Origin of the sequence: Angelakisella massiliensis (assembly GCF_900104675.1) — a bacterium.
Classification (GTDB): domain Bacteria; phylum Bacillota; class Clostridia; order Oscillospirales; family Ruminococcaceae; genus Angelakisella; species Angelakisella massiliensis.
In genome coordinates, this window is record NZ_LT629944.1 from 170500 (window position 1) to 222818 (window position 52319).

General features: G+C 52.1%; 71 protein-coding genes, 1 pseudogene and 2 riboswitches (1 of these 74 running past the window's edge). Of the genes and pseudogenes, 29 read left to right on the forward strand and 43 right to left on the reverse strand.

Annotated features, from left to right (window positions below):
- Window positions 1-93: 93 nt before the first annotated feature.
- The 16 genes from BQ5383_RS01170 to BQ5383_RS01235 form a co-directional block, all read right to left on the reverse strand.
- Window positions 94-327, reverse strand: a complete 234-nt coding sequence (locus tag BQ5383_RS01170; protein WP_071428987.1) for a hypothetical protein — start codon at window positions 325-327, stop codon at window positions 94-96.
- A gap of 51 nt (window positions 328-378) precedes the next feature.
- On the reverse strand, window positions 379-579 hold the full coding sequence (locus BQ5383_RS20520; protein WP_139193311.1) for a hypothetical protein: 201 nt from the start codon (window positions 577-579) through the stop codon (window positions 379-381).
- Window positions 580-638: 59 nt separating this feature from the next.
- Window positions 639-1292, reverse strand: a complete 654-nt coding sequence (locus BQ5383_RS01175; RefSeq protein ID WP_071428988.1) for an N-acetylmuramoyl-L-alanine amidase family protein — start codon at window positions 1290-1292, stop codon at window positions 639-641.
- A gap of 3 nt (window positions 1293-1295) precedes the next feature.
- Entirely contained in the window at window positions 1296-1568 is a 273-nt protein-coding gene (locus BQ5383_RS01180; RefSeq protein WP_071428989.1) for a phage holin family protein, read from the reverse strand.
- A gap of 59 nt (window positions 1569-1627) precedes the next feature.
- Window positions 1628-1978, reverse strand: coding sequence for a hypothetical protein (locus BQ5383_RS01185; protein WP_071428990.1), 351 nt, complete (start codon window positions 1976-1978; stop codon window positions 1628-1630).
- A complete protein-coding gene (locus BQ5383_RS19780) occupies window positions 1978-2103 on the reverse strand; it encodes an XkdX family protein (protein ID WP_076944419.1) in 126 nt (41 codons plus the stop codon). The genes BQ5383_RS01185 and BQ5383_RS19780 overlap by 1 nt, the downstream gene beginning before the upstream one ends.
- Window positions 2096-2491 carry a hypothetical protein gene (locus BQ5383_RS01190; RefSeq protein WP_071428991.1) on the reverse strand — a complete coding sequence of 132 codons (396 nt, stop codon included), beginning with the start codon at window positions 2489-2491 and terminating at the stop codon, window positions 2096-2098. Before BQ5383_RS01190 ends, BQ5383_RS19780 begins: the two co-directional genes overlap by 8 nt.
- Before the next feature lie 17 nt (window positions 2492-2508).
- The gene (locus BQ5383_RS01195) at window positions 2509-3342 is read right to left on the reverse strand and encodes a hypothetical protein (protein ID WP_071428992.1); all 834 of its coding nucleotides are present in this window, start codon (window positions 3340-3342) and stop codon (window positions 2509-2511) included.
- A 4-nt stretch (window positions 3343-3346) separates the two neighbouring features.
- Entirely contained in the window at window positions 3347-4000 is a 654-nt protein-coding gene (locus BQ5383_RS01200) for a phage upper tail fiber protein (protein WP_071428993.1), read from the reverse strand.
- Between the two features lie 18 nt (window positions 4001-4018).
- Window positions 4019-4609 (reverse strand): putative phage tail protein, encoded by a 591-nt coding sequence (locus tag BQ5383_RS01205; protein ID WP_172724569.1) that lies wholly within the window; start codon window positions 4607-4609, stop codon window positions 4019-4021.
- A gap of 13 nt (window positions 4610-4622) precedes the next feature.
- Window positions 4623-5696 (reverse strand): baseplate J/gp47 family protein, encoded by a 1074-nt coding sequence (locus tag BQ5383_RS01210; RefSeq protein WP_235821912.1) that lies wholly within the window; start codon window positions 5694-5696, stop codon window positions 4623-4625.
- 4 nt (window positions 5697-5700) lie between these two features.
- Window positions 5701-6090 carry a DUF2634 domain-containing protein gene (locus tag BQ5383_RS01215; protein WP_071428994.1) on the reverse strand — a complete coding sequence of 130 codons (390 nt, stop codon included), beginning with the start codon at window positions 6088-6090 and terminating at the stop codon, window positions 5701-5703.
- Window positions 6091-6156: 66 nt separating this feature from the next.
- On the reverse strand, window positions 6157-6528 hold the full coding sequence (locus tag BQ5383_RS01220) for a hypothetical protein (protein ID WP_071428995.1): 372 nt from the start codon (window positions 6526-6528) through the stop codon (window positions 6157-6159).
- A complete protein-coding gene (locus tag BQ5383_RS01225) occupies window positions 6525-7466 on the reverse strand; it encodes an XkdQ/YqbQ family protein (protein WP_071428996.1) in 942 nt (313 codons plus the stop codon). Before BQ5383_RS01225 ends, BQ5383_RS01220 begins: the two co-directional genes overlap by 4 nt.
- A gap of 16 nt (window positions 7467-7482) precedes the next feature.
- Complete coding sequence (locus BQ5383_RS01230; protein WP_071428997.1) at window positions 7483-8229, reverse strand: hypothetical protein; 747 nt, start codon at window positions 8227-8229, stop codon at window positions 7483-7485.
- A 292-nt stretch (window positions 8230-8521) separates the two neighbouring features.
- Complete coding sequence (locus BQ5383_RS01235) at window positions 8522-8917, reverse strand: phage tail assembly chaperone (RefSeq protein ID WP_071428998.1); 396 nt, start codon at window positions 8915-8917, stop codon at window positions 8522-8524.
- 92 nt (window positions 8918-9009) lie between these two features.
- Here BQ5383_RS01235 and BQ5383_RS01240 point away from each other — a divergent pair, with 92 nt between their 5' ends.
- The 7 genes from BQ5383_RS01240 (at window position 9010) to BQ5383_RS19790 (ending at window position 11793) form a co-directional block, all read left to right on the forward strand.
- A complete protein-coding gene (locus BQ5383_RS01240; protein ID WP_071428999.1) occupies window positions 9010-9357 on the forward strand; it encodes a zinc ribbon domain-containing protein in 348 nt (115 codons plus the stop codon).
- Between the two features lie 24 nt (window positions 9358-9381).
- Window positions 9382-9729: a zinc ribbon domain-containing protein gene (locus BQ5383_RS01245; RefSeq protein WP_071429000.1), complete on the forward strand. Its 348-nt coding sequence runs from the start codon at window positions 9382-9384 to the stop codon at window positions 9727-9729.
- 38 nt (window positions 9730-9767) lie between these two features.
- Window positions 9768-10106, forward strand: coding sequence for a zinc ribbon domain-containing protein (locus BQ5383_RS19785; RefSeq protein ID WP_076944420.1), 339 nt, complete (start codon window positions 9768-9770; stop codon window positions 10104-10106).
- A 38-nt stretch (window positions 10107-10144) separates the two neighbouring features.
- Window positions 10145-10498, forward strand: a complete 354-nt coding sequence (locus BQ5383_RS01250; RefSeq protein WP_071429001.1) for a zinc ribbon domain-containing protein — start codon at window positions 10145-10147, stop codon at window positions 10496-10498.
- A 187-nt stretch (window positions 10499-10685) separates the two neighbouring features.
- Window positions 10686-11030, forward strand: a complete 345-nt coding sequence (locus BQ5383_RS01255) for a zinc ribbon domain-containing protein (RefSeq protein ID WP_071429002.1) — start codon at window positions 10686-10688, stop codon at window positions 11028-11030.
- Between the two features lie 38 nt (window positions 11031-11068).
- Complete coding sequence (locus BQ5383_RS01260; RefSeq protein ID WP_071429003.1) at window positions 11069-11404, forward strand: zinc ribbon domain-containing protein; 336 nt, start codon at window positions 11069-11071, stop codon at window positions 11402-11404.
- A 23-nt stretch (window positions 11405-11427) separates the two neighbouring features.
- Window positions 11428-11793, forward strand: coding sequence for a double zinc ribbon domain-containing protein (locus tag BQ5383_RS19790; protein WP_076944421.1), 366 nt, complete (start codon window positions 11428-11430; stop codon window positions 11791-11793).
- Here BQ5383_RS19790 and BQ5383_RS21735 read toward each other — a convergent pair.
- Window positions 11790-11918 (reverse strand): hypothetical protein, encoded by a 129-nt coding sequence (locus BQ5383_RS21735; protein WP_268874615.1) that lies wholly within the window; start codon window positions 11916-11918, stop codon window positions 11790-11792. The two genes, BQ5383_RS19790 and BQ5383_RS21735, sit on opposite strands and share 4 nt — an antisense overlap.
- A 255-nt stretch (window positions 11919-12173) precedes the next feature.
- Between BQ5383_RS21735 and BQ5383_RS01270 the strand changes: the two genes are divergently transcribed.
- From BQ5383_RS01270 to BQ5383_RS19805, 5 genes are all read left to right on the forward strand, one after another.
- Window positions 12174-12443, forward strand: coding sequence for a zinc ribbon domain-containing protein (locus BQ5383_RS01270; protein ID WP_172724570.1), 270 nt, complete (start codon window positions 12174-12176; stop codon window positions 12441-12443).
- Between the two features lie 66 nt (window positions 12444-12509).
- Window positions 12510-12836 (forward strand): zinc ribbon domain-containing protein, encoded by a 327-nt coding sequence (locus tag BQ5383_RS19795; RefSeq protein WP_076944422.1) that lies wholly within the window; start codon window positions 12510-12512, stop codon window positions 12834-12836.
- A 38-nt stretch (window positions 12837-12874) separates the two neighbouring features.
- Window positions 12875-13228, forward strand: a complete 354-nt coding sequence (locus tag BQ5383_RS01275; RefSeq protein WP_071429006.1) for a zinc ribbon domain-containing protein — start codon at window positions 12875-12877, stop codon at window positions 13226-13228.
- Window positions 13180-13419 carry a zinc ribbon domain-containing protein gene (locus BQ5383_RS19800; RefSeq protein ID WP_076944423.1) on the forward strand — a complete coding sequence of 80 codons (240 nt, stop codon included), beginning with the start codon at window positions 13180-13182 and terminating at the stop codon, window positions 13417-13419. The genes BQ5383_RS01275 and BQ5383_RS19800 overlap by 49 nt, the downstream gene beginning before the upstream one ends.
- 38 nt (window positions 13420-13457) lie before the next feature.
- The gene (locus tag BQ5383_RS19805; RefSeq protein ID WP_076944424.1) at window positions 13458-13811 is read left to right on the forward strand and encodes a double zinc ribbon domain-containing protein; all 354 of its coding nucleotides are present in this window, start codon (window positions 13458-13460) and stop codon (window positions 13809-13811) included.
- On the opposite strand, the gene BQ5383_RS20955 is transcribed toward BQ5383_RS19805, so the two are convergent.
- Window positions 13808-13972, reverse strand: coding sequence for a hypothetical protein (locus tag BQ5383_RS20955; protein WP_172724571.1), 165 nt, complete (start codon window positions 13970-13972; stop codon window positions 13808-13810). The two genes, BQ5383_RS19805 and BQ5383_RS20955, sit on opposite strands and share 4 nt — an antisense overlap.
- Window positions 13973-14122: 150 nt before the next feature.
- Between BQ5383_RS20955 and BQ5383_RS01280 the strand changes: the two genes are divergently transcribed.
- Both BQ5383_RS01280 and BQ5383_RS01285 read left to right on the forward strand, forming a co-directional pair.
- Window positions 14123-14470, forward strand: a complete 348-nt coding sequence (locus BQ5383_RS01280; protein WP_071429007.1) for a zinc ribbon domain-containing protein — start codon at window positions 14123-14125, stop codon at window positions 14468-14470.
- Window positions 14471-14508: 38 nt separating this feature from the next.
- Window positions 14509-14898: a zinc ribbon domain-containing protein gene (locus tag BQ5383_RS01285; protein WP_071429008.1), complete on the forward strand. Its 390-nt coding sequence runs from the start codon at window positions 14509-14511 to the stop codon at window positions 14896-14898.
- Here BQ5383_RS01285 and BQ5383_RS01290 read toward each other — a convergent pair.
- From BQ5383_RS01290 to BQ5383_RS01330, 8 genes are all read right to left on the reverse strand, one after another.
- Window positions 14869-15927: a hypothetical protein gene (locus BQ5383_RS01290; protein WP_071429009.1), complete on the reverse strand. Its 1059-nt coding sequence runs from the start codon at window positions 15925-15927 to the stop codon at window positions 14869-14871. The two genes, BQ5383_RS01285 and BQ5383_RS01290, sit on opposite strands and share 30 nt — an antisense overlap.
- A 32-nt stretch (window positions 15928-15959) precedes the next feature.
- Window positions 15960-16409, reverse strand: coding sequence for a phage tail tube protein (locus BQ5383_RS01295; RefSeq protein ID WP_071429010.1), 450 nt, complete (start codon window positions 16407-16409; stop codon window positions 15960-15962).
- 361 nt (window positions 16410-16770) lie between these two features.
- Complete coding sequence (locus tag BQ5383_RS01305; RefSeq protein WP_071429012.1) at window positions 16771-18042, reverse strand: phage tail sheath subtilisin-like domain-containing protein; 1272 nt, start codon at window positions 18040-18042, stop codon at window positions 16771-16773.
- A 712-nt stretch (window positions 18043-18754) separates the two neighbouring features.
- The gene (locus tag BQ5383_RS01310) at window positions 18755-19267 is read right to left on the reverse strand and encodes a hypothetical protein (protein WP_139193313.1); all 513 of its coding nucleotides are present in this window, start codon (window positions 19265-19267) and stop codon (window positions 18755-18757) included.
- Between the two features lie 522 nt (window positions 19268-19789).
- Window positions 19790-20179, reverse strand: a complete 390-nt coding sequence (locus tag BQ5383_RS01315) for a hypothetical protein (RefSeq protein ID WP_071429014.1) — start codon at window positions 20177-20179, stop codon at window positions 19790-19792.
- A complete protein-coding gene (locus BQ5383_RS01320; protein WP_071429015.1) occupies window positions 20176-20547 on the reverse strand; it encodes a hypothetical protein in 372 nt (123 codons plus the stop codon). The genes BQ5383_RS01315 and BQ5383_RS01320 overlap by 4 nt, the downstream gene beginning before the upstream one ends.
- A 16-nt stretch (window positions 20548-20563) precedes the next feature.
- Complete coding sequence (locus BQ5383_RS01325; protein ID WP_071429016.1) at window positions 20564-21511, reverse strand: hypothetical protein; 948 nt, start codon at window positions 21509-21511, stop codon at window positions 20564-20566.
- Window positions 21512-21763: 252 nt separating this feature from the next.
- Window positions 21764-21985: a helix-turn-helix domain-containing protein gene (locus tag BQ5383_RS01330; protein WP_071429017.1), complete on the reverse strand. Its 222-nt coding sequence runs from the start codon at window positions 21983-21985 to the stop codon at window positions 21764-21766.
- A 91-nt stretch (window positions 21986-22076) separates the two neighbouring features.
- On the opposite strand from BQ5383_RS01330, the gene BQ5383_RS01335 reads away from it, so the two are divergent.
- Window positions 22077-22256 (forward strand): hypothetical protein, encoded by a 180-nt coding sequence (locus tag BQ5383_RS01335; protein WP_071429018.1) that lies wholly within the window; start codon window positions 22077-22079, stop codon window positions 22254-22256.
- A gap of 16 nt (window positions 22257-22272) precedes the next feature.
- Here the strand turns inward: BQ5383_RS01335 and BQ5383_RS01340 are convergent, their stop codons facing one another.
- The 7 genes from BQ5383_RS01340 to BQ5383_RS20960 all read right to left on the reverse strand — a co-directional run bounded on the left by BQ5383_RS01340 (window position 22273) and on the right by BQ5383_RS20960 (window position 28882).
- Window positions 22273-22731, reverse strand: a complete 459-nt coding sequence (locus BQ5383_RS01340) for a phage scaffolding protein (protein ID WP_139193314.1) — start codon at window positions 22729-22731, stop codon at window positions 22273-22275.
- A 241-nt stretch (window positions 22732-22972) separates the two neighbouring features.
- The gene (locus BQ5383_RS01345) at window positions 22973-24334 is read right to left on the reverse strand and encodes a phage portal protein (RefSeq protein WP_071429020.1); all 1362 of its coding nucleotides are present in this window, start codon (window positions 24332-24334) and stop codon (window positions 22973-22975) included.
- An 18-nt stretch (window positions 24335-24352) separates the two neighbouring features.
- Complete coding sequence (locus tag BQ5383_RS01350; protein WP_071429021.1) at window positions 24353-25588, reverse strand: PBSX family phage terminase large subunit; 1236 nt, start codon at window positions 25586-25588, stop codon at window positions 24353-24355.
- On the reverse strand, window positions 25572-25949 hold the full coding sequence (locus tag BQ5383_RS01355; RefSeq protein WP_071429022.1) for a phBC6A51 family helix-turn-helix protein: 378 nt from the start codon (window positions 25947-25949) through the stop codon (window positions 25572-25574). The genes BQ5383_RS01350 and BQ5383_RS01355 overlap by 17 nt, the downstream gene beginning before the upstream one ends.
- Before the next feature lie 976 nt (window positions 25950-26925).
- Window positions 26926-27561, reverse strand: a complete 636-nt coding sequence (locus BQ5383_RS01360) for a DNA-3-methyladenine glycosylase (protein WP_071429871.1) — start codon at window positions 27559-27561, stop codon at window positions 26926-26928.
- 5 nt (window positions 27562-27566) lie between these two features.
- Window positions 27567-28667: an endolytic transglycosylase MltG gene (gene mltG / locus BQ5383_RS01365; RefSeq protein ID WP_071429023.1), complete on the reverse strand. Its 1101-nt coding sequence runs from the start codon at window positions 28665-28667 to the stop codon at window positions 27567-27569.
- A complete protein-coding gene (locus BQ5383_RS20960; RefSeq protein WP_172724572.1) occupies window positions 28616-28882 on the reverse strand; it encodes a hypothetical protein in 267 nt (88 codons plus the stop codon). Before BQ5383_RS20960 ends, mltG begins: the two co-directional genes overlap by 52 nt.
- Window positions 28883-29084: 202 nt before the next feature.
- Between BQ5383_RS20960 and BQ5383_RS01370 the strand changes: the two genes are divergently transcribed.
- The 5 genes from BQ5383_RS01370 (at window position 29085) to metK (ending at window position 33596) form a co-directional block, all read left to right on the forward strand.
- The gene (locus BQ5383_RS01370) at window positions 29085-29462 is read left to right on the forward strand and encodes a GntR family transcriptional regulator (protein WP_071429873.1); all 378 of its coding nucleotides are present in this window, start codon (window positions 29085-29087) and stop codon (window positions 29460-29462) included.
- 24 nt (window positions 29463-29486) lie between these two features.
- Entirely contained in the window at window positions 29487-30350 is an 864-nt protein-coding gene (locus BQ5383_RS01375) for an ABC transporter ATP-binding protein (RefSeq protein WP_235821913.1), read from the forward strand.
- Window positions 30347-30994, forward strand: a complete 648-nt coding sequence (locus BQ5383_RS01380) for an ABC-2 transporter permease (protein WP_071429024.1) — start codon at window positions 30347-30349, stop codon at window positions 30992-30994. Before BQ5383_RS01375 ends, BQ5383_RS01380 begins: the two co-directional genes overlap by 4 nt.
- A gap of 79 nt (window positions 30995-31073) precedes the next feature.
- Window positions 31074-31242, forward strand: a riboswitch (FMN riboswitch).
- Window positions 31243-31527: 285 nt separating this feature from the next.
- Window positions 31528-32157 carry an ECF transporter S component gene (locus BQ5383_RS01385; protein WP_071429025.1) on the forward strand — a complete coding sequence of 210 codons (630 nt, stop codon included), beginning with the start codon at window positions 31528-31530 and terminating at the stop codon, window positions 32155-32157.
- Window positions 32158-32220: 63 nt separating this feature from the next.
- Window positions 32221-32320: riboswitch (SAM riboswitch) on the forward strand.
- Window positions 32321-32417: 97 nt separating this feature from the next.
- Window positions 32418-33596 carry a methionine adenosyltransferase gene (gene metK, locus BQ5383_RS01390; RefSeq protein WP_071429026.1) on the forward strand — a complete coding sequence of 393 codons (1179 nt, stop codon included), beginning with the start codon at window positions 32418-32420 and terminating at the stop codon, window positions 33594-33596.
- Between the two features lie 55 nt (window positions 33597-33651).
- Here the strand turns inward: metK and BQ5383_RS20525 are convergent, their stop codons facing one another.
- The 3 genes from BQ5383_RS20525 to BQ5383_RS01400 all read right to left on the reverse strand — a co-directional run bounded on the left by BQ5383_RS20525 (window position 33652) and on the right by BQ5383_RS01400 (window position 35883).
- Window positions 33652-33831 carry a hypothetical protein gene (locus BQ5383_RS20525; protein ID WP_139193316.1) on the reverse strand — a complete coding sequence of 60 codons (180 nt, stop codon included), beginning with the start codon at window positions 33829-33831 and terminating at the stop codon, window positions 33652-33654.
- Between the two features lie 79 nt (window positions 33832-33910).
- Window positions 33911-35212: a sensor histidine kinase gene (locus BQ5383_RS01395; protein ID WP_071429027.1), complete on the reverse strand. Its 1302-nt coding sequence runs from the start codon at window positions 35210-35212 to the stop codon at window positions 33911-33913.
- Window positions 35209-35883: a response regulator transcription factor gene (locus BQ5383_RS01400; protein WP_071429877.1), complete on the reverse strand. Its 675-nt coding sequence runs from the start codon at window positions 35881-35883 to the stop codon at window positions 35209-35211. Before BQ5383_RS01400 ends, BQ5383_RS01395 begins: the two co-directional genes overlap by 4 nt.
- 325 nt (window positions 35884-36208) lie before the next feature.
- On the opposite strand from BQ5383_RS01400, the gene BQ5383_RS01405 reads away from it, so the two are divergent.
- From BQ5383_RS01405 to BQ5383_RS01415, 3 genes are read left to right on the forward strand one after another with little or no spacing between them, the layout of a single operon-like run.
- Window positions 36209-36925: a polyphosphate polymerase domain-containing protein gene (locus BQ5383_RS01405; protein WP_071429028.1), complete on the forward strand. Its 717-nt coding sequence runs from the start codon at window positions 36209-36211 to the stop codon at window positions 36923-36925.
- Window positions 36918-37613, forward strand: a complete 696-nt coding sequence (locus tag BQ5383_RS01410; RefSeq protein WP_071429029.1) for a DUF4956 domain-containing protein — start codon at window positions 36918-36920, stop codon at window positions 37611-37613. The genes BQ5383_RS01405 and BQ5383_RS01410 overlap by 8 nt, the downstream gene beginning before the upstream one ends.
- Before the next feature lie 16 nt (window positions 37614-37629).
- Window positions 37630-39324, forward strand: coding sequence for a carbohydrate-binding domain-containing protein (locus BQ5383_RS01415; protein ID WP_071429030.1), 1695 nt, complete (start codon window positions 37630-37632; stop codon window positions 39322-39324).
- 277 nt (window positions 39325-39601) lie between these two features.
- Here the strand turns inward: BQ5383_RS01415 and BQ5383_RS01420 are convergent, their stop codons facing one another.
- Together BQ5383_RS01420 and BQ5383_RS01430 are read right to left on the reverse strand one after the other, a co-directional pair.
- On the reverse strand, window positions 39602-41593 hold the full coding sequence (locus tag BQ5383_RS01420; protein ID WP_076944443.1) for a ribonuclease J: 1992 nt from the start codon (window positions 41591-41593) through the stop codon (window positions 39602-39604).
- 640 nt (window positions 41594-42233) lie between these two features.
- On the reverse strand, window positions 42234-43160 hold the full coding sequence (locus BQ5383_RS01430) for a hypothetical protein (RefSeq protein WP_071429032.1): 927 nt from the start codon (window positions 43158-43160) through the stop codon (window positions 42234-42236).
- Window positions 43161-43369: 209 nt separating this feature from the next.
- Here BQ5383_RS01430 and rnhA point away from each other — a divergent pair, with 209 nt between their 5' ends.
- From rnhA to nifU, 3 genes are all read left to right on the forward strand, one after another.
- The gene (rnhA, locus tag BQ5383_RS01440) at window positions 43370-43813 is read left to right on the forward strand and encodes a ribonuclease HI (RefSeq protein WP_071429034.1); all 444 of its coding nucleotides are present in this window, start codon (window positions 43370-43372) and stop codon (window positions 43811-43813) included.
- A 106-nt stretch (window positions 43814-43919) separates the two neighbouring features.
- Entirely contained in the window at window positions 43920-45095 is a 1176-nt protein-coding gene (nifS, locus tag BQ5383_RS01445; protein ID WP_071429035.1) for a cysteine desulfurase NifS, read from the forward strand.
- A gap of 46 nt (window positions 45096-45141) precedes the next feature.
- Window positions 45142-45579, forward strand: a complete 438-nt coding sequence (gene nifU, locus BQ5383_RS01450; protein WP_071429036.1) for a Fe-S cluster assembly scaffold protein NifU — start codon at window positions 45142-45144, stop codon at window positions 45577-45579.
- 161 nt (window positions 45580-45740) lie between these two features.
- On the opposite strand, the gene BQ5383_RS01455 is transcribed toward nifU, so the two are convergent.
- From BQ5383_RS01455 to BQ5383_RS01465, 3 genes are all read right to left on the reverse strand, one after another.
- On the reverse strand, window positions 45741-45941 hold the full coding sequence (locus tag BQ5383_RS01455) for a hypothetical protein (RefSeq protein ID WP_071429037.1): 201 nt from the start codon (window positions 45939-45941) through the stop codon (window positions 45741-45743).
- Between the two features lie 152 nt (window positions 45942-46093).
- Window positions 46094-47410 (reverse strand): IS1595 family transposase, encoded by a 1317-nt coding sequence (locus BQ5383_RS01460; protein WP_071429038.1) that lies wholly within the window; start codon window positions 47408-47410, stop codon window positions 46094-46096.
- Window positions 47411-47664: 254 nt separating this feature from the next.
- A complete protein-coding gene (locus tag BQ5383_RS01465) occupies window positions 47665-48048 on the reverse strand; it encodes a helix-turn-helix domain-containing protein (protein ID WP_071429039.1) in 384 nt (127 codons plus the stop codon).
- A 91-nt stretch (window positions 48049-48139) separates the two neighbouring features.
- On the opposite strand from BQ5383_RS01465, the pseudogene BQ5383_RS21740 reads away from it, so the two are divergent.
- Window positions 48140-48205, forward strand: a pseudogene (locus BQ5383_RS21740) (zinc-ribbon domain-containing protein); the annotation flags it as partial.
- Between the two features lie 38 nt (window positions 48206-48243).
- Window positions 48244-48765, forward strand: a complete 522-nt coding sequence (locus BQ5383_RS01470; RefSeq protein ID WP_071429040.1) for a hypothetical protein — start codon at window positions 48244-48246, stop codon at window positions 48763-48765.
- A 242-nt stretch (window positions 48766-49007) separates the two neighbouring features.
- On the opposite strand, the gene groL is transcribed toward BQ5383_RS01470, so the two are convergent.
- Together groL and BQ5383_RS01480 are read right to left on the reverse strand one after the other, a co-directional pair.
- A complete protein-coding gene (gene groL, locus BQ5383_RS01475; protein ID WP_071429041.1) occupies window positions 49008-50639 on the reverse strand; it encodes a chaperonin GroEL in 1632 nt (543 codons plus the stop codon).
- Window positions 50640-50705: 66 nt separating this feature from the next.
- On the reverse strand, window positions 50706-50990 hold the full coding sequence (locus BQ5383_RS01480; RefSeq protein WP_071429042.1) for a co-chaperone GroES: 285 nt from the start codon (window positions 50988-50990) through the stop codon (window positions 50706-50708).
- A 569-nt stretch (window positions 50991-51559) separates the two neighbouring features.
- On the opposite strand from BQ5383_RS01480, the gene BQ5383_RS01490 reads away from it, so the two are divergent.
- Window positions 51560-52319 carry the 5' portion of an MFS transporter gene (locus BQ5383_RS01490; protein WP_071429044.1) on the forward strand. 410 nt of this gene lie beyond the right edge of the window, so only the first 760 of its 1170 coding nucleotides appear in the window; the start codon lies at window positions 51560-51562; its stop codon lies off the right edge, out of view.

Here is a 52319-nt window from a genome sequence, read left to right on the forward strand (position 1 = left end):
TTCTCCGTATGCAAAACAATAATGCAACAAAAAAAGCGGCGGCTCCCGAGGGTCAGACTGATCCAGGGAACCACCGCTTTCATTTATTTCTCATTACTGGTCAAAAGAAATTCCCTTGCCCAGTGCGGCAAAGAAGCGAATCATCAGCGGAACATAGGTCACAACAAAAATCAACCCTGCTCCTGCCTGAATGATCCGTTTCTTTCCGGCTGGCGCGAATGTACCGATGATCACTCCCATTGCGCACAAGCACAGTTTCAACAGTCCCACATCCCACAGCGTCATCTGTCTGAGGTATACTCGGGCAGCTTTCAGCAGTTGTTTCATGTCCATGCTCCTTTCTTTTTGCATCTTTATCAGCCGGAACCTTGGTCAATATCATGATACCATAAAAGCTGCCTTCAAAGCTATTTCTTTTCCAGAAAAAAACATTTTCGCATATTGAAAGAACTGCTGAAAAAAGCCCAAAGTCTTTGGCAGGTACAAAGAGCGCGCCACCGAAGTCAAGAGATGCGGCATCGGCAGGCCGTATCTTTTTCCATCACATGACTGTAAGCTCTCCCATCCAGTGCCTTTCACCCCTTTACTCCTCTATTTTCCCCAATTATTCAACTGTCTGCTGGAAAACAGTGATTATTTCAGTCTAAGATCTGCTGGATTCGTGCCAATTTTTCTTCTGCCAAAGCGCGCAGCGCCCGTTCTCTTTCCAGCTCCTGGAGAAGGTCCTGGGCAGGTTCATTCCCCTGCTGCACCCCATAATAGTTACACAGACCTTTGCAAAGCGCTTCTGCGATGGCCTGCCGATTCTGAGACAGCCATTTGGCATCCACACCATTGTCATGGAAAGCAATCTCAGGATAAACAGACAGCATGGGAGTACGAATGATCTCATAGAAGGTACTGTTGATCTGTACGCCCCGTCCCTTGCTTTTTTCAGGATAGATTTCCAGCAGCGCCTCGTAGACTGCTTTGCAGGCCGCCAGGCTGGTGGGATGGTTGTAGGCCAGTACCAGCGGTCCCCGGGCGGTTCCCTCTTTAGTACCGTTGGTGCTGGCATTGGTATGAATAGGCAGATAACAGTCCGCTCCCCACTTCACCGCTTCCGCTACCCGGGCCTCCATGGTTAATGCGGGATCATCCTGCACCTTCACCTGAAATCCAGCTTTGGTCAGCGCCGCGCCGGTTTTCTGGGCGATATCCCCACACAGATCATGCTCATAAAGCTCCATGCCCCAATATTTTCCATGAGGGGCAATCCGTCTTTCTGGGGAAAGATAAATTTTTTTACCCATGGGTCATTTCTCCTTTTTTTCCAACAGGTTGCGAAAAGCTTCATATAAACCTGTGGATGCCAAACCACTGAACATTCCTGTGAGGACCACCTCCGGCGTCACGGTCCAGCCTGCCATCCAGACAGAGACCAGCAGTCCCGTCAGCGCGTTGATGGTAGGGATATATTTGTTGTCCACATCCGACAGCCACTTTTTCACAACAGTTCCCACACACAGGCAGATCCCCGCGATCATGGGGGCCCAATATGCGCTCAAAGCGCCCACATCAAAATTCATACAGTTATGCTCCTTTCCGGGCCCGACGGCATTGTCGGGTCACGCTTCATTTTATGCTTTCAGGTTTGATCCTGATTTCCACCGCCTCGGCTGCCCACCGAAGCCGGAAGATCCTCCAAATCTTCCACCAGCTTGGTCACCGCACCATTTCCGCCCAAAATTTTGTACTGTGCGTACATTGCGTGTATGTTTTCCTGTCCGTATATAGGACAGCAGCCCTTTTCCATGTAATGATTGTACGCCCAGATGATCCTGTCCCGCAGCAGCGCCTGCATTCCCAGCTGTAGTGCTTCATGTTCCCGCATCCACTCTTCCAGCTTTCGGTTGATCCGACGCAGCAATATTCCCAGGCCGGTCAGTGCTCCTGCAAAAATGACTTCCAGCCAGTAACGTTCCATCCATTGGCTCATCAGGCAGTCTCCTTCCGGATCTCGTCTGCCTGCTCCCTGGTGATCTGTCCCGCCGCCACAAAGGTTTCCAGGTCCTTGTCAGTGTAAATGCCCATGCGGTAATACTTTTTGATCAGTTCAAACATTGTCTGTTCCTCCCTGTCCATTCATTTTGATCTCGGTGAGCAGCTTGAGGACGGAAGCCCGGTACAGGTCCTCATCGGTTGGGGTGAGTGCGGCGGCCTCCTCTCGGACCTGGCGCACCGCCAGAATGTCTGCTTTGACCGTCTCATATTCCTCATCGCCCACAATCCGGACAAACTCTGAGGATTCCAGCTGTACCCTGGCGATATGCTCCGCCAAAACCGCCTCATTTTCCACCGGCAGCAGACTGATAAAATTTCCGCTGCTGTCTTCGCCCTGAATCTGCCTGCTGCGGACGCTCTTGATGGAAAAACCCAGCTGTTCCCAGTGGATGATTCCGTTTACCTCCAGCAAGTCTCCCAATTGGATGTTTGTATATAGGTATTTCATAATTTATACTCCTTTCATTATTTCATTCCGGTTATTCCAGCCTTATTTAGTCTGCTGATATCTATTCCATTTGGAAATGTGCCCGTTTTGATAATCGTCATGGATTGCGGATCATGCTCTACATATGCATCATCTATTCCGCTGAATAATTTTTTGGATGTTCCGAACATTCCGCCTGTAGATGAACTTTGTCTCGCATCATCTACAGAAGCCAAAAAAGTTACGCCACTTGCAGATATTTCGTGCTTATATATACAATGATAACTAGCGCCGTCATTATCTTCCAGTTCGGCTATCGTATAACCATTATTTAAAAAACCATCCGGCTCACCTCTAAAATACCGAGTATTACTACTAGTCGATACGATATGTGAATATGTTTGGGAGTCGAATACATGCGCTACCTCATCTCTGGCGTTATCCGTTGCTATAAACCAAAAGTATTTTAACGTTCCGCCAAAGTTTCCCCTAGACGATCTCATGGAAGCTATGACGGAAGCTTCCATCTGGATGATGCCGCTTGATACGCTAAGTGTATCCGGATTAAGCTCATAGTTACCGTAACTGGATGTACCGTTCCACCTTCCTAGAATTAATTTTTTATAGCTGCCGGATATGTCATAGCATTTAACGCTGTACGGGGCTGGTGTCATAACATTATTTGTAACTTGTTTTATAATTGTCATGGTGTCTTGATCTAGAGATATGATCTTTGATTCGTCAGAATAAAACACCTGTGTTGCCCATTTGTTATTACTCCACACTTCCGTTGTTCCAAGCATGACTTTATCTACTTCCTGGTTTCCCAACATCAGGTTATCCAGCCCCGCCGTTCCGATATTCAGCCCCATCTCATCACCCCACAATGAAGTACAGCGTGGTGCTGCTCTTGCTGCTCAGGGCGTTGTACTGGGCCTGGGTGCCTTTCCAGATGCTGTAGCTGCCCCACTTGCTGGCGTTGCCCACAGTGATATTGCTCAGACTGGTGGCCCCGGTGCCGCCCCTGGCCACCGGCAAGGTACCGGTCACTCCCGGCCGGGGAGACGCCGAAAAGATACCGGCAGCGGTGGTGGATGCCAGATTCACCAGCAGAGAAGGGGCGGCGGTCAGGCCGCTTCCACCTCTTGCCACCGGCAAGGTACCGGCTGTGGCCTTGCTTATATCCAATCCCGTTACAGGAATGGAGATGTTAGCGCTGCCGTCAAAGCCAGTGGCGGTGCCGGTAGCGCCTCCGCTGAGGGCAATGGTTCGCTTGGTGGTCAGCTTGGCGGCGGTATCAGCGGCGGCGGCTTTAGCGGCCTTGATGGTTCCTCCGGTGACGCCGGATGAAACAGCGGCGGCGCTGCCTTTGGGGTCGCTGGCGGCAATGGCCGCAGCCTTGGCCGCATCGGCCTTTTCCTGAGCGCCGGCGGGGGTTTCAGCATTCTGGTTAATTTGTGTCAGACGGTTGTTCCAGTTTTCCCGGCTCACCGCCTCATTTCCTTCAAAGAGGGTTACGATTTCTGCCAAAATCCTCTCTCCTTTCTATTATGAAGTAGTTTTCTGCTCTGTCACCCATGTTCCCATTTCCAGCTCCTCCACCGAAAGGCCCTTGGCATCCAGCTGATCCCAAGTGAGATTCTGCTGATCCAGCTCATCCCAGATAAGATAGGCATAGGCAATCTGTACCAACAGGTTGGCAGGGATCAGACGGTACAGGGTTTCCATCAGCGGTGCCAGATCCTTCTGGCGGATCTCTCCGCGATAGGTAATGGACAAAAGGTAATTCTCCACCTCCATCTGTACCTGCACTCCCATGTACGCCTCAATGATCACCTCAAGAGCACGAAGATTGATGGGGGGCTTGCTCATCAGGCATGCTCGGATTTGATCTCTTCGGCCCTGCAGCGTTCCATCCCGTGGAGTCGTCAAACCCAACAGCTGCTCCCATCTGGCCGCGCCCTCTTCATTTACTGTGGAGGGGAACCGATTGTCGATGATCCGGCCTGCTCTTTCTAACCTCCGGTCCAGCTCCTGGCAGCAGGCCCCCGCAATAGCCTGAATCTGAGGCAGCCGCCGCCAAAATTCAGGCACACAGGAGAGGTAATCGGAGGACTGCTGATAAAATGTTTTGCTCACCCTTTTTCCTCCCTTAGTTCTGGGTAATGGTGACCGTACCGCATCGGGGCAGCTGCCAATGGTCAAAAGTCTTTTCCAGCAGCAGATTTCCTGCCTTTCCTCCGATGGTCACTTCTGTCACATCCGCCACAGCGCTGCTGCATCCCAGCAAAACCGAGGTCAGTCTGGCGGCAAAAATGGTATCCTCATTAAAGGAAATATTCTCCAGATACTGCTCAACCGCTGCTTCCGCCAGTGGCCGTACCACTTCGAAGCTTTCTCCGCTGCGCAGATGCAGTGCCGCGGAAACCGCCACCTCCAGTTCTTCACCCGTAGTCACTGTGACCGTGTGGCCTACGGGTGCGATACCATCCCCGTCCACCCCCATCAGGGTTTGTACCTGTTCCACCAGCTGAGAACTAGCGGCATGACCTTCCTCATCACCAATGACCAGCCCCACCTTTCCCGCTCCCATTACCTGGGCGCCGAATACTGCCACAGCACCTACGCCCTCAACAGCGAGTGTTTTCTGTTCATAGTCCGCAATATTGCCCCCATAAGGGGTTTGGCTCACCGCCTGGCGGAACCGCTGACGCAGCTGTTCATCCGTCTCCTGGTCCCGGGCTGCGATCACCGGCTCTGTTTCCATTCTGCCGCCGCCCAGTCCGGTAAAATAGTCCATGGGCAGGATGTCCGGGCCGCACCGGTTGCCCGCTGTTCCGGCGGTCTGACACCTGGCCAGATAGCTTCCTGCCTCTTCTTCCTCCTCCAACACAAAGGCAAGGCCATCAGCGGCCACCCGCAGTCCAATACAGCCGGAAAGCGGGCCGCCTTCCCTGGCTGTAAGGATCACCCGCCTTACTGCCTGCGTGGCCTCTTCTCTGACAAGCCCAAAGTCTGTCACTGTGCGGTCCAGCCATTCTCCTTCGGCCGTATCGGCGAACAGCAGCCTTTCCATCTGTTCCAGCATGGCATTCTGCTGGGCCAGCATTTGGGCCACAGGGGCCAGAGTGGTATAGATGACACTGCCTTCCCGTTTGTCCAGTTCATCCGGTACCTGGGCCAGCATCCGGGCCAGCAGCTGTTCCTGCTCTGTTTTGATTGTCACATGATCACGTCCTTTCTTCCTGATCCCAGGTCATAGACACGCTTCCAAGAGTGGTTTCCAGCGTAAAGGATGCCTCTGCCTTTTCCCCCCGGAATTGCTGTGAAAAGTCCCGGACCCCCAAAATCCTGTCATCCTCCAGCAGTGTTTCGGTAATCAGCTCCTCCAGCACACCTTCCGCGTATTTTCTCGGCTTTCCCACAAGCTCTTCCAATTGACTGCCGTAATCCTCAGAAAAAATCTGAAAATGATACCTGGGAGTTTGCAATGCCAGCCGTGCGGCCTGTACAACCGCCTCCAAGCCATCCACTGTCCCCTCTATACCGCTTTCAGTGACCCGGAAAGTATGGGATGGAACCAGCGGCGGCAGTTTGGTATAGGTTTTGAGCACACTCATGTTTTTCTCCTTCTTGCTTCCACCGCCTTTCGGCGGCCGTGATGTCCGCTGCTTTCACAACGTTTTCTACAACCGCTGGACGATTGCATAATGCCGTCCTCCATGGCTGCGGCAAACCGCCACCCGGTCTCCCGGCTGTAACCCATACTGAAGTACCACAGGGGCCTCCCGCAGCGTCAGACGTTCCAGCTCCGGCTGGGCATCCAGCACCGGTAATCCTTCTGCGGTGCGGTCCTCACGGCTCACAGACAAGGAAATCTTTCCTTCCACCTGCCGCAGCCCCGCGGGGATATCCACCATCTCCCAGGGAATGCAGGTCATCTGGTCGTCCAGCAGCAATCCGCCTTCCGTGCAGCTGCCATAGAGCAGGTCGCTAAGGGCCTCATTGGACAGATAATCCCGGATAATTTCCTTGATACATCGCAGCAGACTGCTCATGGTTCTTCCCTCCATTCCAGCTCCAGCGTCATCCGATGGCCCTGGGTGTTAAAGGTATGGGATGCAGACAACACCAGCGCCCAGGTATCCAGTTCCAGCTCTCCGATGACCACCCGGACGCTGTTGCCTGCCCGCACCCGTGTTTCCCCTATAGCCTCCAGGCGGAGGGTTCGCCGCAATCCCCGTCTTGCCTGCAGCAGCTGCATGGCCTGCTGCTGCATCTGAGGCAGCGTCATCCCCCGGTCCGCCTTTTCCACCAATGTCAAAGGGCCAAATCGGGCCACCGACGCTGTATCCTCCGCCCAGGCACTTTGGATGATACCGGCGGAAGCACTGCTTTGGAGCACCCGCACCTGGTTGGCGGTAGCGTCCAGGTCTCCGCTGTACCGGTATCCTGTCACCAGACTGCCATCTCCCAAGGTAAGGGGAAGCAGCAGGCTTCCCACCTCCCGCAGTTCCAGGCCTCCAAAAGAATCCCGAAGGATATAAACAAGACCAGTAGCTTGCCTGATTTCCCGAATGCTTTGATAGAGCATATCCAGCCTGGTGCGGTTATCAAACAGATAGGGGCTCAAAGGTGTTTGACACTGTTCCACCGTACCCAGGCGGATACGGTCTCCCGCTGCGGCGCATACCCGGTTGAGAAATCGGTCTAAGGTTTCCGCCGGACGGTAGATTGTATCGCTGTTTCTCAGATACCTCAGCTGATCGCAGCAAAGGACCTCTGCATTTTTCCTGTCCTGCTGGCTGCGAAATACCCATCCCCAGAAGATCCCCTCTCCGCCTCTGGAAAAGACCACCTGCTGTCCCGGCTGAGGAAGGGGGGCACTGCCGGCTGGAAAGGTGACTGTGAGTGTCCCCGCCCCGTCATTGCGGCTGGTGTTCCACTGCGCCTGGGTGATCACCGGCTCATAATCCCGGTCATCAAAAAGAATCATGGCTTCCCTCCTGTTCTCATTTTGCGACATATTCTTTCTTCCATTGGGAAAAGGTCTTGTCCTCATCGGGATGCCCCAGTTTCCAGTCCCAGTAGTCACTGTGGTACTGCTGCAATTCCATCATCCCAGTGGGATTCTTAGCGTTGCTCTGGTAGCTGTTATATTCCTCCCTGCTGCGGAAAACCGGCACTCCCAATGGAACCATCACCCGGTTATTGGTGCTCACCAGCCGCTCCTCATCCTCAGAATACCAATACCAGGTTTCTTCCTCCCCATCCGGCAGTACCGAAACCGCGTCCATGGGGGAGCTAAGGGTCCAGGGGCCCGGGTCCTCCGGCGGCATTCCCGGACGTGTGGAAGGGGGGATGTCGGTCTGCTGCACCTCCACCCGACGATGTTCTGTCAAACGCACCGTCACCTGATAGACCCCTTCATAGTTCTGCTGTACCTCCAGTTGTGTCAAGCAGGCCGAAGCTGATTCTCTCCTTCTGTCTCCGGATATCACCAGTCTCCGGGCCCGTTTATCATCCATCCACTCATGGAGCTGTTCCAGCAGTTGGGAACCTTTGGTCCAGTCTTCGGTACCCATATCGTCCTGATCGCTCCAGTGGCATTTCAAAGTCCATTGTCGGAGCTTTCTGGCTCCCGGAATCTGAAACTCTCCCTGTCCCAGCCCATCATAAGCGGAAACCGGCCGCGCCATGGTCAGGCTTACCGTTTCCACGCCATACAGTACACAGTCCCCGTAATACACTGTCACCATAAACATTCCCTCCTTTCTTTGACCGTCTCGCTTCCACACAGGTGACGCAGCGATTTGTCTATGTTAAAAGCGCCTTACGGTGTCTGCCGCAGGCGCTTATTTTTGTGATTCAACTTATTTTCAATGAAAGCAGCGGACAAGCCGCCTCATTTCTTCTCTGTAGCGATCAGATCGCTTGCCAATAAAAAAGCCCGGGCGGCAGGAGACATTTCCAGGTACCGCTGCGGGTCGATATGATGCCGCTGCAGGGCCAGATGAGCGCCCCTCCAAAGAGGATCATCCCCCTGCCGGATCAGTTTTTTATTTCGTTCACCTGGGTGGAGAAGCCCTTACCTCCCAGATATTGGCTGTAAGCCGCCGCCAATCGGGTAGCCTCCCCGTCGGTCAGCAGCACCCGCAGCCCGTCCAGGGGATTGAGGATCGCACGCCCCGCCTTTTGGGAAAGGGCATCCAGGCACTCTTTGGTATGCAGATCGGGACAAACCAGCGCCTCAGCGGCGCAGGCCAGCATCAGATCCCGAACATTTTCGGTGTGGGCTTTTTCCCGGGCGGCAGTACCCTCTCTGGGGTCCAGCTCCCGCAGCTCCCACACCAGAGGCTGTCCATCCTCATCTGAGAACCGGTCCGAAAGGGTAATCCGCAGGGGCTGCCGGGGTGCAGGGTTCATATACGCAAGAAATGATTTCATCCAAAACATCCTCCATTTTCTTTACATTTTTGTGAATATTATGCTATATTAGTCTTATCATTGTGTGTTTTTTGTGGAAAGGAGCTGCTTTTATGTTACGTTTTAAAGATCTCAACGCCAGTGACTTATTTTCTTCGCAAGTGGACATTTGCAACAATCAACTGATGAACCAGGCGATTGACGAAATAGGTGCGGAAAACATCATTCAATTCTTTAAATGCTCTAAAATTTCTTTTCCCAACTCTCACCTCCTGGTAGAGGACCCTTCGGGTCCCCGTTCCACCTGCCCCGGCTGCCACGGATTCATCCGCCCCGGGGACAAGTTCTGCGGCGATTGCGGCGCGCCGCTCCAGGAAACACTCTGCCCCCGATGTGGCACCACTGTCCGTCCCGGCAAGAAATTCTGTACTGATTGTGGTAAACGTCTGGTGGAAGAATAACCGCTTTTGAAAGGAGTTATTTTTATGCTGCGTTTTAAAGGCCTCTATCCTTCCGGCTTATTGAACTCGAACCTTGACGCTCGCAATGATGACCTGGCTAACCAGGCAATCGATCAGTTTGGCGCAGAAAATATCATTCAGATTTTCAAAAGCCATCACACTTCCTACCCCAACACCCACATTTTAGTGGAGGACCCTTCCGGCCCCCGCTCCACCTGCCCCGGCTGCCATGGTTTCATCCGTGCTGAGGACGATTTCTGCATTCACTGCGGCGCGCCTTTAAAAGAGACTCTGTGCCCCAAATGCGGCCATACCGAACGGCCCGGCGCCAAATTCTGTTCCAAATGCGGTAAACGTCTGGTGGAAGAATAACCGTTTTAAACACCCGATTTTGAAAGGAGCTGCTTTTTATGCTGCGTCTGGCGAATTATTACTCCAGTTCACTTTTTAGTGATGATGCTGAAATTAAAAATCTCCCATTTTTCGATGGAGCCGTCAGGGAAATCGGTGCCGAAAATATTCTCCAGGTCTTTTCTCCCCATAACTACGACCGAATTCTATATGAAGATCCTTCCGGTCCCCGTTCTACTTGTCCCAGTTGCCATGGATTTATCCGCCCTGAAGATGACTTTTGCGGCGATTGCGGCGCCCCTCTCCACGAAACTGTTTGCCCCTCCTGCGGCCATCATGTCCGCCCAGGCAAGAAATTCTGTACTAAATGCGGCAAGAATTTATTGGAGAAAAAATAACCGTTTTGAACACCCGATTCTGAAAGGAGTTGCCTTTTATGTTGCGTCTGGCAAACATCACGTCTACTAAACTGTTCAGTGAAGAAGTGGAAATCGAAAATCTACTTCATTTTAATGGAGCAATCCGGGCTGTTGGTGCTGAAAATTTTCTGGGGCTGGAAAATTCTATGGTAGACCGGATTCTGTATGAAGACGACACTCTTCCCCGCTCCACCTGTCCTGGCTGCCATGGCTTTATTCGTCCCACAGACGTCTTTTGCGGCCACTGCGGCGCTCCCTTGAATGAGACCCGCTGCTGTCATTGCGGCACAACTGTTCGCCCAGGTATGAAATTCTGCACTCAATGCGGTGCGCCTCTCCTGGTTTTGAAGGTAAAGTCCATAGAGCCTTAAGAATCTTCATTTTCCGCAGCCCCGCTACATCTTCCAAACATTCTGCCAGCTGTTCCGCCAGCTTTTTGATCTCCTCCCTGGTCATTTCCACACCGTCAAAATTACAATTGATTGCCACCTTCCTCTGCTTTGTTTCTTCCCGTCCCCTTTACATACCCTCTATCATAAACGAAAGAAGGTCTTTTTCATGCTTAAGCTGGGAACTTTACTTGAAAATATGTTTTCCCCCCAAAAAGCAAGATTATCTGATGAAGCCAGCTTTGATGAAATCGTAAAAAAAGTCGGCAGCGAAAATATCCGCAGTATCTACTCCTCTACTCGAATGGGGATGACAACGATCCTTTATGATGATCCTGATGGGCCCAAAGATTTTTGCCCTGGTTGTCGGGGATATGTCCACCTTGAAGATGACTTCTGCGGTCATTGCGGTGCACCCCTTCGGGAAACCGTTTGTCCTTCCTGCGGCCATCATGTCCGCCCAGGCATGAAATTCTGCACCAAATGTGGCAAGGATTTGGTGCAGAAAAAATAACCGTCTTGAACACTCGATTTTGAAAGGAGTTGCTTTTTATGCTGCGCCACGCTCGTCTTTGCATTAAAAGTCTTGTAAATTCCAATCTTCACCTTACAAATGACGATCTTTTTGATTCTGCGATTCAACTCATAGGGGCAGAAAATTTTTTAGGTATTGATACTTCGTTTGATGGAAGTCATATTTTGTATGAAGATCCCACCTTTCCCCGCTCCACCTGCCCCGGCTGCCATGGTTTCATCCGCCATGAAGACGATTTCTGTATTCACTGTGGCGCACCTTTAAAAGAAACCCTGTGCCCCAAGTGCGGCCATACCGAGCGGCCCGGCGCTAAATTCTGTTCCAAGTGCGGTAAACGCTTGGTGGAAGAATAACCGTTTTGAAAGGAGCTGTTTTTATGTTGCGTTTAGCAAACTATTACTTTAACAATCTTTTCGGTGATACCATCAAAATTGAAAATCTCTCCTCTTTCGATCGCGCCATAGAGGATGTTGGCCCCGAAAATGTCGTTCAAGTCTTTACACCTTCCGGCGGTGTAACATTCAACCGAATCTTGTATGAAGACGACACCCTTCCCCGCTCCACCTGCCCCGGCTGCCACGGTTTCATCCGTCCTGAGGATAAATTTTGCATCCATTGCGGTGCTTCTTTGCAGGAAATGGTTTGTCACCATTGTCGGCATACAGAACGTCCAGGGGCTAAGTTTTGTTCCCAATGCGGCGCTCCCTTAGTTGTTTTAAAGGTAAAATCTATAGAGCCTTAAGAATCTTCATTTCCCGCAGCCCCCGCTGCATCTTCCAAACATTCTGCCAGCTGCTCCGCCAGCTTTTTGATTTCTTCCCTGGTCATTTCCACACCATCAAAATTACAGTTGATCGTCACCTCCATCTGCCGTACTTCCACCGCAGCGTCGGTACTTCCTACAGCTCCACCTTTTGTTTTTCTCCCCGTAGATCACATATCATACTATTTCAGCTTTTTCCTTTTACATAAACTTTATTTTCACATTTTTCTTTGAATGAAATCGATCAAAATCGGTTTTATAAATAAAAAACCTTGAAAGGGGGATTTAAAATGCTAAAAATCACAAAAATCATGAAAGGTTTTAATTTCAAATCAAAAATGTGGAGATCTGAACCTTATGTGTCTGAGGCAATTGAGGAACTGGGCCCGGAAAATGTTGTACAGATTGACACAGCCAGCGGCATCACCACTTTGGTTTATGAAGACCCTTCCGGTCCTCGTACCACCTGTCCTGGATGTGGACGTTTCATCTGTCCGGAAGATGACTTCTGCGGTGATTGTGGTGTTCCCCTTAGAGAAACCGTTTGTCCCTCCTGCGGCTATCATGTCCGTCCAGGCAAAAAATTCTGCACCAAATGCGGCACCTCACTCATCACTTCTGCTCCTTGAAGTGTCTCATCTCCAGCCTATCTCTATCAAACAACGGCTCAAGCACGAAAAGAAAGGACAGTCACTATGTTAAAAACAAAAAGAATCCTTCACGGAACAAGTTTTAAATTAGTTCCGGAAAATGACGTTCTTCGTCAAACAATTGATGACGTAGGTGCAGAAAACATCGTACAAATTGCTTCGGATCACATTGGCACTAATATCTTCTATGAAGACTCTTTCGGTCCCCGCACCACCTGTCCCGGCTGTCATAACTTTATTTGTCCGGAAGACGATTTCTGCATGACCTGTGGCGCTCCTCTCCGAGAAACCACTTGCCCCTCCTGCGGCTACCATGTGCGTCCAGGGGCTAAATTCTGTTCCAAATGCGGGAAACGCTTGGTGGAAGAATAGCCGTTTTGAACACTCGATTTTGAAAGGAGTTGCTTTTTATGTTGCGTCTGGCGAATATTACACCTACAAAACTGTTCAGTGAAGAAGTAAAAATTGAAAACGTATATCATTTTAATGGAGCAATCCGGGCTATTGGTGCTGAAAATTTTCTGGGTCTGGAACGTTCTATGGTAGACCGGATTCTGTATGAAGACGACACTCTTCCTCGCTCCACCTGTTCTGGCTGCCATGGCTTTATTCGTCCCACAGATGCCTTTTGTGGTCACTGCGGCGCTCCCTTGAATGAGACCCACTGCTGTCATTGCGGCACAACTGTTCGCCCTGGTATGAAATTCTGCACTCAATGCGGTGCGCCTCTGCTGGTTTTGAAGGTAAAGTCCATAGAACCTTAAGATTCTTCATTTCCCGCAGCCCCCGCTCCACCTGCCCCGGCTGCCATGGCTCCATCCGTCCCGGGGACAAGTTTTGCGGCGATTGCGGTGCACCCCTTCGAGAAACCACTTGCCCCTCCTGCGGCTACCATGTCCGTCCAGGCAAAAAATTCTGCGCCAAATGCGGCAAAAATTTGTTGGAGAAAAAATAACCGTCTCGAACACTCGATTTTGAAAGGAGTTGCTTTTTATGCTACGTCTGGCTAATTTTTACTGCACTAAATTTTCCACCCAAAATGTTAACGTTGGCAATTTACCACAATTCGATGGTGCTATAAAAAAAATTGGAACAGAAAATTTTCTCGGTATAGACTGTTCCATTGCGGATCGGATTCTGTATGAAGACGACACATTTCCCCGCTCCACCTGCCCCGGCTGCCACGGTTTCATCCGCCCTGAGGATAAATTTTGCATCCATTGCGGTGCTTCTTTACAGGAAATGGTTTGTCACCATTGTCGGCATACAGAACGTCCAGGGGCTAAGTTTTGTTCCCAATGCGGTGCTCCCTTAGTTGTTTTAAAGGTAAAATCTATAGAGCCTTAAGATTCTTCATTCCCCGCATCCTCCGCTGCATCTTCAAAACATTCTGCCATCTGCTCCGCCAGCTTTTTGATCTCCTCCCTGATCATTTCCACACCGTCAAAATTACAGTTGATCATCACCTGCATCTGCTGTACTACCGCTATAGTGTTAGTGCTTTCCACTGTCTCACCGTTTGCGTTTTTCCCCGTAGATCACATATCATACTATTCCAGCCTTTCCCTTCTACATAAACTTTATTTTCACATTTTCTTTGAATGAAATCGATCAAAATCGGTTTTATAAATAAAAAAACCTTGAAAGGAGTTCTTTTTATGTTGCGTTTTAAAGGCCTTTATCCTTCCGGCTTATTGAATTCGAACCTTGACGCTCGCAATGATGAGCTGGCTAACCAGGCAATCGATCAGTTTGGCGCAGAAAATATCATTCAGATTTTCAAAAGCCATCATACTTCCTATCCCAATACCCACATTTTAGTGGAGGACCCTTCCGGTCCCCGTTCCACCTGTCCCGGTTGCCACGGTTTCATCCGTCCTGAGGATGATTTCTGTATTCACTGCGGCGCGCCTTTAAAAGAGACCTTGTGTCCCAAATGCGGCCATACCGAACGGCCCGGCGCTAAATTCTGTTCCAAATGCGGTAAACGCTTGGTGGAAGAATAGCCGTTTTGAACACTCGATTTTGAAAGGAGTTGCTTTTTATGTTGCGTTTAGCAAACTATTACTTTAACAATCTTTTCGGTGATAACATCAAAATTGAAAATCTCCCCTTTTTTGATCGTGCCATAGAGGAAGTTGGCCCTGAAAATATCGTTCAAGTCTTCGCACCTTCCGGCAGCATGACATTTAACCGGATTTTGTATGAAGACCCCACCTTTCCCCGCTCTACCTGCCCCGGCTGCCATGGTTTCATCCGACCCGAGGACAAGTTCTGCGGTGATTGCGGCGCTCCCCTTCTGGAAACCATTTGCCCCTCCTGCGGCCATCATGTACGCCCAGGCAAGAAATTCTGTACTGAATGTGGTACATCTCTGGTTCCTGAAAAAAACAGATTTAAAGGTTTAACAGCTTGCAATTTCCATTCCTGCTGAACTGATTTCTTCACTCAGGTCTGCCGCCAACTGTGCTGACAGTGCTTTAATGTCGTCCTTTGTAAACTTCCATTCGTCAAAATTGCATGTAATACTAATATTTGTTGTTCTTTCTGGTTGAACGGCAGAAAGTTGTTTGCTCTGTGTTTCCAATGGCACATCCAATTGTTCCGTCTGATATGGACCTATTTCCAACATTTTTTTAAACTCATATGTTGGGTCCTCGTCTTCCGGTCCCCATCTTCTCCATTCTGTGGCCTCTTTAATTCGGTCTGCAATATAAGCGTCAATTTCGCTTTTGGACATCTCCAATATTTCTTCTGCTTTTTGCTTTTGCTCCTCAGTCAAATCTTTTTTGGTAGTATAGTCGTAACCATATTTTTGATATTCCCAAGGCAGCATCTGCTGTGGCACAACACCCAACGTTTCTTTGAGCATTTTTTCTTCTAATGGACGTCCCATCTTCGCATGCCATTGCTCAGAAAAAGTTTCTCCAAAGGTTTCTCCCTTGGCTAATTCATAGAGTAACGTTTCCTGAAGATTTTCAAAGCCCTGGATACTCTCTTCGCCATTGCTTTTATCTTTTCCTTCTTTGCCATCACCGCTAAACAGACGATCCAAAAGTATCGTCCCCAAAAATGTCACTCCTGCGACTTGAGGAAGTGTGAGACTCCCTATTGTTTTTCCAAATAATGACAGCAGAGATACTATTGAGGAAGCATTGCTCAACCCATCAGTAATACTGCTTCCAAGATCTTTCTCTCCTCCTTCGCCACCTCCCCCACCTATTGAAAAGTGCGGAAGCTCCGCCACCAGCATCGCATTCATCCACGCCGTTTGCATCCTGTCCAAACTATACAGATGATTAGCGCAGGCTTGCAGCAGCAGTTCCATGGTACCCAAATGGGCCAGCTCGGGAAGCGCGATTTCATCAATGGAGATTTCCATACTCTCCGGCACTTCCAGTCCCAGCGCCCCGCCCGTTTCCGCCAGTTCCATAGCGGCCTGCTCCTGATTGTCTTTTTCCATCCCCCTGCCCTCCTTTCCCTTTTCTCCGGTCCTCAGCCGTTATAGGCCGAAAGAATATCAAAATCGTCAAAGGAAAAGGGGCTCTCGCACACCTGGCTTTCGTCGCTGCCGTCGTCCAGCGCGCCGAAGGAGACGTTTTCCAGGATTACTCCCCGGAGGATCACCTCCTGCCGTCCGGCGGAAGGGGTTTCCGCGTAATATTGCAGCGTCAGCTGGGGATATTCGCCCCCCGCCTTATACTCCGCCATCGCCTGTGCCAGGGCGGAGGTGCTGTTGTACCAGCTGAGGTTGCCGCTGCCGCTCATGCCCCGCACCGCGTTTCGGGTCATCCGCTCCCCCAAAAAACGCTTGCTTTCCTTGGTCATATCCACCCGGGCGTCCACCTTGCGGATTCGCAGGGCTTCCACCACCCGTCCGCCGATGGTGACGTACCCCTGTCCGTCGTGGCCGGAAGGGATGCTGCTCAAAGTTCTGTCGCTCATCTTGTTTCCTCCTTTTGTTCCCGGAGCGGTTGTCCGCCCCGGTCCTTCGCCCCGCCGGTTCTTCTTTGGGCCGGTTTTCCGGGGTAATTATTGTTTCTCCTGAGGGCGGGCCGGCTGTTCTTTCCACCGGTCCCGCCCTTTTTGCCTTGTCTTAAAGCTGTCCTTCCCGCCGGAGGGCTTCCGGTATTTCCCTTCCGCCCCTTCCGCTTTGAATGACCGTCTTCTTTTGTTTCTTTTCCTGACTTGGAGCCTTTCCCGCCCGAAAAATCCTGGTCGAAGCACTTCCCCTTCTCTCAGGTTAAAACCTGTCCGCCCCAAACAGGTCCCTCTCCCCGGGCGGGAATTTCTTCACTCCTGCCCCTTACTGGGAAACAATGGTCAGATACACCTTGTCCACCGTGTCAGCGGCCCGCACGCCCACTCTGGCCTGGATGCTGTCCCTGGCGGTCATGGGGGTGATGGTCACATCATCGGGAGAAAAGTCCTCGATATAGCCGGGGTCGCTGTAGTTCTGCCGCAGCAGCTCCACCACCATCCCCTTGATCTGGGCCCTGCCGGAAACGGTGTTGCGGATTCTCCCCACCGCCCTGGTATCCAGCAGATACCGCAGCTCGGTGGCGATGCGGTCCAGCGTCCGGGAAACCAGGCCCTTGCGGAAGTCCTCCGGGGCCTGTGCGGAAAAGGCGTGAAGGCTGTTCAGGTCATACAGCACCATTGCCTGACCATGGCTCCAAACAAAGAGAGTTTCTCCCGCCTTGGTCCGCTGCTCCTGCTCCTGGAGGGTCAGTCTGGGGTTGACGGCGGTCCAGCCGGTCACCGGGGTATGGGTGGCGCTGCCGGAAATGTCCAACCCCGCCAGAATGCCCGCCATAGTGGCGCAGGCTTCCGGGGCTGTCAGATCATATCCCGCCGTGGAGCCGCCCACGGTGGAGTTGATAATAGCCCGGCTGTTCCAGCTCCCGCCGGATACCACCGCCTGGATCATCACACCAGCCGCCCGCTGCTGCTCTACAAAGGCCGCCACAGCGGCCCGGGCGGTTTCATCGGTGCCGGTGTAAGCGATCACAGCATATTCCTTCTCCGGCAGCTCCGCCAGGAAAGCGGAGATGGCCTCGCTCTCGGTCATCTCCCCATCCAGCCCGCCGGTGAGGGTGGTAGATGCCGCCGCCAGGGTTCCTTCTCCCTCCAGGGTAATCAGACCGTTGGGCACAAAGTCGGTAATGGTGCTGATGCTCTGCCGGTCCTGTTCCACCCCATCCAGGCTGGTCACCAGGGTAAAGGGCGCCTCCTCTCCCGTCACCGTCACACCGATGCTGTTGCCCCGGACGCCGCCCCATACCGCCTTGGCCGTCACACCGGAAGCGATCTCCGCGGTCGCCTGCTCACCGGTGTTGAGCCGGTACAGCAGCAGGCGGCTGGCGTTTTTCACTACTTCCGCCGCCAGCTTCATTTCCAGGGCGGTCAGCGGCCACCCCAGGCTTTTGGTGGTGTCGCTCCCCGCCGTGATCTCATTCCATTTGTCACCCCAGCTGAGGGGTAGCGCCATCGCTACGATTCCCTCGCCTCCGGCGGAAGTCTGCCGTTCTCCGGCCTCCACTGCCACCTGTACGCCGGGCAAAATCATTTCGATCATTTTTTTCTCCTTTCTTTTCCCGCCGAAACTCCTTCGGTCCTTCTGTTTCTCCGCTTTTGAACTGATTTTCTATCTGAACATTTTGGCCAAACCTTTCCCGCTCCCAAAATGCAATAAAAGAATAAACTGCGCCCCTGCGGATCATCCCGTACACCAGCTGAACCGCCGAAATCCTTCCCACAAAGACAGCAAGTGGATTGTCCGCCTTTACCCGGACCTGTCCAGGTTATCTGGGCAACCGGCGAGCGGGCGATACTATCCCGCCGCCCCAGTCATAGAAACCTTCTCTCCACCCCGTTCCCCTTAACACTAAAAGGGACCAACCCAAACAACGGCACCCACTTTTCTGACTAGCCAGATCGCTCCAGCCACAACAACGGGTTTCCAAAGGGACGCGTCCCTTTGGCCGTAACTCCCGGTACAAACCTCCGCCCATCCTCCACTCAAAATAGCGGCACAAACGCCCCCCGCAGAAAGCAGCGAGCGGCTTTGTCCGGCTTTACCCGGGCAAATAGCGAGCGGACGATACTGCCCCCGTCAGACCAGGAGCAGAAACTATCCCTCCCGCCCGTTCCCCTTAAAACTGAAAGGTACCAGCCCAAACAACGGCAGGCATTTTCTCTGACTAACCAGATCGCTGCGTCCACAACAATGGGATTCCAAAGGGACGCGTCCCTTTGGCCGTACCCCCTCCGTATTCCCCTGCTATAGATTACTGTTCCAGCGCATCCACCTGCTGCTGCGCCTGGCGGATCACCGGTCCTTCTTCCTCCTCCGGCAGCTGTTCCGCCCAGAGGAGGACCTTTGCTGTCACCAGAGCCGCTCCATCCTGTTCCTCCCCGGTGATTTCGGATACCGCCATGGGAGGGGCATCTTTTCTCAGAGGCAGCCGTTTCAGGCCCTCCATCAGCTGCCGCCTTGCCTGATCCAGAAGGGCGGGAGCTCCCGGTCTTTTTCCCGGTTCCCACCGGACCGTTACCTGGGCGGCGTAGGCTGAGATGGTTTCCATACGCCGTGTTTCCGTCAGTTTTCCAACAGAAAGGTAACAGGCTGGCAGTGCCGGGGATTGAGCCTGGGGCTGAAGACAGACAGGAGTTTCCGGAAATCGTTCCGCCGCCTCCATGGCCACGGCCAGGCGAAGCCTGTCCCATAAGGGAAGGCTCTCTCCTGTCTCCAGCAGCCGGACCAATTCCGGCTCCAGAACTATATTTTTCGGTAACTCCATCTTCATTCCAGCTCCTTTTCTATTCACTCACCAGTACAGCTTCTCTTTTTCAGACCGTGGAGGAACACATTTTTCCTGGATGGATCTGATCCACCTCTATAAAAACCAACCTTTTGGGCCGCCGCTCCCGCCTTTTGCCTTCCTCACCCTGCCGGTTTCTTCTTTCTGCTGTCCTCTGTCTTCCCATGGGGTGATGTTTCTCCGCCTTTGTATAGAAAAACCGGCAGCGGAGCTTTTCTCCCCACCGCCGGTTTAGAACAGGTTCTTGTCCGGGACACTGCCGGGGCCTTTTTCTCCCTAAGCGGGCTGCCTTCCCCCGGTCCCGCGTAAAACCTTAATTCTCCTCAAGCAAAAGCATTTCTCTGACAAAAGAAGCTGCTCTTTCTACAAATTCTCATGCTCCACGGATAAAGGCTTCGCTTCTTCCCCATTTTTTGATTCTCCATACATTTCCAACGTCAGGGAATACCTTATCCACTAAACTCTGTTTCTCTTTTGTCTAACAGGATATTGGAAAACCTCTCAGCTGCCGCTCTCGCCTGGCTCCTCCGGGATGGGTATCACCTGGATTTCCTCCAGCGCCGCCTGAACGCAAAGATCATAATGGTGCACCTGTCCCACCATCCCTTCCACCCGCTGCCGCTGATGAACCACCTCCACCTTGTCTCCGGAGTGAATATCGCTTCCTGCTGACAGAAAGAGGGTATACCGTTTCTCCACCAGAGCGGGACCTGCGGTTTGCTGATGCCGCCCCATATTTTCTAGAGACAGATGGCAGGGCAACTCCTGGTAAAGCTGCTTCCACTGGCTCACCTGATTTTCAATTGCAGTCCGCCACAGGCTGCACCGGTCCCGGTACAGTAGCTCCAGACTTTTCTTCCCCTTTCCCAAAGGGGACACAGAGGCGCTCATGGCAGCCTCCGCCAGGGCCGCAGCCGTTCCAGCCCCCTGCTGACGGGATCGTCCTCACTGCTTTCCCGGAACCGGACAGCGGTGTCCCCCTGGGTGATAGAGACCGCATTCCCCACGGCGTCCCCGCCTTCCAGCAGCCATTGCCACTGGGCGTAGCTCAGCTCAGTCCAGATCCCTTTCATTCCCTGAGGCACCTGAGCGCCCAAAGGGATATTGCACCAGGCAAGCATCCGGTCCGCCGTCCAGGAAATAACCAGCAGCGCCGCCTGTTCCTCAGGGATTTGCTCCTCACCCCACCATCCCAGGGTCTTCCAGTTTTCCAGGATCTCCGCCACCTGTTCCCTCACATTTTCCCTATGTTCCGCCATGCTCATCTCCCTTTGGTCAGCCAGTATAGGCAGTGGACATGGTATGGACGTAAAGAGCAGCAGTGTCGTTGTCCCGGACAATGAGGTCGTGGTGGACCCGGTAGAAGATGTCGTAGGCGTCCGCACTCTGGTTCTGGTCGGGAGTGACGATCTTGGAGACATTGCGCTTGAGGACACCCTGCATGGCCGCCTTGTTTCCGTAGATAAAGTTGATGCCCTTGGATTCACTGGTAATGGGCTGATAGCCGCCGGCTGTCTCGCCGCCGGTGGAGCCATCCAGCAGTTTTACCTTAGACCAAAAACGTGCTCTGGGCACCCGGATCACAGGGGTCATACCATCCAGCAGCAGCACTCTGCGGTCAATGCCGCCGGTATTCTCCGCCACATCCAGGCGGCGGGCGATGGCGGTATCCCCTTTGAGGAGGGCATAAAAATCACCGGAGCAGAAAAGAACACGACCCTCCTCAGGTACCTCCTTCTCGTTGAGGATTTTTTCCGCCTCATCCAGCAGTGCCAGCGGTTTGTCGGAAGAGGAGAGGTCCTTTTCCACCACAGTACCCAGTGTTTCCTCCCGAGCGGCAGCAGCGCAGATCTCCATAAAGCGGATCGCATCCACCTCCGGAATTTCCCGTGTGCGGACATACTGGGCGGCCACCTGACGGAACAGGCTGAAAGCGGATTCGTCGTTGTCCACGAAGTCCACCCGGAATTTGCGGCCGCGGTCGTATTTAAGGGTATGTTCCTCATAGGTAACCGAGACACCCCCCTGGGCATAACCGGCATCACGGTCATAGGTACCGGCGCCGTCCACCGACACTTTGGGCAGCTTGATGCGGTTGGCCCCCACAAACTGGCGGGCCAGGGCCGGGCTGTCCAGCATAGCGGTAATCGCCTGCTTTCGGTACAGCTCATCCAGCACACCTGTGAACCGCACTGCCTTTTCTGCAAAATTGTTTGTTGCCATACTAGTTCCTCCTTGTTTTTTGATATTCCTTTCTTTTTGGAACGGTCTTTTTTGTGGATTCCGCCGCCCTCCGGCGGCCTGGGACGGGACGCTGCCGCGCCTGTTCCTTTTTACCTTTGGAGCAGCGCAAAAGGGAACCGGAAGCTTGGCGGATCCATCAGGTTTTCCCTGTACAGATCCGGCTTTTTCTTCCGGTCCCCTTTTCCACAATGTCAGTATAACTGTTTTTGTCTCTGCTTTCCTCTCTGTTTTTTATCCTTCAGGCCATTGTTTCCGATCCGTCCGTTCCAGGATATAGTCTACACTCACCTGATAAAAGTCCGCCAGCGCACACAGTACCCAGGGTGGGATCATACGCTGCCCGCTTTCATAATAAGCATAGGTACGCTGAGGCAATCCGATGGCCTTTCCCACCTTTTCCTGGGTCAAATCTGCGTCCTCCCGGAGCGCCCTGATCCGTCCATATCGTTTCATTCACATCACCAAACTTAGTATAGGTAAGAACAAATTGTTCTCTTGCATTTTAGATTATTTTGTTCTAGACTATACTAACGAGGTGATTTTCATGCCCGATTATCGGGAACTTTATGCCATCATGTTTCGTGCCACGGAACAAGCTGCACGAATTCTTCTTGCGGCTCAAAGAGAATGTGAGGAGCTGTACCTGGCCTCCGATCCTCCACCCCTGGAGCTTTTCCCGTCGGAAGAAGACCAGTCGGAAGAATCCTATCCTCCTACTCCATAAATATCGCTTTGCAGTTTTACTGCAATCCTGCCTCCTGCCTCCACTGTTCCAGATCCCCCGGCTCTGCTTTGGCAGGCTTTCCCGGCAGCGGAGGGGCCGGATTGCGTTCCTGCCGGAACAGCCAGCTCTGCTGCTGTCTCAGCTGTTCTACGGCTTCCTTCAATTCCTGCTGCGGCTCCTTGCTTTCCAGGAAGCGGTCCATATCCAGCAAAGCTTTAACGGCAGGTAAGCTTCTGCCGCCCGCCTCCGTCACCAGCTGGGCCAGCTGTCCATCCAGTTTCATCCGGGCCAGCTGTTGATTATGGGCATTCTGCTGCTCCTCCATCTGTTGGCGGAGCACCGCCAGCTGCTGTTCCAGGGCAGTATAATCTGCGGCGGAACGCATCTGATTGCTTCCTTTCTCCGTCAGTTCTTTTTTCTGCGCGGGAGTAAGGGCAATTCCCATTTCTTCCAAAATTTTAATGATTTGTTTCATTTTTCCCTTTCCGCCCCTTTTTTCTGATGAAACAAAGGGGTCTTTTTTTCTTTGTCTATTTTTGATTTTCCAGCCTATATCCTCTAAAAAGCGGAAAAGATATCGGCTTATGCATTCAGACAATCATCGTGGAGCTCTTTCGCCTTCCTGGAAACGATAGCTGCAGGGCATCTTACTCCCCATTTCCTCACAAGACATTATCCGTCTTTCATCACACTGCACGACTTATTTTCATGTCTTTTCAGCCTTCTTCTCGCTCCTTGATCAGTTCCCGTTCCGCCTGCCAGTCCTCCACCAAAGGATGAAGCCGGGTTTTACTCTCAGGACTGAGGACCTCATCCGGCGTCTTGACCAGTATATCCGCCACCTCGGTATCGTTGCGGGGTTTATTTCTGGTCCAAAGCTGCTGTATAACCAGTTCACGCTTTTCCCCCAGATACTGTAAGATTGCCCGGGCAAACTCCGCCAGTGCGGGGCGGAATTCTGTTTCCATCAGTCCCGCTTTCAGCTCCAGCAGTGAGTAGAGGAATTCAATATACACCCCGCTTTGGTTTCCTGTCCGCTCGGGGGCGGGGTCCACCGCCATAGCGGTCGCGTAAAGCTGCCGGGTCAGCATCTGTAAATAAGCGGCTCGGGCCTCATAGGGGATTTCGGCTTTGAGCACCTCCACACCGCCGTCACCGCTGACGGAAAAATACTTTTCCAGCTTGGCCTTATGGAGAACACTCAGCTGCCTGGGCACCTCTTTGACTGTACCATCCGGCTGTTCCACATAGTCGATGGAGGTGGTCTGACCGTCATAATTACGGATGACGAAGAGAATTTCCTGAATATCATCCAGGTCATTGGCCATACCGGATAGCACCTTATCGATGGCATCCACCAAAGGGCGATACAGCAGCAGATCCCCGGCACGGGCCTCATTGTTGGGGAATTCGATGAAGGGCGGCCTGCCATAGCGGTGGGGCTGCACCTGTGTCACTTCCATCTTGTCCCCTTCTCCCACCAGTACCGTAAGCTCTTCATCGGTCCAAATCTCGGTGCGCAGAGGCGGTATTTCACCTGGTTTGAGCTGCTCGGCAGGTGCCGGCCGTACCTGGCGGATCACCGCTTTCAGCCGGGGACGGATGCTGGTGGGGTCATACACCGGTGTGATCTCCAGCGGATCAACAAACCAGTAGCCAAAGGGCTCTCCTTCATCGTACCAGTAGCAGAGCCACCCCCGTCCCGCGTTGCTGGCGTCTGTCCCCAGCTGTCGCAGCACCTTTTCATAGCAGTCTCCCAGACATTGCCGCACCCGGGCATTCAGTTCAGCGCCTCCCCCCTGGAGATCAAACCGGGGCGGATAAGTGAACAGATATCCCACCTTCTGATCCACCAAAATCCGGTGCCAATTGGCCGGAATACGGTTATCCGCTGTTCTCAGAGGATTTTTCCCATTGTCCCGCTGCCACTGGCGCATCCATTCAAGTCCCGGCATTCCCCGCCGGATGATGGATGATCTGCCCTGGTAGTAGTCCATCCCCCGGGCCGCCTGCTCCAGAAAGTCCCTGCACGGGGGCAGATACTCCTCCAGCAGGTCCTTCGCCTGTTTTAATTCCATCTTTTTCTCCTTCCCTTTTTAAAAACGGACCCCACCGGGCCGGTCCATCACCGTGGATACAAAGTAACGGATATCATCCATGGCATGGTCATGTTCTTTTCTGGGCCGGTCTCCGGGGGCAGTCTCATCCCATACATACTGTCCAAACTCCCGCACAGTGTCCTTGCAGCACCGCTGGAAGAGCAGATTTCCCTTTCCCAAAGCTCCTGCCACCCGGCGGATACCATCCACCACTTCATTGACCGCTTTCGCCACCGGAAAGCGCCCATGCCGTCGGATGCATTGGATGAAACTGGCGGCGGAAGGGTCTACAATCACCCGTTCCACCAGTCTGCCGCCCGCCAGCTGTTCCAGTTTCTCATAGTACTCCTCATCCGTCTGCTGTCTGCCGCCATTTTCGGGCGCTCTGCTGTCGTAGTAGTATTCAGCAATGCGGATATATTTTCCTTCCCACTGGCCCCACAGCCCCATTGACATGGGGTTTGCGGTACCATAGTCACAGCTGATCCAGTAGCGGACGTAGCGCCTGTTCTCTTCCGGCAGCAGATGTCTTTGGGGATCAAACATGGGATACACCAGCCCCTGAGAGGCACACCATTCTCCCAGGATATATCTGCGGTGGAATACGCCGGTGTACATTCTCTCATACCGCTGGCGCATGGCTGTGGAAAGGCTTGGGTTGTCCGCCATGGTAAAGTGGAGCCGCAGCGCCCGCCGCTGTTCCGCCCGGCAGATCCATTCCTGGTAGAACCAGTGTCCGGGGCCTTCCGGGTTGCAGTTAAACCAAAATCGTGATCCTTCCACACTGCATCGGGCCAGGGCCTGCTCCACAAAGCTGCGGGGCATCAGCGCCGCCTCATCCAGCAGCACTCCCGCCAGGGTCATCCCCTGAATATAAGCGGCACTCCCCTCATCTTTCCCTCCGAACAGGTGGAACCGATTTTGCCGTCCCTGCCAGGACACCAGCAGCACTCCCCTGCTCACCTGTTCCCGGCATTCCATCACCGATGACATCGCCCTCAGCAAGGGGATTATGACATTGCGCCGCACTCCTGCCGCTGTTTTTCCGCAGATTGCCAGATCCTTCTGATCGTAGGTGGTCATGGCCCACAGCAGAAAGGAGATGGACATTGCCAGGGTTTTGCCGGAGCGAACGCTGCCATCGCAGATAACAGCGTCATACCGGTCCTTTGTTTCCGGGGCCAGCCACCAGGTCATCACCTGCATTTGCCGTGGGCTAAATCGCAGGAACATGACCCCACACCTCCTTTGCCCCCTGCCGCAATGCCTCAAGGAGGGACTCATCCTCTTCTCCCCGATCCTGCTCATTCATCTGCCGGCTCAGTTCAAAATACAGCTTGATGGCGGAAACATTGCCTCCCTCGCACTGGGCCACCAGAGCCTCCCAAATCCGCTGCCGTTCCCCCTGGGGGGTGGTATATCTTTCCGTCAACTGCTGGAGATAGCTCTGGAATTTTGGATCATTTCTCCATCGGCACAGCGTACTTACCGGAACCTCCAACAGCTCGCTCATTTCCCGCAGCGTCCGGTGATCATCCGGCCGTGCAAGCATCCGGGCCGCCTGACGTTGTTTCTCGCTGTATTCTGTCAGCATTCCATTCCTCCCTTCTTTTGCCGCCTGCCTGCTCCCATCAGGCAGCCTGCCAAACAAAAAAGAAAAAAGTCCCTTCAGAATACATCCACCCACCGTCTGGCAGAGGAGGCTTTCCTCAGGTCCTTTTTTCACAGTCTCAGTATATCAGTCTTTTTTACCCTTTTCCTCTCAGCTTTTTATCACCGTTCCACCCTTTTTCATCTGGTTGCGGCTGCCTGGCATTTTTCGCCTGTACAGCAGTTTTTATCATAGCGGCCATTCCAGATTCCGTCCCAGCTTTTCTCCCTGTTCCCCCGCATCCGTGTCTTTCCCCTGATAAAACAGATTTTGTCTCCCTTCTTTGGCGGAAATCATATCCACTGGTTTAATCAGGATTTATAAGGGTCTTCATCCGCCAAGCCCCTTTAGACACAGCGCCTATATCATTTTCCTCGCCTCACAGCCTGTAAACCAACTCCCAGCAATCTTTTTTTGCTTCTAAAGATTCGCTGTCGGCAGTTTGCTTCATCCAATGATAAAACGCAGCATTCCTGACAGGGCATCTCTCCCGACTAAATCTATTTCTCTTCAATCAAAACCACCAGTTGAACTGGTGGTTTGCACCAGCCCTAGAAGGGCATATTACCGGCCCGCGTCTTAAGACGCACTGAATGTTATTTCGCTTGCATCACTTGCTCCGCAGCCCGTAAACGGGCAATTGACGTTCCTTGTAAGTTTTTTCCATGGACGAAAATTTGCTCCTTGCAGCTCGCTTCGCTCGATGCTTGAAGCTAAAGTTTTTATGGGATGTCTCCACCGGCAGAGCCGGTGGTTTCCATTGACAACAAAAATGCCCGCCAACGTTTTAAGCGTCAGCGGGCATTTTAGATTTGTCATTTAAAAATCAGGAAAGCCCTTCTCGTCAGTTATCGTCGCCAAATTTTCCAGTCAGCAGCAATTGCACTGTTTTCTGCTGTCCTTCCAGCTTTTGATTCCTTTAAACACTGACAGCAGCGGCATTTTTCTCTTTCATAGGCACAGACAGATACCGGCTTTCCCGGATCACGAAACGGTAGGGCCAACCAGCCGCCTCACCAGCATAATCCACATTGATTCGCGGCCCAGCGGCAATTTCTTCCTCTTTTACGGCAGTCCCCTGAGCCAGAAACAGTTCTCCTTTCTGCCACAATGGAACGCCGTACAGCTTTTTGGTAATTTCCATGGCCTGACAGAGTTTTCCGGGACCGGTAAGAAGATTTTTCTCCGCCGCACCTTTCCGACGGGCAGTCATCAGGGCTGTTCCCTCCACCGGCTGGGCAGAGCGGATCAGCACTGCCTCAGGAAAGTCCTTTGGGCCCGCAACTACATTAAAGCAGCTGTACATCCCATAGATCAGGTAGATATAGGCCGCTCCTCCCGGCTGATACATCACATTGGTGCGGCCATCGGGAGCCCTTCTGCCATAGGAGTGACAAGCCGGATCGTCAGGACCGGCATAGGCCTCCGTTTCAGTGATGCGGCAAACGGTTATTCCTTCTTCCGTTGTCCGCACCATCAGCCGGCCCAGAAGATCTTTGGCCAGTGTAACGCTGTCCCGGAGAAAGAATTCCCGCTCCAGGGGCTGATAGTCCATTCCGATCACAGTCCCACCTTACCGTGTTCCAGGTTTACCGCCTTGGCCTTGGCGATATTGTTCTGGTGATCCTGCCAGGTAACGCCGTAATAATAGGTGTACTCAATATCTGTGACAAAATAATAGTAATTGGTGTCAGCAGGATGGAGCACCGCGTCAATGGCATCCAGACCGGGATTGGCGATGCAGCCGCCTGGGATACCGGAAACAGCGTAGGAATCGTAGAAATTCAGCTGTTCCTCGCTGGCCTCTCCTCCCAGATAAGGCAGCAGATAATCCCGGATATAGTTGCCGGTGGTATCGCTTTCCAGGCGGGGCACAGGAGAATCCGGCTGCAGACGGTTGATGAACACGGAGGCCACCGTTGCCATCTCATCTTTTTCAAAGGATTCCTTCTGCACAATGGCGGACAGGGTCACCAGCTGATCCAGCGTATAGCCGGAGGCGTCAATTTCCGCCCGGCGCTCATCAGTAAGAACCTTGGTTTCAAAATTTTTAAGGATTCTGGTGATGATGGAATCCACATCCTCGTCAGCAAAGAACTCATAGGTGTCAGGGAAAAGGTATCCCTCCAGCCGCACCAGCTTGAGGGGATCTTTGCCGATCTCGTCCCAAAATCCCACATCGAAGTCATGGGTATTGACCGCCTCAATGAATTCCTCTTGAGTACACAGGCCTGCTTGCTCCAGTACATCTCCCATCTGGAAGGCATTGTAGCCCTCGGGGAAGGTCACCGTCACCGTCTCCTGGTAATGAGCAGTCTGCTGGAGGGCGGTAATAATGGTATCATAGGAGCTGGACTGGGCCAGTTCAAAGGTGCCGTACTGATAGGTTCCATCGGCCTTGGCCACAAACCTGGAATACAGCCGGAAAATCATGGGATTTCCGATCACTCCCGCTTCTTCCAGACGGTTGGCAATGGTTGTTGTAGAGGCGCCCTGGGGGATTTCCACCGTTACAGTTTCCCCACCATTTTTTCCGCTGATCTCCCCCCGTACCCAGAGGAGCAGCCCACCGCAAACCAGCAGTACCAGCAGCACCATCACCAGCAGAATCATTCCGCAGCCGCTTTTTTTCCGTTTCTTTTTTGGCATTTGTTCCGCCATGGATTCATTCCTCCATCAAACATGGGGCAAAATTTCCCCATTTTGTCAAAAATCCGGTTCTCCGGATCATAAAACGATCTGTTTCGGGATTTTTCTTCACATTGGGCAGGACTATTGTACCCTACCAGTACCGAAAAAGCAAGAATCCTTCTTTTTCCGGAAAAACCTTGGGGAAAATTCACGAGTTTTTCACAAGTTTTCAAAACAGATTCCACAATGCCTGTGGAATCTCCTGCTCTTTTCCGCTTCTCCTTGCAAAACTGCGTCCTGTCCCCATGCCTTTTGGGAGGCTATTTAAAATTTTTTCAGTTTTCAACTTGACAGCTTCTCAGCTATGTGATACTGTATATGTACAGTATATACAGTTCGTTTCCGGAGAAGGCGCCTTCTTTGGAAGGAAAGGGGGAAAAAGGGGATTTGGAAATCGTTTTAAGCAACTGCGGCGGCGTGCCGATTTACGAACAGATCGTCACCCAGATCAAGAAGCTGATTCTTACCGGTCAGCTGAAGGAAGGGGATTCTCTGCCCTCCATGCGGCAGCTGGCCCGGGAGCTGGAGATCAGCGTCATCACCACCAAGCGTGCCTATGAGGAGCTGGAAAGGCAGGGGCTGATCACCACCATGGCCGGCAAGGGCTGTTTCGTGGCTGGGGTAGACCCGGAAGCTTTGCGTGAGCGGCACCGCCTGGAAGTGGAGGAGCATCTCCAGCGGGCGGTGGAAGCGGCCCACGCCGGGGACGTCCCCCTGGATGAGATGGAGGAGATACTCCGGCTGCTGTTCAGCGCCCAGGAGTGAGGCCCTCCAAAGAACTGGAGGAATATGATGGAACAATGGGCTTTTTCCCTGACGGGAACGACCAAACAATATCCCGGCTTCACCTTTGGTCCGGTGGATTTGGCTTTGCCCCGGGGAACAGTGATGGGGCTGGTGGGTGCAAACGGAGCGGGCAAAACCACACTTATCCGGCTTTTGCTGGGGCTGACCCGCAGCGACAGCGGGGAGACCATCCTGCTGGACAGTTCCCCCGAAAACGCGGAAACTCATGAGAAGGTAGGCGTGGTTTTTGACGAGTGTCCCTATCCGGAACTATTCACCCCCACACAGATTGGAAACATCCTGGCTGGGATGTATGGTCTTTGGCAGCCGGAGCGTTTTCAGGCTCTCCTTGGGCGGATGAATCTGCCGGTAAACAAGCCGGTAAAGGATTTTTCCCGGGGCATGAAGATGAAGCTGTCCATCGCCGCCGCCCTCTCCCATGGAGCGGAGCTGCTGCTGCTGGATGAACCCACCGGCGGACTGGACCCTTTGGTGCGGGAGGAAATTCTGGATTTGTTCCGGGAATTTATGCTGGATGAGCATCACAGCATTCTGCTGTCCTCCCATATCACCAGCGATCTGGAAAAGATTGCCGATCAAGTAGCTTTTCTCCATAAGGGACGGCTGCTTCTGACAGCGGAAAAAGATCGGCTTTTGGAAGAATACGGCATTTTGAAGGGCCGCCGGCAGCAGCTGGAGGGCCTGGATGAGCATCTGCTGACGGGACTTCGCACCGGTTCTTTTGGCTTTGAGGCACTGGTGAAGGACAGACGTGGCTTTCAGCAAGCCTATCCGGAACTGACTGTGGATGCGCCCACGCTGGAAGATGTTATGGCTTTTGTGGTAAGGGAGGCTGACCAACCATGAAGGGACTGATTCTCAAGGATCTTTATTTGTGGAAGCGTTATGCCCGCATTTACACTTTGTATCTGCTGGTTTTCGGGGCTGTGGGGGCCTATAGCGGGATGGCTTCCTTTTTTGTCAGCATGACCTCGGTGATACTTCTCACTCTTCCCCTGTCCGCCTGGAACTATGACCAGTATAACAAATGGGACCGGGCTGCTCTGGCGGGGCCGGTATCCCGGCGGCAGCTGGTGCAGGCAAAATATCTGCTGACATTGCTGCTGATGACAACTATTCTGGTTCTCAATTTCCTGTTCAATCTGGTGATGATGGCATTTCATCCCCAGTTGGAAGCAGGAGAACTGTTGACAACTACATTGTCCGGGGTATTGCCGGTGGGATTCGTCTCCTTTCTGTCCTTTCCCTTTATTATCCGCTTCGGGGTGGAAAAGGGAAGGATGGTGATGATTCTCAGCTGCCTGCTGGTAGCGGGTATTCTTGTTCTCGGTTTCGGCGGATTGTCCGCAGCAAACGGCGGACTTTCCAATATCCCGGACAGTACCTTTTTATTCTGGCTCTTCGCCGTGGGACTTCCTTTGCTGGCGCTGCTGGCGGCAATCTCCTATTTTCTTTCCCTGCGTTTTTATGAAGCCCGGGAAGTTTGCTGAGCCTTCTTTTATCCCGGCAAGAAAGCGGTTTTTATCCCACCTCTTGACAACAGCCTGTAACCAAGGTATATTATAGTTGGTTTTGTTTCAGGGCGGGGTGAAATTCCCCACCGGCGGTAATCAGCTTACGCTGCGAGACCGCGACCCCACAGGCCTTTTTGGTTTGAGGGCTGAGTCCGGTGAGATTCCGGTTCCGACGGTAAAGACCGCTTTTGTGCGGTACCAAGTCCGGATGAAAGAAACGGCTGCCGGCGAAAGTTTTGTTTGTTTTCCCTGCCAGTTCCGCAAAACAGCAGGGAGTAGCAATAAAATTTTCACAACGCGACCATTCGCCCTCGATGGAAACATCGGGGGCGTTTTTGTTTCCACAGAACCCCGAACAAACCTCAAAATGTACGCTGCCGGTCCTTATGGGGCTGAAAGCGGAGAGGAATTGACGCTTCCGGCAGAAAGCGCTGAGCCTCCCCTGTGCCCACCGGTTCCGGCAAGCTTCGGCGGACAGCTTCCGCCCAGTCGTTTGGAGGTAACACAACATGAACAACACTTTGACCCAGACCAAAAAGCTCACCTACAGCGCCCTGTTTGCCGCTATTGCCACAGCGGTGATGTTCATCGAATTTCCGCTGCCCTTCATGCCCCCCTTCCTGAAAGTGGATTTGAGCGGAGTTGTCAGTCTGCTGGCTGCCTTCATGTTCGGCCCGCTTCCCGCAGTCATGATCACCCTGGTCAAGGACATCATCCATTTCTTCTCCAGTTCTACCGGCGGCGTGGGGGAGCTGGCTGATTTTCTGATGATCTCCACCTTTTCGGTCATTGCCTCAGTGGCCTATCGGCGGATGCACACCCGCAAAGGAGCTGTTATCGGCCTGTCTTTGGGCACTGCTTCCATGGTCATCATCGGCATGCTCACCAACAAGTATATGCTCATTCCCTTCTTCTCCAATGTCATGCCCATCGAGACCATTTTCTCCGTCTGCGGGGAGATCAATCCTCTCATTGGGGATCTGAATACCTACATCATTTTTGGCGCCGGTCCCTTCAATCTCATCAAGGGCATCATTCTTTCCCTGGTCACATTGCTGCTTTACAAGCGTCTGTCGGTGTTCATCAAATCCAACACCATCCGTGAACATAAAGCCCCCGCTAAAAAAGTGGAAGCTTAAAGGGGATATCCTCTTGACATTCCCTTGTTGCCCGTGTATACTGTCTTAGTCAACTGAACATTCTGCTTATCAAGAGTGGTGGAGGGAACAGACCCTGTGAAGCCCGGCAACCTGCCTTTGGGGTAAGGTGCCAAATTCTGCGGAGTATTCCGAGAGATGAGTTATTTGACGCTCGGGTTCTCCGGGCGTCTTTTTTTCGGCGGAGAAAGACCCCGTTTCAGAATGTTCCATCATCACCGCCACAGAAAGGAAGGTAAAACATGAGAAATTTCCTCTTTACCAGTGAGTCGGTCACCGAAGGACATCCCGACAAAATCTGCGACCAGATTTCCGACAGCATCCTGGACGCCATCATCGCCCAGGACCCCACTGCCCGTGTTGCCTGTGAGACTACTGTCACCACCGGCAATGTCTTTATCATGGGTGAGATCTCCACCAAATGCTATGTAGATATCCCCAAGATCGCCCGCCAGGTGATTCTGGACATTGGCTATGACCGTGCAAAATACGGCTTTGACGGCTCCACCTGCGGCGTCCTCACCGCTATCGATGAGCAGTCCCAGGACATTGCTTTGGGCGTGGATCGCTCCCAGGAAGCGAAAGAGGGAGGCGAGACAGAGGAAAACAACGGCGCCGGTGACCAGGGCATGATGTTCGGCTTTGCCTGTGATGACACCCCCGAGCTGATGCCCATGCCCATCGCCATGGCCCACCGTCTGGCACGCCGCCTCACCGAGGTCCGTAAGAACGGCACCCTGCCTTATCTCCGTCCCGACGGAAAAACCCAGGTGACTGTCCGGTATGAGGATGACAAGCCTGTGGAGATCACCGCCATTGTCATTTCTTCTCAGCATGGGGAAGAAGTCACCCAGGAGCAGATCCGGAAGGATATCATCCGGGAAGTCATCGAGCCTGTGGTGCCTGCTTCTCTGCGGCCCAACACAGTTTATTATGTCAATCCCACCGGCCGCTTTGTGGTGGGTGGTCCTCAGGGCGACAGCGGTCTGACCGGCCGGAAGATCATTGTCGACACCTACGGCGGCTGGGGCCGTCACGGCGGCGGCTGCTTCTCCGGTAAGGATCCCACCAAGGTGGACCGGAGCGCCGCCTACGCTGCCCGGTATGTGGCCAAGAACATTGTGGCGGCTGGACTGGCCAAACGCTGCGAGCTTCAGCTGGCCTATGCCATTGGTGTGGCCAAGCCTGTTTCCATCAATGTCAACACTTTCGGCACCGGCGTGGTGGCAGACGAGAAGATCGAAGAAGCTGTGGAGAAGGTGTTTGACCTGCGTCCCACTTCCATCATCAAGATGCTGGATCTGCGCCGTCCGATCTATCGCCAGCTGGCCGCTTACGGTCACATGGGCCGTACCGATCTGGATGTTGCCTGGGAAAAGACCGACCGTGTGGACGCGCTGAAAGCCGCTCTGGGCCTGTAATTTACACAAAACCAAAGCTTTCCCTACAGGTGCGAAAAAACTTCCCAAAGGCATTTCAGCCATCGCCCAAAGCCCCAAAAAACTTTTCATTTTCAAAGACCGCCCTCAGCTGCAGTGCACACACTGTAGCTTTGAGGCGGTCTTTTTTATCTTTCCCTGTTGAATCCAGCGCCCTTTTCCAAGGGATATGAAACGTTACAGCCGTGCAGCCGGATGAAGGGGATTTTTCATCCATAACAAAAGCAACGTTTTATCTTTGTCCAAGCTCTGCCTCAGACATACTGAGAGCTTTGAAAACAGCTTTTTACATACCTTTATACCGTTAGATTTACACGGATCATCAAGGATGTACCATCCGGGCTTTCTGCCCAAATTTTTCCTTTATGGGCCGCCACAATCCCTCTGGCAATGGACAGCCCCAACCCATAACCGCCGGTCTGGCTGTTGCGAGACTGATCCGCCCGATAGAAGCGGTCAAAAATATGCGGCAGCTTGTCCCGTTCCATGGGTTCAGCAGTGGTATTGGAAACCATAAGCTGCAAACTGCGCCCTTGCTTTTCCAGCGAAAAAGCCATTTTTCCTCCTACCGGCGAATATTTCAGCGCGTTATCCAACAAAATGGAGATCAGCTGCCTGATTGCTTTTTCATCTCCCATGTAAGAAAGCATGGGCTGAATCTCAATGGAAAATTCTTTATTCTGGCTTTTGGCGGGAGCAAGGAAGGAATGGGCCATTTCCTCCGCCACATCGGACAAGGGAAATTCGATCCGCTGAAGCTGATTTCCCTCCTCTTCCATGCGGGAAAGGTAGATCAGATCATTGGTCAGCCCTGTCAAGCGCTGGGTCTGCCTGCGGATATCTGTGAGCCACTGATTTTCGCCGCATTCCATCTCCGCAAGGTCAGTATCGGCGCCGATAATGGTGAGGGGGGTTTTCAGTTCATGGCCTGCGTCTGTGATAAATTGCCGCTGCTTCTCGTAGCTTTCCACAACGGGTCTGATGATCCGTTTGGAAAGAATCAGCACCAGGACCAACACCGACAGCAGCCCCACCAGGGCCAAAGCGACACTTGCCAGCAGCGTCATACGAAATCCGGACAGGCTGCGGCTGCAATCCAGGAAAATCACTCTGCTGCCAGTCTCCTCATCCAGCCGGAAATAGCGGTAATTGCCCAAAAAGCCCTTTTCCCTGCCGGATTTCAACACTTCCAGCGCATATTCCGCCGCTTCCTGATCATCTATGGCAGCGATTTGTCCGGTATCTGTCTGGAGCACCTGACCGCTTTCATCCACCAGCACGGAGAAAAAACGGGATTCATAGGGTGTCTCCGGGGATAGCCCCCGTCCTTCGGGACGTTTTTTTCCTTCTTCAGGCCCTTCCCATGGGGAGGAAGGATTCATTGGTTTCCCCTGTCCGCCTCCATCCGCAGGCTGCTGCTCCCCATGGGGCTTTGGAAACATTCCTCCATTCTCTCCCAGCACGGTCAAAACAGCATCCGCGTCACGAATCACTTTCTGGTAACTCACAAAATTGACGCCGCCCAGGATGAAGAACAGTACCACCGCCAGCGAAAACATACTGGCCGCGATAAATTTATACCGCAATCTTTTGATCATGGCAATTCCTCCAGAGAATAGCCCGCGTTGCGGGTGACCTTGATTTGGATGGACGCCTCCAGTGCGGAAAGTTTTTTTCGCAGATAGGAGATATATACCCACACCACATTCAGCTCCACCTCGCTGTCATATCCCCAAATACGCTCCAGAAACCGTTCTGTGGGGATCAGCTGACGGGGATTTCTCATCAAAAGCTCCATGACCTGATATTCTTTATTGGCCAGCCGGAAGCTTCCCACAGGGGATGAAAGCTCAAATGTTGTCTGGTCCAGCACAATGTTGCCAAAAGAAAGGCGGCTGGTGGTCTGACCGGTTTGGCTGCGGGTAACGGCTCTGATACGGGCCATCAGCTCCTGTGTGGAAAAAGGCTTGGTCAGATAATCATTGGCTCCCATATCCAGTCCCAGCACCTTATCGCTCACTTCCGATTTTGCTGTGAGCATCAGCACCGGCACAGAATTTCCCTTTTCTCTCAGCCGCCGCAGCACCGTCAAGCCATCCATTTTGGGCATCATGATATCCAGCACCAGAACATCATAATTTCCCGCTTCCAGATAGCTTAAAGCCTCTTCGCCGTCATAAACCACATCAACGGAATAATTATTTTTCTCCAGCAGCGCCACCAGCGCCCTGGATAAAGATTTTTCATCCTCCGCAAGCAAAACGCGCACTGTCATCCATCCTTCCCTGAGGCGATGTTCCACAATTAAAGAATAGGGAGAGATATCCGCTTTCCCAGATTTATTCCAGCCGGGAGGGAAGCGCACCATTTTCTGAACCTTTGTTTTGCCGGACTACTCCTGCAAAGATCCATTTCCCACCGTGGAACAACGCCTTTTTCTTATATTTTCTACCATAACAAAACAACTTTAATTCCAATTAAAAAAATACCATGACTGTTTTCATTTGTCAGCAAAAACTTTATTTTCTTTTAACTTCAATTATGTTTCGCCTTTTACAATGGCCTTACAATCCAATCAAAGGCGGTCGATGTTAATGAAAAATCAAATGGTATTTCAGCGATATGAGCTTAAATATGTTATGACCCGCCGCCAGCAGGAAGCGATTCTGGCAGCTATGGAGCCTTATATGGTACCGGATGAGTACAGTCACAGTTCCATCCGCAATCTTTATTTGGATACTCCTGACTTTCGCCTGATCCGCCGCAGTCTGGAACGGCCGGTTTACAAAGAAAAGCTTCGGATACGCAGCTACGGCCCCGCGGGGATGGAAGATCCCGTTTATGTGGAGCTGAAAAAGAAATATCGCTCAGTGGTATACAAGCGCAGATTATCTCTTCCCCAGCTTGCGGCGTTGGACTGTGTAGACGGCTTCCAGCTCTGGCCCCATACTCAAATCGGCCGTGAGCTGGCATATACCATGGAATTTTACCGCAACCTTGCCCCTATGGTATTTCTTTCCTACGAGCGGGACTCCTACCGGGGGATGGAGGATGAGCAGTTCCGGGTAACATTTGATTCTGAGATCCGGTACCGCCGTCAGATGCTGACCCTGGATACTGACACAAGGGGCACCGCCATTCTTCCCGCTGATCGGGTACTGATGGAGGTAAAGGCTGCCGGCAGTCTCCCCCTTTGGATGGTCCATATTTTATCAGAACTGCGGCTGTTCAAAACATCCTTCTCCAAATACGGCGCCGCCTATCAGTCTATGATTCTTGCCCACCAGGAAGGAGACCGCAAATATGCTTGATACGATTTTCAGCGGCATTTTTGACACCGCCCTCACCACGATCATTGCCCCCGGCCATTTTTTACTGTGCATCGGAGTTTCTCTGCTCATTGGCCTGATGCTGTGCGTCACAACTTTATGGCGCTGCAACTACAGCAAAAGCTTCGCTGTCACTCTGGCCATTCTGCCTGCCGTTGTATGTGTTGTGATTCTTATGGTCAACGGCAACATTGGTACCGGCGTAGCGGTAGCGGGCACCTTTAATCTGGTGCGTTTCCGTTCCGCTCCTGGTTCCGCCCGTGAAATCGGCGCGATTTTTATCGCGATGGGAGCGGGGCTGATCACAGGGATGGGTTATCTTGCCTACGGAGTACTTTTCGCGTTAGTTCTGGGTGGAGTGATGATGCTTTATAACACTCTTCGCCTGGGGGAAGGAAAAAACAGAGTCCTTTTCCGCACTCTTCACATCACCATTCCGGAGGACCTGGATTATGCGGGCGTATTCGAACCCATTCTGGACAAATACACGTCTCAATATACCCTCACCCAAGTAAAAACCACCAACATGGGCAGTCTTTTCAAGCTCAGCTATGATTTGACGCTGAAAAATCAAGGACTGGAAAAAAGTTTTATTGATCAGCTTCGGCTGCGCAACGGGAATCTGGAAATTTCCCTCTGCCATCAGGATACGGTGGCGGCAGGCTTGTAAAGGAGAATTCATCGCCATGAAACAAATACACCGGAAAACTTTTATTCTGCTGCTCTGCGCCCTTTTGGTTTTAGGTGGCTGTCAGAGCCAGAGCTCATCGGAACAAACCACGGTGGAGAGCTCCGGCAGCTCCCAGATACAGGCTGAGACATCTCAATCCAGCTCCACCGCTGCCACCAGCACGATGGATGTTTCTTCGCAGTTCAGCGACCGTGACCTGGATGGAACTTATGATGAAAGCTCTGCCATCAAAGTACAGCTCAACGGCAGCAGCGCCTCCTGCGATTCTGATGCTGTCACCATCAGCGGCAGCCAGATTATTGTGAAGGAAGAAGGCGTGTACCTTTTCTCCGGCTCACTCACCGATGGTCAAATTGTCGTCACTGCCGGTGATACCGATAAGGTACAGATCGTGCTCAGCGGCGCGGAGATCACCAGCAGCACATCCGCCCCCATTTACGTTTTGGAAGCTGACAAAGTATTCATCACCCTGGCTGCCAATACGGAAAACACACTGACAAACGGCGGAGAGTATGTAGCCATTGACGAGAACAATATTGACGGCGTGATCTTTTCCAAAGCCGATCTGACCCTCAATGGCACAGGCACGCTCACCATCAATGCTCCCGTGGGGCATGGTGCGGTATCCAAAGATGATCTGGTCATTACCGGGGGAACGTATATTATTACAGCCGAAAGCCAGGGGCTGTCCGGCAAGGACTGCATTGCCATTGCTGACGGCAGCTTCACCATTGTTTCAGGAAAAGATGGAATCCACGCGGAAAACGAGGATGACACCACATTGGGTTCCCTTTATATTGCTGGCGGCAGCTTTGATATCGACGCGCAGGGTGATGCCGTCAGCGCCAGCGGAGCACTGCAAATCGACGGCGGCTCCTTCGACTTATTCACAGGGGAAGGCAGCGCCAGTGTAACAATGACCAGCAGCACCTTTGGTCCCGGTCAGCGGGGCAGTTCTGCCACCCAAACAGACAGCTCCACAGCATCCGAAGATACTACCAGCCAAAAAGGGATCAAAGGGGAAGGCACCTTTACCATTAACGGCGGTGTTTTTACCATAGACAGTGTTGATGACTGCTTTCATGCTGGCGGGGAGTTGTATATCACCTCTGGGGAATTCAACCTAAGCAGCGGAGATGATGCCATCCACTCCGATGACGCGGTCACCATTGAGGACGGCACCTTTACTATTCCTTATTGTTATGAAGGTATAGAGGGTCTGTCTCTCACCATTAACGGCGGCAGCTTTGATATTGTTTCCCATGATGATGGCCTCAATGGAGCAGGCGGCGCGGACGGTTCCGGCTTTGGCCGGGGACAGCAGGATCAGTTTTCCTCCAGCTCCAGCAGTTTTATTCTTATTAACGACGGTACCTTCACCATTGTTTCTCAAGGTGATTGCATCGATTCCAATGGAGATCTCACCATTAACGGCGGCGTGCTGGACCTGACCTGCAACGGAGCAGGCAATACAGCTCTGGATACTGACGGAACCTACACCAACAACGGCGGCAGCGTATCCACCAATGATGGTTCAGAGTCCAATCCCGGCGGTATGGGGATGGGCGGCGGCCAACGGGGTGGCGGTGCCCAAAGCGGTAGCCTCCAAGGCGGTGGCCAGCGGGGCGGCGGCATGGCCATGACACCTCCCCAGGAAGGCGCCGGGAGTGGTTCTGACACTCCACAATAATACGGCCATGTTGTCATCTGCAACGTGCCACTGCCTTCATTTAAACTGATAGTTCCTATTTATGCCTCCTTTTGCTTGCGAGCCCGCCCGCTTTCAGCGGGCGGGTTCAACCTTTTCCTCGTTCACACCATTTTAGTTATAAAAAACCTTCTGCTTTCTCCAGAGCATTGTACCCTGAAAAAGCAGAAGGTTTTCTTTCAAGTTTTGCTGCTGATGACGGAGCAAACCGACGGACAGCAAACACATTTCTTTGCCATCACACTGCGGCAAAAGCGTCTCAGATTTCCTGGATCACCGGCAGGATCATGGGTTTACGCTTGGTACGGGTATAAATATACTCCGACAGCTCATCCCGAATCTTACCCTTGATGGAACCCCAGTCCTTGAAGCCGGTCAGCTGGCAGCCTTCCAGCGCTCTGCGCACCACGGTCTTGGCGTCGGTCATCATGTCCTCCGCCTCCCGGACATAAACAAAGCCTCTGGAAACCAGGTCCGGCCCGGCCAGGATCTCTCCTGTAGCGCCGTCGATGGATACCACCGCCACGACCAAACCATCCTCCGAAAGGAGCTTGCGGTCCCGCAGAACGATACTGCCCACATCGCCCACGCCCAGTCCATCCACCAGCACACGGCCGGAGGGGACCATTCCGGTGATTTTCATATCCACACCATCGGTCTCCACCACCTTGCCGATGTCGCTGATGATGATGTTTTTCTCATCATATCCCATACTCCGGGCGACCTGAGCATTCTTTACCAGATGTTTGTATTCTCCATGGACTGGCATAAAGAACCTGGGTCTGGTGAGGGCCAGCAGCGTTCTGGTCTCATCCTGGCAGGCATGACCGGAAACATGAACATCATACATCCGCTCATAGATAACCTCCGCGCCGGATTTCATCAGCTCATTGACCACCTTACCCACCAGCTTCTCATTGCCGGGGATGGGGGTAGCGGAAATGATGATATAATCATTGGGCCCGATGTGGACCTTGCGGTGATCGCCGGTGGACATCCGGGTAAGGGCGCTCATAGGCTCACCCTGGCTTCCGGTACTGATGATGACCAGCTGATCATCGGTATAGTTTTTCATGGTCTCGATGTCTATGATGGTGCCTTCCTCAACGGTAAGGTAACCCAGCTCAGTGGCCTTCTGCACCACATTGACCATGCTGCGGCCGAATACCGCCACCTTCCGTCCGGTGCGCACCGCCGCGTCGATCACCTGCTGAATACGGTGAACATTGCTTGCGAAGGTGGCAATGATGATTCGCCGCTGACCGGCGTCATGGAACAGCTTTTCAAAGCTGTAGCCCACCGTCCGCTCACTGGGGGTGGAGCCCGGCTTTTCCGCGTTGGTGCTGTCTCCCAGCAGAGCCAGCACACCCTGATTGCCCAGTTCGCCAAACCGCGCCAGATCGATGACATCCCCTTCAATGGGAGTGTAATCGATTTTGAAGTCTCCCGTCTGGATCACCACACCTGCGGGGGTACGGATTGCCAGAGCACAGGCGTCCGGAATGGAATGATTGACATGGATAAATTCCACCGACATGCATCCCGCCTGGATCACATCCCGGGGATGGACCACATTGAGCTTGGATTTATTGAGAAGTCCATGTTCTTTCAGCTTCCCTTCAATCAGCCCGATGGTCAGGGGGGTACCATATACCGGCACATTCACTTCCTTGAGCAGATAAGCCAGGCCGCCGATGTGGTCCTCATGTCCATGGGTGATAAAGATGCCCCGCACCTTCTCCCGGTTGCGCACCAGGTAGGTGAAATCCGGGATCACCAGATCTACTCCCAGCAGATCATCATCGGGGAAAGCGATACCGCAGTCCACCACCACAATATCATTTTCACACTCATAAACAGTGATATTCTTGCCGATCTCACCCAAGCCGCCCAGGGAAATGATCTTCAGGGGTGTTTTCCGCTGAAGCCGGCTTTTGCCGCCCTTGCGTGACTGGCTGCTTCTTCTGCTCTGGGCGGCAGGAGAAAGCTCCTCACTCTGAGCCTTGGGGCTTTGTTTGCGGGGCTGCTGGCGGAGATTCTTTCCACCCTCCCCTTTTTCTCCCCGGGGTGTTTTGGAAGCGCTCTTCTGAGCGGACTGCTGAACCTGTTCCGTGGGAGCCTTTTTCTGCCGGGAGCGCTGCTGACGGGGTTTCTGCTCTCCCTGTGTCTTTTGCTCCGGCTGCTTTGAAGCAGGCTTACGGGTGCCTCTCTTCTGTCCCTGAGGCTTTTTCTGCTCCTCCCCACCGGTCATGGCGGAGGTGTCCACTTCTTCCTCAGGATGATTCTTCAGCTTCTCGGTAAAACCCTGGGGAAACCGAAGCAGCCGGTCCAAAGCAGGTGTTCTGGACACCGGCTTGTTCTGATTATTCTTTTTTTCTGTCACGTTCGTTCCTCCATTTAATGTTTGTCATTGCTTCTATTGCTCTCAAAGTGTTTTCAGGCTTTCCCCATACGAAAAGGGAGCGCCTACTGTATCGGTTACTTTTCCCTCAAACAGGAAAACGGTTTTTGGGCAAAACAAAAAAACCATGGCCGGAGCATGGATATCTGCCTTATAAAAGCTTCTCTGCGACGGGGCCTTCCCGCCGCCACGGTGTGAAAGAGTGGGGTGTCTCATCGGCTTTTTACCGTACCGCCGATGGGATGGGATCCACTTTTTCTTTTTGCCCGCCTTCCGTCCACCGTTATGGGGAGGGTCGGCTGTTTGAAAGCAGCCCGTCCACAAAAGGCCGCTCTATCAAATGGCCCAGGCCCTTTGGCCCGCAGCCTAACAGTCCATTCATCAGCTTTTTGCCCTTCTATCCCTCCGGAATCTGGGAATTAAAGCCGGAAATCTGTATTTATTATAAGGTTTGTTTGCCGTAGTTGTCAATAGCGTGAATCTTTTATTGTTAAAAACGACAATTTTCTCTTTGCTCTGTCATCCACATCAGCCCTGCCAGCAAACCATCCCGCACCCAGGGATGAAGCATCGCCAGGCTTCTGGCTGTCCGGTCCTCTCCGTCAGGACGATACCGCATCACCCCTGAACCTTCCGGCCACTGCCCGCTCTGGGCACAAAGCCCCTCAGGGAGCGCTACTTCTTCCCCCCGCGCCAACCGGGTTCGGCACAGATCCTCCACCAGCCGTTCCCATGGCAGCACCGTGCCATCCCTCAGGCGCAGGGATGCTTCCTCTCCTGTGGCAGAAAGGACCAATACGCATCCCCCTCTGGGGCGCACACCGGCAGCGCAGAGCACCGCGCTTCCCAGTTTTCGCAGCACAGAGGGTCCCCCTTCAATACGGCAGCAGCAGCCCATCAGCCGATCTCCCAGCAGATGGGAAAGCATCTCGCTGTATGCCGGAAAAGGATCTGCCTCCAGTCTGCGCCCTGTCCGCAGGGAAGGCTGACATTCCGTTTTTTCCCACAAACGCAGCAGTTCCAGGTTCAGTTGAGCCCGGCGGCGCCGTGTCAGCGGCAAACCTCCCGGCAGGGTTATTTGTGCTTCTATTCCTTCCTTCTGGCGAAAAAAGATCCCCAAAGCACATTCTCCCCTGCTCCAGCCATGATAAAAGGGGCCCGGCGCGGCGCTTCCCAGCCACAGGCAATCGCCTCCCGCCAAAGAAAGAGAGGACATAAAAAGCTCTGCCGCCGCTCTGCCTGCGGGGGTGCCGTCATAGCAAACAGCCACACGTTCCCTCCCCCGAAGCTGAGCCGCTGCCGCCCCCGCCAGCAAAGGGGTTATCCTCAGTCCCACAGCGCACCGGCCCTCACCGGACACCCCTGGCGGACATAAAATAGCAGCAGTGGTTCCTGTTTGCAGTACCTGCTGTTCCATGATTCTTCCTCCCTCTTTTTCATTTCTTTCCATGAAAAGTATGGCCCTGGAAGAAGGATGCCAATCCATCACTGAGCAATATTTTTCGATCATCGGCACTTTTCTGTTTATTCTCCATTCCGGAGGCTTTTCCGCCTTGCCTTCCCATGCAGGATTGGATATAATAGGAAAGGCAAAAACCGGTCTGTCCGGCGAGAAAGGAATCAATCATGAAGGAAGTTGAGCTTTTTACTGATGGGGCCTGTTCCGGCAATCCGGGTCCCGGAGGGTGGGGTGCGGTACTGCGCTATGGGACCGCTGAAAAAGAATTAAGCGGCGGCGAAGCCCAGACCACCAACAACCGCATGGAGCTGACCGCTGCCATTATGGGGCTGGAAGCCCTTCGGGAGCCTTGCAAGGTCCTGCTGACCAGCGATTCCAAGTATCTGGTGGACAGCATCACCAAAGGATGGATCTGGGGCTGGAAGCGAAAGGGCTGGAAGAAATCCGGCGGCGAACCGGTGCCCAATACCGATCTGTGGCTGCGGCTGCTGACCCAGCTGGAGCGCCACCAGGTGGAATTTTATTGGGTCCGGGGGCATGCGGGCCATCCGGAAAATGAACGCTGTGACCGGCTGGCGGTAGCTCAGATCGAAAATTATCGAAAGCATTGAAAAAGCTCTTGAAAAATAGACTAAAATAGTATATTATTAGTTCAGAGCCTAACGCTCCGGACGTCAAAAGACATTGGAGATTATTGGAAAGGAGACAAATCCTTTTATGAAACGCTTTGTTTATGCCGATAACGCCGCCACCACTCAGGTCAGTCCCCGGGTGCTGGAGGCTATGAAACCCTGGCTGCTGGAACAGTACGGCAATCCTTCCAGCATCTATTCCATCGGCCGTCAGGCCCGCACCGCAGTGGAAACTGCCCGGCGGCAGGTGGCTGCGGCCCTGGACTGCGAACCCAACGAGGTCTACTTTACCTCCGGCGGCTCCGAGGCCGACAACTGGGCCCTCAAGGGCACCGCTCATCTGCTGGCCAAGCAGGGCAAGCGTCACCTGATCACCACCAACTTTGAGCATCATGCCATCCTGCACACCTGCGCTGCCTTGGAAAAGGAGGGCTTTGAGGTAACCTATCTGCCGGTGGACAGCAAAGGGCTTGTCACCGCGGAGCAGGTCCGTCAGGCCATCCGTCCTGATACCGCTCTGGTGAGCATCATGTACGCCAATAACGAAATTGGTACAGTTCAGCCCATCAGTGAGATCGCAGCCGTTTGCAAGGAGGCTGGGGTTCGCTTCCACACCGACGCCGTCCAGGCGGTGGGGCATCTGCCCATCAGTGTGCGGGAGCAGAACATCACCATGCTCTCTCTGTCCGCCCATAAGCTTCACGGACCCAAGGGCGTCGGCGCCCTCATCGTCCGCAAGGGCTTTATTCCCCCCAACCTTATTGACGGCGGCGGCCAGGAAAAGGGCCGTCGTGCCGGTACGGAGAATGTATCCGGTATTGTCGGCTTGGGCGAGGCCATTACCGCAGCGGTGGAAAAGATGGAGGAGGAAACTCCCCGGGTAACCGCCCTTCGGGACCGCCTCATTGACGGCCTTATAAAGCTGCCCAAGGTGCGCCTTAACGGTGACCGTCAGCATCGCCTGCCCGGCAATGTCAATCTCTCTTTTGAGGGCATCGAAGGCGAGAGCCTGCTGCTGATGCTGGATTATGCCGGCATCTGCGCTTCCTCCGGTTCCGCCTGCACCAGTGGTTCCCTGGATCCCAGCCATGTACTGCTGGCCATCGGCCTGCCCCATGAAGTGGCTCACGGTTCCCTGCGGCTGACCCTGGGGGATCAGACCACCGATGAGGATGTAGATTATATTCTGGAGCAGGTACCTCCCATTGTGGAGCGGCTGCGGAGTATGTCCCCTGTCTGGGAAAAGATCAAGGATCTGTAAAAATTGTACCGGGGCGCAGTCCCCTTTTGGAAAGGATGAAAAAACAATGATGTATAGTGAGAAGGTCATGGACCATTTTGCCAATCCCCGGAACGTGGGTGAAATTCCCGACGCGGACGGTGTGGGTGAAGTAGGCAACGCCAAGTGCGGCGATATCATGAAGATGTATTTCAAAATTGACGGCGACGTCATCACCGATGTCCGCTTCAAGACCTTTGGCTGCGGCGCTGCCATCGCCACCAGCTCTATGGCCACCGAGATGATCAAGGGCCGCACCATTGAGGAAGCGCTTCAGCTGTCCAACAAAGCGGTGATGGAGGCTCTGGATGGTCTTCCGCCGGTAAAGGTCCACTGCTCTGTTTTGGCGGAACAGGCGGTAAAAGCCACTCTGGCGGACTACTATCGCCGCCAAGGCATCGACCCGGAGCCGATCGTGGGCAAACTGGAGGAAGTGGACCACGACCACGGTGAAGAGGAAGAATAAAAATTAAGTCTCTGTCCGAGATAAGTATTGGTATGAATAATTGGCCTTCTTATTCATTTTCTATAAATGTCCATTGGAAAATAAATAGAAAGGGACAAAGTTAAAAATGAACTTTGCCCCTTTTGGCATATATACTATTTAGGTCAACAAAATGCAATTTCTTAGTCTTTCGGTTTAGCGCATTTCCAAATAACAACTGTAAGAATGCCACAAACCACAGCAACACCAATACAAATTGCTCTAACAATATTGCTTAAATCCAAGAGACCGCTACCAGTGACTGTAACAGCACAGACGATTGCAAAAATGGTTACAAGAGCCAAAACTATGCTTGCAACTTTGAGAATAGTATTCTTTTTCATACAATCACACTCCTTTGTCAAATCCAAAGTTGTTTAACAGTTTTATTATCTATTTAGGTAGAAAATCAGCAAAAAGTTTCTAAATACCACCTATATAATAGCATACTTCTATTCTTTTGTCTCACTCCGGAAAGGAAAATTTACATTTTTTATCAGTCTAATATGCCTTTCAGGTCGAAAGAGATAGACTTATTCTTGAACTTGGCAAGCGGTATCTTCTTGGACTGATTGGCCAGTAAAGTGATAATATCATAGGCTTGCTCGATATATGGCTTACTCTTGTTCTTCTCAATCCAGTAGAACAGAGCCAAATAGTAGTCGAGAAACTTTGAACTAACACCGTGATATAAATACATAAAATCACTAATATTGTGATGGTAGCCATTGATATGACCGAGACTATATCTGCCGCTGGTGTGCTTTCCATTTGGGATTTGCTTTAATGGTATCTTGTGCTTGTTGGCTACCGTCCTATATGCCCTATGGCTGTCTGTAACCAGAACAGTATCATCCGAGAAGTGGGGTACAAGGGCTTTTTCAATATGAGTTGGCTGTATTCTGCCGACACAAACGGTCTGCAAGAAATGGTTTTGGTTCGTGTCTACACAAGACAGACAGCATACTTGCTGATTGCTGATTCCCCTCTTTTTCTGCTGTTGCTCGTTTAAGGTCTTTAAGACTTGAATGATTTTCTCCGTATCCATACGGTTTAGCGCATTGGAAAACTTTTCTTGTGATCCTAAATCGTCTTTATTGACATAGTTCAGCAACTCACCCTTGACTATTTCTTCATTTTTATCAAGGGACTGTAAGAAATCATTATCAAATCCTTGTTTCTCAACATATTCAATTCTCTTATCAACACTTCTATGAGTATACGGCATTCTGCCAAGTGTACCCAAGAAGAACATAGGGTCTTTTATATCCTTAAAGGACAGGGGATAGTAATACTCGTCACTCTCTGCCAAACTGCGGAAATCGTCCTGATTGCTGACAAACTGGCGAAGAACATCACATATTCTATACCGATTGTGTAGTGCCGTCTGTTTGTTGATCCCAAGATTTCTGGCAATGGTACGGCAACTCTCACCTTGTAAGGTCAACTTGATAAACTCAATCCACTTAGCAATAGACAATTTGGAACGAAAGGCAACGGTGCCGTTGGTATCTCCGAATGTCTTATTGCAATCCTTGCAGAAATATCTCTGTCTACTGTTTCTTGTTCCGTTTTTGATAACCTTAACGGAACCACAATGAGGACAGACAACAGTATCCAAATCCTTGCTATTAGCATAATTTCTATGCTCTCTGCAACATTGGAAAAATGCTCTTTCTTCTTTAGTCAGTTGAGGTTGTATACTTTTCTTTGTGTGCAGAAGATGGAATAACTCTTGAATTTGTTCGTCTGTCAAGTCAGCAATAGCGACTTGTTTATAGATATCGTTGTAATTGAAACGGAAATTAGACATAAAGTGTACCCCCACAATTGTTTTTGTAAGGGAACATAGTTTTTTATGTCAGCGTCAAATTCATTTATGCATATTTATTTGTCAAAATGTATATTTAGGGGTCACCAATACTTATCTCGGACAGAGACAAAATTAAACAATAAACGGATGCCCCGGCAGGAAGCTGTTCCTGCCGGGGCTTATTTTTGCAAAATATTATGCGTGAAATAACAATCTCTCTGTAGGCAAATTATAAAACCTATATACTACCTGCCTTAAGATTCCATATGCTTTTCCAGGGCAATCTTTGTCGCTTTTGCCACATCAACAATAATACGCATCTGCTGTGACGTACAGTTTTCCAATACCTGCGTCAACTCGTTCCACGAAGCTTTGCGATCCAGCAAAAAATCATACAGCAAATCATCCGTCTGTACTTCAAGCACTCTTGCAATATCCACAAATACCGGCAAACTCAACTTGGTATTACCCGTTTCAATATGGCTCATATGGGTAACGGAAATTCCAATCTGCTCTGCCAACTGCTCCTGGGACATTCCGCACGCCTTCCGATACTTCCTTATTCTTTGACCTATTTTGTAATAATCCAAAAAATCACGCCCAATCAGTTTATTCACACTTGAATTGTATAGGCGCATATGCTATGATTTAATAAACTATATAGGCTATTTTATGCCTATATAGTTAAATTATTAGATGGAAGAGAGGAAGGAATCAAGATTGAGTAAGATGATTCACTGTAAAGTCTGCGGGGCGGAAATTGCCCCGTCAGCCAAAACCTGCCCGTCATGCGGGGCATCGAACAAACCGCCGGTTTATAAAAGAATCTGGTTTTGGCTGTTAATGATTTTTGTCCTTCTGCCCATATTGACGGGAATATTGAGTTCCGGCGGAACGACCTCCCCCAAGGCTCCGGGAATTCCTCAGGTACAGCTGAAAATTCCAGTAATCCTACCGCTTCTGCAAAGCAATCTGAATTTGACGGAGACTGCGGAGTCTCCGCTTCGGCTCAGATGGGGGCATCCATTATAGGATACCCTGAGCTGACTATCTCCATCACCAACACCTCTGAAAAAGATATATCGGCAATCCAATTCTATGCTGTTCCTTACGACGTATACGGAGATGAAATTACCAGCTGGAAAAATCAAAACAATCTGTATACAGATACTGCCATAGGAGCTGGAAAGTCCACATCAATCTCCTATCAATTTATTGAAGATCGGGTAAAAACCGTCAAACTCTACATCTACAGTGTTTATTTCTCCGACGGAACGGAATGGGGAAACAAGGATGCTGCAAAATCCACCATTCTGGACCATGGCGCTTTGGTGGAAGTATCCGGAGAATCATAAAAATTACCAAAACAAAATTACCTCAACAAAAAATCCGCAGACTTAAAATCTGCGGATTTTTTCTTTTCTATCGGCGAAGAAGCGCTGTACCTTTGTATGATCTGTCCTACATTTGGGAATAAGGACTTTTACAAAACACCTTTTCACTTTCTCTGAAAAGGAAGACACAAAAGGCAGGTCCCCGGAAGGACCTGCCCTTTTTCTCACCCGAAGGCGAATATTTTCTTTTATTGCACTGCGGATTAGTACATACCGCCCATGCCGCCCATGTCAGGAGCGGGAGCAGCGGGAGCGGGCTCCTTCTTGTCGGCAACCAGGGACTCAGTGGTGAGGACCATGGCAGCGACGGAAGCAGCGTTCTCCAGAGCGGAACGGGTCACCTTGGTAGGATCAACGATACCGGCGGGGATCATATCCACATAGGTCTCGTTGTAAGCATCAAAGCCATAGCCGATCTTGCCGCTGGTCTTGATCTTGTCGATGATGACAGAGCCTTCCAGAGCAGCGTTGGCAGCGATCTGGCGGACAGGCTCCTCCAGAGCCTTCAGCACGATGCGGGCGCCGGTCTTCTCATCACCCTCCAGGGTGTTCACCAGAGCCTCAACAGCGGGCATAGCATTGATGAGAGCGGTACCGCCGCCGGCAACGATGCCTTCCTCAACAGCAGCCTTGGTGGCAGCCAGAGCGTCCTCGATGCGCAGCTTCTTCTCCTTCATCTCCACCTCGGTGGCAGCGCCGACCTTGATGACGGCTACGCCGCCAGCCAGCTTAGCCAGACGCTCCTGGAGCTTCTCTCTGTCAAACTCGGAGGTAGTGGTCTCGATCTGAGCACGGATCTGAGCAACACGCTCCTTGATGGCGTTCTTGTCGCCGGCGCCATCGACGATGATGGTGGTCTCCTTCTGAACCTTGACCTGCTTTGCACGGCCCAGCTGAGCCATGGTGGTCTCTTTCAGCTCCAGACCCAGCTCCTCGGTGATGACCTCGCCGCCGGTGAGGATAGCGATATCACGGAGCATCTCTTTCCGTCTGTCGCCAAAGCCGGGAGCCTTGACAGCGACGCAGGTGAAGGTGCCCCTCATCTTGTTGACGATCAGGGTAGCCAGAGCCTCGCCCTCGATGTCCTCAGCGATGATAACCAGCTTCTTGCCGGACTGTACCACCTGCTCCAGCAGAGGCAGGATCTCCTGGATGTTGCTGATCTTCTTATCGGTGATCAGGATGTAAGCGTCATCGATGACAGCCTCCATCTTGTCGGTATCGGTGACCATGTAGGGAGTGATGTAGCCGCGGTCAAACTGCATGCCTTCCACCACTTCGCTGTAGGTCTCAGCGGTCTTGGACTCTTCCAGGGTGATGACGCCGTCAGCGGAAACCTTCTCCATAGCCTCAGCGACCAGCTTACCGATGTTCTCATCACCGGAGGAAACGGTGGCTACACGGGCGATATCCTCGGTGCCGGCAACCTTCTGGGAGTTGGCAACAACAGCGTCAACAGCGGTCTTGACAGCCTTCTGGATGCCCTTCTTGACAACCATGGGGTTAGCGCCGGAGGTAACGTTCTTCATGCCCTCACGAACCAGAGCCTGAGCCAGCAGAGTAGCGGTAGTGGTACCGTCACCGGCAGCATCATTGGTCTTGGTGGCAACTTCCTTGACCAGCTGAGCGCCCATGTTCTCAAAGGGATCATCCAGCTCGATCTCCTTGGCGATGGTCACACCGTCGTTGGTGATGAGGGGGCTGCCGAACTTCTTGCCCAGCACCACATTGCGGCCCTTGGGTCCCAGAGTGATCTTGACAGTATCCGCCAGCTGATCGATACCGGACTGGAGCGCTTTTCTGGCGCTCTCGCCGTAAATAATTTCCTTAGCCATAGGTAAATTCCTCCTAAATCTCTACTGTTTTATCAAATAAAGTGATATTGCTGAAGAACAAAAGAATTACTCCACAACAGCCAGAACATCGGACTGACGGAGAATGGTATACTCCTGACCATCCAGCTTGACTTCGGTACCGGCATACTTGCTCAGCAGCACCTTATCGCCGACATTCAGATACATCTCCACCTTGTTGCCATCCACAACGCCGCCGGGGCCAACCGCAACGATCTCCGCCACAGTGGGTTTCTCCTTAGCTGCACCAGTGAGGATGATGCCGCCCTTGGTGGTCTCCTCCACTTCCAGCATCTTGACAACAACTCTGTCGCACAGCGGTCTGATCTTCATATGGTATTACCTCCAACATGATGTATTATAGTCTTATTTTTAGCACTCATCATATCTGACTGCTAACTGTATACTATTTTATCTTAATTTTCAGGAAAATCAAGTGCTTTTTCATGATTTTAAGGAAAAAAAACAAAATTCATAATTTGTTCAAGAATCCCCTCCGTTTTTCCCATCCCCTTTACAATGGATTTCTTTTCCTGTACAATAAATTCTGTAAAACAGCCGGCAAAGATCATTCTGTGCGTCCAAAAATTCTGCCTGCTCCCTGGATGCTGTTTATTTTCTTCCTGTGGCAGCACTGTATTTTTAAAACCAGCGTGATCTTTCCGATTTCAGGCCGATAAGTGTGAAGTCAGGGCAGGACATCCCGGCCATATGCTGTTTTCTGCATTTCCGAAACGCAAAGTTCTCCCCAAGGAACTAAACCGGCAGTCTGAAGGATGGTTTTCTCTTATGTCCCGTTTTCCCCTTTGATCTTTCAAACAATCATTTTCACCAGGGCCGCAATGACGGCTCTGGTTTTGTTGTTTTGATCTGATCAAATATTGAAAACGGGAGGGTCCTGTATGGTCCTGCATTTTTCCTGTACTCCCTGCGCACGGCGGATGCTTTGGCTGGCGCTGCTGCAGGGACTGGTCTTTTATGCACCTGTAGCAACGCTGTACCGTCAGGTGCGGGGGGTATCCTTATTCCAGATCACACTGATGGAAGGTATCAGTCTTGGGCTTTCCATTGTGCTGGAACTGCCGTGGGGGATTGTTTCAGAGCGTATCGGATATCGCCGCACGCTGCTGTTTTGCAGCGCGCTTTATCTGCTATCCAAAATCATTTTCTGGCAGGCAAACGGCTTTTTTCTCTTTTTGTTGGAAAGACTGCTGTTGGCAGTGGTCCTGGCGGGCTTCTCCGGTGTGGATGCCGCATATCTGACAGCAGTTACACCTTCCAGTCAGCGGCAGCACATCTTCGGGCTGTATGAGGGGGCATCCACTGCCGGGCTGTTGTTGGCGGATCTTTGTTTTTCTTTTCTTCCTTCCGGGGATTACAGTGAGGCGGCACTGCTGACGGTGTTTGCTTATACTGCCGCTTTGTTATGCGCTTTTGGTCTGAAAGAAGTTCCCTGCCAGCAGATCAGTCAAAAGTTTTCTTTTCAATTTTTCCTTTCTCTTTTTCCCAAAGGAAGGGTCATTCTGCTGCTCATCGGCAGCGCTTTGCTCCTGGAATCCTGCCAAACCATCACTGTCTTTTTCAGCCAGCCCCTGATGACCGCAGCCGGTTTTCCATCCCCTTTATTGGGTGTACTTCATGCAGCAATGGTTTTGTGTGGTT

What these genes read in the sequence shown, in the direction of transcription:
- BQ5383_RS01170 (WP_071428987.1), bottom strand. Translation starts at nt 327, where the DNA reads ATGAAACAACTGCTGAAAGCTGCCCGAGTATACCTCAGACAGATGACG.
- BQ5383_RS01175 (WP_071428988.1), bottom strand. Translation starts at nt 1,292, where the DNA reads ATGGGTAAAAAAATTTATCTTTCCCCAGAAAGACGGATTGCCCCTCAT.
- BQ5383_RS01180 (WP_071428989.1), bottom strand. Translation starts at nt 1,568, where the DNA reads ATGAATTTTGATGTGGGCGCTTTGAGCGCATATTGGGCCCCCATGATC.
- BQ5383_RS01185 (WP_071428990.1), bottom strand. Translation starts at nt 1,978, where the DNA reads ATGAGCCAATGGATGGAACGTTACTGGCTGGAAGTCATTTTTGCAGGA.
- BQ5383_RS19780 (WP_076944419.1), bottom strand. Translation starts at nt 2,103, where the DNA reads ATGTTTGAACTGATCAAAAAGTATTACCGCATGGGCATTTACACTGAC.
- BQ5383_RS01190 (WP_071428991.1), bottom strand. Translation starts at nt 2,491, where the DNA reads ATGAAATACCTATATACAAACATCCAATTGGGAGACTTGCTGGAGGTA.
- BQ5383_RS01195 (WP_071428992.1), bottom strand. Translation starts at nt 3,342, where the DNA reads ATGGGGCTGAATATCGGAACGGCGGGGCTGGATAACCTGATGTTGGGA.
- BQ5383_RS01215 (WP_071428994.1), bottom strand. Translation starts at nt 6,090, where the DNA reads ATGAGTGTGCTCAAAACCTATACCAAACTGCCGCCGCTGGTTCCATCC.
- BQ5383_RS01220 (WP_071428995.1), bottom strand. Translation starts at nt 6,528, where the DNA reads ATGAGCAGTCTGCTGCGATGTATCAAGGAAATTATCCGGGATTATCTG.
- BQ5383_RS01225 (WP_071428996.1), bottom strand. Translation starts at nt 7,466, where the DNA reads ATGATTCTTTTTGATGACCGGGATTATGAGCCGGTGATCACCCAGGCG.
- BQ5383_RS01230 (WP_071428997.1), bottom strand. Translation starts at nt 8,229, where the DNA reads ATGGTGACAGTGTATTACGGGGACTGTGTACTGTATGGCGTGGAAACG.
- BQ5383_RS01235 (WP_071428998.1), bottom strand. Translation starts at nt 8,917, where the DNA reads ATGAAATCATTTCTTGCGTATATGAACCCTGCACCCCGGCAGCCCCTG.
- BQ5383_RS01240 (WP_071428999.1), top strand. Translation starts at nt 9,010, where the DNA reads ATGTTACGTTTTAAAGATCTCAACGCCAGTGACTTATTTTCTTCGCAA.
- BQ5383_RS01245 (WP_071429000.1), top strand. Translation starts at nt 9,382, where the DNA reads ATGCTGCGTTTTAAAGGCCTCTATCCTTCCGGCTTATTGAACTCGAAC.
- BQ5383_RS19785 (WP_076944420.1), top strand. Translation starts at nt 9,768, where the DNA reads ATGCTGCGTCTGGCGAATTATTACTCCAGTTCACTTTTTAGTGATGAT.
- BQ5383_RS01250 (WP_071429001.1), top strand. Translation starts at nt 10,145, where the DNA reads ATGTTGCGTCTGGCAAACATCACGTCTACTAAACTGTTCAGTGAAGAA.
- BQ5383_RS01255 (WP_071429002.1), top strand. Translation starts at nt 10,686, where the DNA reads ATGCTTAAGCTGGGAACTTTACTTGAAAATATGTTTTCCCCCCAAAAA.
- BQ5383_RS01260 (WP_071429003.1), top strand. Translation starts at nt 11,069, where the DNA reads ATGCTGCGCCACGCTCGTCTTTGCATTAAAAGTCTTGTAAATTCCAAT.
- BQ5383_RS19790 (WP_076944421.1), top strand. Translation starts at nt 11,428, where the DNA reads ATGTTGCGTTTAGCAAACTATTACTTTAACAATCTTTTCGGTGATACC.
- BQ5383_RS21735 (WP_268874615.1), bottom strand. Translation starts at nt 11,918, where the DNA reads ATGGAGGTGACGATCAACTGTAATTTTGATGGTGTGGAAATGACCAGG.
- BQ5383_RS19795 (WP_076944422.1), top strand. Translation starts at nt 12,510, where the DNA reads ATGTTAAAAACAAAAAGAATCCTTCACGGAACAAGTTTTAAATTAGTT.
- BQ5383_RS01275 (WP_071429006.1), top strand. Translation starts at nt 12,875, where the DNA reads ATGTTGCGTCTGGCGAATATTACACCTACAAAACTGTTCAGTGAAGAA.
- BQ5383_RS19800 (WP_076944423.1), top strand. Translation starts at nt 13,180, where the DNA reads ATGCGGTGCGCCTCTGCTGGTTTTGAAGGTAAAGTCCATAGAACCTTA.
- BQ5383_RS19805 (WP_076944424.1), top strand. Translation starts at nt 13,458, where the DNA reads ATGCTACGTCTGGCTAATTTTTACTGCACTAAATTTTCCACCCAAAAT.
- BQ5383_RS01280 (WP_071429007.1), top strand. Translation starts at nt 14,123, where the DNA reads ATGTTGCGTTTTAAAGGCCTTTATCCTTCCGGCTTATTGAATTCGAAC.
- BQ5383_RS01285 (WP_071429008.1), top strand. Translation starts at nt 14,509, where the DNA reads ATGTTGCGTTTAGCAAACTATTACTTTAACAATCTTTTCGGTGATAAC.
- BQ5383_RS01290 (WP_071429009.1), bottom strand. Translation starts at nt 15,927, where the DNA reads ATGGAAAAAGACAATCAGGAGCAGGCCGCTATGGAACTGGCGGAAACG.
- BQ5383_RS01295 (WP_071429010.1), bottom strand. Translation starts at nt 16,409, where the DNA reads ATGAGCGACAGAACTTTGAGCAGCATCCCTTCCGGCCACGACGGACAG.
- BQ5383_RS01305 (WP_071429012.1), bottom strand. Translation starts at nt 18,042, where the DNA reads ATGATCGAAATGATTTTGCCCGGCGTACAGGTGGCAGTGGAGGCCGGA.
- BQ5383_RS01310 (WP_139193313.1), bottom strand. Translation starts at nt 19,267, where the DNA reads ATGGAGTTACCGAAAAATATAGTTCTGGAGCCGGAATTGGTCCGGCTG.
- BQ5383_RS01315 (WP_071429014.1), bottom strand. Translation starts at nt 20,179, where the DNA reads ATGAGCGCCTCTGTGTCCCCTTTGGGAAAGGGGAAGAAAAGTCTGGAG.
- BQ5383_RS01320 (WP_071429015.1), bottom strand. Translation starts at nt 20,547, where the DNA reads ATGGCGGAACATAGGGAAAATGTGAGGGAACAGGTGGCGGAGATCCTG.
- BQ5383_RS01325 (WP_071429016.1), bottom strand. Translation starts at nt 21,511, where the DNA reads ATGGCAACAAACAATTTTGCAGAAAAGGCAGTGCGGTTCACAGGTGTG.
- BQ5383_RS01330 (WP_071429017.1), bottom strand. Translation starts at nt 21,985, where the DNA reads ATGAAACGATATGGACGGATCAGGGCGCTCCGGGAGGACGCAGATTTG.
- BQ5383_RS01335 (WP_071429018.1), top strand. Translation starts at nt 22,077, where the DNA reads ATGCCCGATTATCGGGAACTTTATGCCATCATGTTTCGTGCCACGGAA.
- BQ5383_RS01340 (WP_139193314.1), bottom strand. Translation starts at nt 22,731, where the DNA reads ATGAAACAAATCATTAAAATTTTGGAAGAAATGGGAATTGCCCTTACT.
- BQ5383_RS01345 (WP_071429020.1), bottom strand. Translation starts at nt 24,334, where the DNA reads ATGGAATTAAAACAGGCGAAGGACCTGCTGGAGGAGTATCTGCCCCCG.
- BQ5383_RS01350 (WP_071429021.1), bottom strand. Translation starts at nt 25,588, where the DNA reads ATGTTCCTGCGATTTAGCCCACGGCAAATGCAGGTGATGACCTGGTGG.
- BQ5383_RS01355 (WP_071429022.1), bottom strand. Translation starts at nt 25,949, where the DNA reads ATGCTGACAGAATACAGCGAGAAACAACGTCAGGCGGCCCGGATGCTT.
- BQ5383_RS01360 (WP_071429871.1), bottom strand. Translation starts at nt 27,561, where the DNA reads ATGGACTATCAGCCCCTGGAGCGGGAATTCTTTCTCCGGGACAGCGTT.
- mltG (WP_071429023.1), bottom strand. Translation starts at nt 28,667, where the DNA reads ATGGCGGAACAAATGCCAAAAAAGAAACGGAAAAAAAGCGGCTGCGGA.
- BQ5383_RS01375 (WP_235821913.1), top strand. Translation starts at nt 29,487, where the DNA reads ATGATGGAACAATGGGCTTTTTCCCTGACGGGAACGACCAAACAATAT.
- BQ5383_RS01380 (WP_071429024.1), top strand. Translation starts at nt 30,347, where the DNA reads ATGAAGGGACTGATTCTCAAGGATCTTTATTTGTGGAAGCGTTATGCC.
- BQ5383_RS01385 (WP_071429025.1), top strand. Translation starts at nt 31,528, where the DNA reads ATGAACAACACTTTGACCCAGACCAAAAAGCTCACCTACAGCGCCCTG.
- metK (WP_071429026.1), top strand. Translation starts at nt 32,418, where the DNA reads ATGAGAAATTTCCTCTTTACCAGTGAGTCGGTCACCGAAGGACATCCC.
- BQ5383_RS20525 (WP_139193316.1), bottom strand. Translation starts at nt 33,831, where the DNA reads ATGGATGAAAAATCCCCTTCATCCGGCTGCACGGCTGTAACGTTTCAT.
- BQ5383_RS01395 (WP_071429027.1), bottom strand. Translation starts at nt 35,212, where the DNA reads ATGATCAAAAGATTGCGGTATAAATTTATCGCGGCCAGTATGTTTTCG.
- BQ5383_RS01405 (WP_071429028.1), top strand. Translation starts at nt 36,209, where the DNA reads ATGAAAAATCAAATGGTATTTCAGCGATATGAGCTTAAATATGTTATG.
- BQ5383_RS01410 (WP_071429029.1), top strand. Translation starts at nt 36,918, where the DNA reads ATGCTTGATACGATTTTCAGCGGCATTTTTGACACCGCCCTCACCACG.
- BQ5383_RS01415 (WP_071429030.1), top strand. Translation starts at nt 37,630, where the DNA reads ATGAAACAAATACACCGGAAAACTTTTATTCTGCTGCTCTGCGCCCTT.
- BQ5383_RS01420 (WP_076944443.1), bottom strand. Translation starts at nt 41,593, where the DNA reads ATGACCGGTGGGGAGGAGCAGAAAAAGCCTCAGGGACAGAAGAGAGGC.
- BQ5383_RS01430 (WP_071429032.1), bottom strand. Translation starts at nt 43,160, where the DNA reads ATGGAACAGCAGGTACTGCAAACAGGAACCACTGCTGCTATTTTATGT.
- rnhA (WP_071429034.1), top strand. Translation starts at nt 43,370, where the DNA reads ATGAAGGAAGTTGAGCTTTTTACTGATGGGGCCTGTTCCGGCAATCCG.
- nifS (WP_071429035.1), top strand. Translation starts at nt 43,920, where the DNA reads ATGAAACGCTTTGTTTATGCCGATAACGCCGCCACCACTCAGGTCAGT.
- nifU (WP_071429036.1), top strand. Translation starts at nt 45,142, where the DNA reads ATGATGTATAGTGAGAAGGTCATGGACCATTTTGCCAATCCCCGGAAC.
- BQ5383_RS01455 (WP_071429037.1), bottom strand. Translation starts at nt 45,941, where the DNA reads ATGAAAAAGAATACTATTCTCAAAGTTGCAAGCATAGTTTTGGCTCTT.
- BQ5383_RS01460 (WP_071429038.1), bottom strand. Translation starts at nt 47,410, where the DNA reads ATGTCTAATTTCCGTTTCAATTACAACGATATCTATAAACAAGTCGCT.
- BQ5383_RS01465 (WP_071429039.1), bottom strand. Translation starts at nt 48,048, where the DNA reads ATGCGCCTATACAATTCAAGTGTGAATAAACTGATTGGGCGTGATTTT.
- groL (WP_071429041.1), bottom strand. Translation starts at nt 50,639, where the DNA reads ATGGCTAAGGAAATTATTTACGGCGAGAGCGCCAGAAAAGCGCTCCAG.
- BQ5383_RS01480 (WP_071429042.1), bottom strand. Translation starts at nt 50,990, where the DNA reads ATGAAGATCAGACCGCTGTGCGACAGAGTTGTTGTCAAGATGCTGGAA.